49 protein-coding genes and 2 pseudogenes are annotated in these 56,955 nt (G+C 72.4%); 31 read left to right on the top strand and 20 right to left on the bottom strand.

Features of this window, described 5'->3' with window-relative positions:
- Positions 1 to 955: DUF2786 domain-containing protein (locus tag FHG89_RS08130; RefSeq protein WP_139583749.1), on the bottom strand; the 955-nt coding region annotated here is incomplete at its 3' end.
- Between the two features lie 226 nt (positions 956 to 1,181).
- Between FHG89_RS08130 and FHG89_RS08135 the strand changes: the two are divergent.
- Both FHG89_RS08135 and FHG89_RS08140 read left to right on the top strand, forming a co-directional pair.
- Positions 1,182 to 1,618: pseudogene (locus tag FHG89_RS08135) on the top strand (DUF2243 domain-containing protein).
- The gene (locus FHG89_RS08140; protein WP_208760902.1) at positions 1,615 to 2,463 is read left to right on the top strand and encodes a cytochrome c oxidase assembly protein; all 849 of its coding nucleotides are present in this window, start codon (positions 1,615 to 1,617) and stop codon (positions 2,461 to 2,463) included. Before FHG89_RS08135 ends, FHG89_RS08140 begins: the two are co-directional and overlap by 4 nt.
- Before the next feature lie 11 nt (positions 2,464 to 2,474).
- Here FHG89_RS08140 and FHG89_RS08145 read toward each other — a convergent pair whose 3' ends face one another.
- From FHG89_RS08145 to FHG89_RS08165, 5 genes are read right to left on the bottom strand one after another with little or no spacing between them, the layout of a single operon-like run.
- Positions 2,475 to 3,596, bottom strand: a complete 1,122-nt coding sequence (locus FHG89_RS08145) for a CaiB/BaiF CoA transferase family protein (protein WP_139583750.1) — start codon at positions 3,594 to 3,596, stop codon at positions 2,475 to 2,477.
- Entirely contained in the window at positions 3,593 to 5,746 is a 2,154-nt protein-coding gene (locus tag FHG89_RS08150; RefSeq protein ID WP_139583751.1) for a 3-hydroxyacyl-CoA dehydrogenase NAD-binding domain-containing protein, read from the bottom strand. The genes FHG89_RS08145 and FHG89_RS08150 overlap by 4 nt, the downstream gene beginning before the upstream one ends.
- Positions 5,747 to 5,760: 14 nt before the next feature.
- A complete protein-coding gene (locus FHG89_RS08155; protein WP_139583752.1) occupies positions 5,761 to 6,975 on the bottom strand; it encodes an acetyl-CoA C-acetyltransferase in 1,215 nt (404 codons plus the stop codon).
- A complete protein-coding gene (locus FHG89_RS08160) occupies positions 6,965 to 8,125 on the bottom strand; it encodes an acyl-CoA dehydrogenase family protein (RefSeq protein ID WP_139583753.1) in 1,161 nt (386 codons plus the stop codon). Before FHG89_RS08160 ends, FHG89_RS08155 begins: the two co-directional genes overlap by 11 nt.
- Positions 8,126 to 8,157: 32 nt before the next feature.
- Entirely contained in the window at positions 8,158 to 8,976 is an 819-nt protein-coding gene (locus FHG89_RS08165) for an alpha/beta fold hydrolase (protein ID WP_139583754.1), read from the bottom strand.
- Positions 8,977 to 9,395: 419 nt separating this feature from the next.
- Between FHG89_RS08165 and FHG89_RS08170 the strand changes: the two genes are divergently transcribed.
- Together FHG89_RS08170 and FHG89_RS08175 are read left to right on the top strand one after the other, a co-directional pair.
- Complete coding sequence (locus FHG89_RS08170) at positions 9,396 to 10,052, top strand: TetR/AcrR family transcriptional regulator (RefSeq protein WP_139583755.1); 657 nt, start codon at positions 9,396 to 9,398, stop codon at positions 10,050 to 10,052.
- Positions 10,053 to 10,078: 26 nt separating this feature from the next.
- A complete protein-coding gene (locus tag FHG89_RS08175; RefSeq protein WP_244295253.1) occupies positions 10,079 to 11,542 on the top strand; it encodes a flavin-containing monooxygenase in 1,464 nt (487 codons plus the stop codon).
- Positions 11,543 to 11,549: 7 nt separating this feature from the next.
- On the opposite strand, the gene FHG89_RS08180 is transcribed toward FHG89_RS08175, so the two are convergent.
- Positions 11,550 to 12,338, bottom strand: coding sequence for a zf-HC2 domain-containing protein (locus FHG89_RS08180; RefSeq protein ID WP_139583757.1), 789 nt, complete (start codon positions 12,336 to 12,338; stop codon positions 11,550 to 11,552).
- Positions 12,339 to 12,410: 72 nt separating this feature from the next.
- Between FHG89_RS08180 and FHG89_RS08185 the strand changes: the two genes are divergently transcribed.
- From FHG89_RS08185 to FHG89_RS08220, 7 genes are all read left to right on the top strand, one after another.
- On the top strand, positions 12,411 to 13,451 hold the full coding sequence (locus FHG89_RS08185; RefSeq protein WP_139583758.1) for a TRM11 family SAM-dependent methyltransferase: 1,041 nt from the start codon (positions 12,411 to 12,413) through the stop codon (positions 13,449 to 13,451).
- A 430-nt stretch (positions 13,452 to 13,881) separates the two neighbouring features.
- Entirely contained in the window at positions 13,882 to 13,971 is a 90-nt protein-coding gene (gene kdpF / locus FHG89_RS08195; RefSeq protein WP_036390805.1) for a K(+)-transporting ATPase subunit F, read from the top strand.
- Complete coding sequence (gene kdpA, locus FHG89_RS08200; RefSeq protein ID WP_139583759.1) at positions 13,971 to 15,626, top strand: potassium-transporting ATPase subunit KdpA; 1,656 nt, start codon at positions 13,971 to 13,973, stop codon at positions 15,624 to 15,626. The genes kdpF and kdpA overlap by 1 nt, the downstream gene beginning before the upstream one ends.
- A 20-nt stretch (positions 15,627 to 15,646) precedes the next feature.
- The gene (gene kdpB, locus FHG89_RS08205) at positions 15,647 to 17,842 is read left to right on the top strand and encodes a potassium-transporting ATPase subunit KdpB (protein WP_139583760.1); all 2,196 of its coding nucleotides are present in this window, start codon (positions 15,647 to 15,649) and stop codon (positions 17,840 to 17,842) included.
- Complete coding sequence (locus tag FHG89_RS08210) at positions 17,842 to 18,723, top strand: potassium-transporting ATPase subunit C (RefSeq protein WP_139583761.1); 882 nt, start codon at positions 17,842 to 17,844, stop codon at positions 18,721 to 18,723. The genes kdpB and FHG89_RS08210 overlap by 1 nt, the downstream gene beginning before the upstream one ends.
- Positions 18,724 to 18,794: 71 nt before the next feature.
- Positions 18,795 to 21,344: a sensor histidine kinase gene (locus tag FHG89_RS08215; RefSeq protein WP_139583762.1), complete on the top strand. Its 2,550-nt coding sequence runs from the start codon at positions 18,795 to 18,797 to the stop codon at positions 21,342 to 21,344.
- Positions 21,341 to 22,021, top strand: a complete 681-nt coding sequence (locus tag FHG89_RS08220) for a response regulator (protein ID WP_139583763.1) — start codon at positions 21,341 to 21,343, stop codon at positions 22,019 to 22,021. The genes FHG89_RS08215 and FHG89_RS08220 overlap by 4 nt, the downstream gene beginning before the upstream one ends.
- Before the next feature lie 206 nt (positions 22,022 to 22,227).
- Here the strand turns inward: FHG89_RS08220 and FHG89_RS08225 are convergent, their stop codons facing one another.
- The gene (locus tag FHG89_RS08225; protein WP_139583764.1) at positions 22,228 to 22,464 is read right to left on the bottom strand and encodes a universal stress protein; all 237 of its coding nucleotides are present in this window, start codon (positions 22,462 to 22,464) and stop codon (positions 22,228 to 22,230) included.
- Positions 22,461 to 22,871 (bottom strand): hypothetical protein, encoded by a 411-nt coding sequence (locus tag FHG89_RS08230; RefSeq protein ID WP_139583765.1) that lies wholly within the window; start codon positions 22,869 to 22,871, stop codon positions 22,461 to 22,463. Before FHG89_RS08230 ends, FHG89_RS08225 begins: the two co-directional genes overlap by 4 nt.
- Before the next feature lie 163 nt (positions 22,872 to 23,034).
- Here FHG89_RS08230 and FHG89_RS08235 point away from each other — a divergent pair, with 163 nt between their 5' ends.
- On the top strand, positions 23,035 to 23,790 hold the full coding sequence (locus FHG89_RS08235) for a dienelactone hydrolase family protein (RefSeq protein ID WP_139583766.1): 756 nt from the start codon (positions 23,035 to 23,037) through the stop codon (positions 23,788 to 23,790).
- Between the two features lie 57 nt (positions 23,791 to 23,847).
- Here FHG89_RS08235 and FHG89_RS08240 read toward each other — a convergent pair whose 3' ends face one another.
- The 3 genes from FHG89_RS08240 to FHG89_RS08250 form a co-directional block, all read right to left on the bottom strand.
- A complete protein-coding gene (locus FHG89_RS08240; protein WP_139583767.1) occupies positions 23,848 to 24,951 on the bottom strand; it encodes an L-dopachrome tautomerase-related protein in 1,104 nt (367 codons plus the stop codon).
- A gap of 151 nt (positions 24,952 to 25,102) precedes the next feature.
- Positions 25,103 to 25,984 carry an SMP-30/gluconolactonase/LRE family protein gene (locus FHG89_RS08245; protein WP_139583768.1) on the bottom strand — a complete coding sequence of 294 codons (882 nt, stop codon included), beginning with the start codon at positions 25,982 to 25,984 and terminating at the stop codon, positions 25,103 to 25,105.
- A gap of 127 nt (positions 25,985 to 26,111) precedes the next feature.
- Positions 26,112 to 26,591 (bottom strand): winged helix-turn-helix transcriptional regulator, encoded by a 480-nt coding sequence (locus tag FHG89_RS08250; protein ID WP_139583769.1) that lies wholly within the window; start codon positions 26,589 to 26,591, stop codon positions 26,112 to 26,114.
- A 107-nt stretch (positions 26,592 to 26,698) separates the two neighbouring features.
- Between FHG89_RS08250 and FHG89_RS08255 the strand changes: the two genes are divergently transcribed.
- A complete protein-coding gene (locus FHG89_RS08255; protein ID WP_244295254.1) occupies positions 26,699 to 28,246 on the top strand; it encodes an MFS transporter in 1,548 nt (515 codons plus the stop codon).
- A 2-nt stretch (positions 28,247 to 28,248) separates the two neighbouring features.
- Here FHG89_RS08255 and FHG89_RS08260 read toward each other — a convergent pair whose 3' ends face one another.
- Positions 28,249 to 29,115 (bottom strand): oxidoreductase, encoded by an 867-nt coding sequence (locus FHG89_RS08260; protein ID WP_139583770.1) that lies wholly within the window; start codon positions 29,113 to 29,115, stop codon positions 28,249 to 28,251.
- 139 nt (positions 29,116 to 29,254) lie between these two features.
- Between FHG89_RS08260 and FHG89_RS08265 the strand changes: the two genes are divergently transcribed.
- Positions 29,255 to 30,136: a helix-turn-helix domain-containing protein gene (locus tag FHG89_RS08265; RefSeq protein WP_139583771.1), complete on the top strand. Its 882-nt coding sequence runs from the start codon at positions 29,255 to 29,257 to the stop codon at positions 30,134 to 30,136.
- Between the two features lie 114 nt (positions 30,137 to 30,250).
- Here FHG89_RS08265 and FHG89_RS08270 read toward each other — a convergent pair whose 3' ends face one another.
- Entirely contained in the window at positions 30,251 to 30,604 is a 354-nt protein-coding gene (locus FHG89_RS08270; protein WP_139583772.1) for a LapA family protein, read from the bottom strand.
- 606 nt (positions 30,605 to 31,210) lie between these two features.
- Here FHG89_RS08270 and FHG89_RS32845 point away from each other — a divergent pair.
- The 5 genes from FHG89_RS32845 to FHG89_RS08290 all read left to right on the top strand — a co-directional run bounded on the left by FHG89_RS32845 (position 31,211) and on the right by FHG89_RS08290 (position 36,155).
- On the top strand, positions 31,211 to 31,384 hold the full coding sequence (locus tag FHG89_RS32845) for a hypothetical protein (RefSeq protein WP_167517360.1): 174 nt from the start codon (positions 31,211 to 31,213) through the stop codon (positions 31,382 to 31,384).
- On the top strand, positions 31,381 to 32,385 hold the full coding sequence (locus tag FHG89_RS08275; protein ID WP_139583773.1) for a glycosyltransferase family 4 protein: 1,005 nt from the start codon (positions 31,381 to 31,383) through the stop codon (positions 32,383 to 32,385). Before FHG89_RS32845 ends, FHG89_RS08275 begins: the two co-directional genes overlap by 4 nt.
- A gap of 115 nt (positions 32,386 to 32,500) precedes the next feature.
- Positions 32,501 to 33,637: a glycosyltransferase gene (locus FHG89_RS08280; protein ID WP_139583774.1), complete on the top strand. Its 1,137-nt coding sequence runs from the start codon at positions 32,501 to 32,503 to the stop codon at positions 33,635 to 33,637.
- Complete coding sequence (locus tag FHG89_RS08285; protein ID WP_139583775.1) at positions 33,634 to 34,677, top strand: glycosyltransferase; 1,044 nt, start codon at positions 33,634 to 33,636, stop codon at positions 34,675 to 34,677. The genes FHG89_RS08280 and FHG89_RS08285 overlap by 4 nt, the downstream gene beginning before the upstream one ends.
- A complete protein-coding gene (locus tag FHG89_RS08290; protein ID WP_139583776.1) occupies positions 34,674 to 36,155 on the top strand; it encodes a glycoside hydrolase family 130 protein in 1,482 nt (493 codons plus the stop codon). Before FHG89_RS08285 ends, FHG89_RS08290 begins: the two co-directional genes overlap by 4 nt.
- Before the next feature lie 59 nt (positions 36,156 to 36,214).
- Here FHG89_RS08290 and FHG89_RS08295 read toward each other — a convergent pair whose 3' ends face one another.
- On the bottom strand, positions 36,215 to 37,282 hold the full coding sequence (locus FHG89_RS08295) for an ice-binding family protein (RefSeq protein WP_244295256.1): 1,068 nt from the start codon (positions 37,280 to 37,282) through the stop codon (positions 36,215 to 36,217).
- A 201-nt stretch (positions 37,283 to 37,483) separates the two neighbouring features.
- Between FHG89_RS08295 and FHG89_RS08300 the strand changes: the two genes are divergently transcribed.
- Both FHG89_RS08300 and FHG89_RS08305 read left to right on the top strand, forming a co-directional pair.
- Positions 37,484 to 38,704, top strand: coding sequence for a PP2C family protein-serine/threonine phosphatase (locus FHG89_RS08300; protein ID WP_244295258.1), 1,221 nt, complete (start codon positions 37,484 to 37,486; stop codon positions 38,702 to 38,704).
- Positions 38,705 to 38,767: 63 nt separating this feature from the next.
- Positions 38,768 to 39,835 (top strand): DUF2855 family protein, encoded by a 1,068-nt coding sequence (locus tag FHG89_RS08305; RefSeq protein ID WP_139583778.1) that lies wholly within the window; start codon positions 38,768 to 38,770, stop codon positions 39,833 to 39,835.
- Positions 39,836 to 39,845: 10 nt separating this feature from the next.
- Here the strand turns inward: FHG89_RS08305 and FHG89_RS08310 are convergent, their stop codons facing one another.
- The 3 genes from FHG89_RS08310 to FHG89_RS08320 all read right to left on the bottom strand — a co-directional run bounded on the left by FHG89_RS08310 (position 39,846) and on the right by FHG89_RS08320 (position 41,896).
- Positions 39,846 to 40,646 (bottom strand): SDR family NAD(P)-dependent oxidoreductase, encoded by an 801-nt coding sequence (locus FHG89_RS08310; RefSeq protein WP_208760903.1) that lies wholly within the window; start codon positions 40,644 to 40,646, stop codon positions 39,846 to 39,848.
- 14 nt (positions 40,647 to 40,660) lie between these two features.
- Positions 40,661 to 41,467: a SigB/SigF/SigG family RNA polymerase sigma factor gene (locus tag FHG89_RS08315; protein ID WP_139583779.1), complete on the bottom strand. Its 807-nt coding sequence runs from the start codon at positions 41,465 to 41,467 to the stop codon at positions 40,661 to 40,663.
- 246 nt (positions 41,468 to 41,713) lie between these two features.
- Entirely contained in the window at positions 41,714 to 41,896 is a 183-nt protein-coding gene (locus tag FHG89_RS08320) for a hypothetical protein (protein ID WP_139583780.1), read from the bottom strand.
- 331 nt (positions 41,897 to 42,227) lie between these two features.
- Here FHG89_RS08320 and FHG89_RS08325 point away from each other — a divergent pair, with 331 nt between their 5' ends.
- On the top strand, positions 42,228 to 44,108 hold the full coding sequence (locus tag FHG89_RS08325) for a sigma-70 family RNA polymerase sigma factor (RefSeq protein WP_139583781.1): 1,881 nt from the start codon (positions 42,228 to 42,230) through the stop codon (positions 44,106 to 44,108).
- A gap of 72 nt (positions 44,109 to 44,180) precedes the next feature.
- Here FHG89_RS08325 and FHG89_RS08330 read toward each other — a convergent pair whose 3' ends face one another.
- A complete protein-coding gene (locus FHG89_RS08330) occupies positions 44,181 to 44,741 on the bottom strand; it encodes a GNAT family N-acetyltransferase (protein ID WP_139583782.1) in 561 nt (186 codons plus the stop codon).
- A gap of 137 nt (positions 44,742 to 44,878) precedes the next feature.
- On the opposite strand from FHG89_RS08330, the gene FHG89_RS08335 reads away from it, so the two are divergent.
- The 8 genes from FHG89_RS08335 to FHG89_RS08370 are packed head-to-tail and all read left to right on the top strand — an operon-like array spanning position 44,879 to position 54,332.
- The gene (locus tag FHG89_RS08335; protein WP_139583783.1) at positions 44,879 to 45,589 is read left to right on the top strand and encodes a siderophore-interacting protein; all 711 of its coding nucleotides are present in this window, start codon (positions 44,879 to 44,881) and stop codon (positions 45,587 to 45,589) included.
- Positions 45,586 to 46,845, top strand: a complete 1,260-nt coding sequence (locus FHG89_RS08340; protein ID WP_139583784.1) for an MFS transporter — start codon at positions 45,586 to 45,588, stop codon at positions 46,843 to 46,845. The genes FHG89_RS08335 and FHG89_RS08340 overlap by 4 nt, the downstream gene beginning before the upstream one ends.
- Entirely contained in the window at positions 46,842 to 48,341 is a 1,500-nt protein-coding gene (locus FHG89_RS08345; RefSeq protein ID WP_139583785.1) for an MFS transporter, read from the top strand. The genes FHG89_RS08340 and FHG89_RS08345 overlap by 4 nt, the downstream gene beginning before the upstream one ends.
- A gap of 18 nt (positions 48,342 to 48,359) precedes the next feature.
- Positions 48,360 to 49,529 (top strand): ATP-grasp domain-containing protein, encoded by a 1,170-nt coding sequence (locus FHG89_RS08350; protein ID WP_139583786.1) that lies wholly within the window; start codon positions 48,360 to 48,362, stop codon positions 49,527 to 49,529.
- Positions 49,526 to 51,151 (top strand): IucA/IucC family protein, encoded by a 1,626-nt coding sequence (locus tag FHG89_RS08355; RefSeq protein WP_139583787.1) that lies wholly within the window; start codon positions 49,526 to 49,528, stop codon positions 51,149 to 51,151. The genes FHG89_RS08350 and FHG89_RS08355 overlap by 4 nt, the downstream gene beginning before the upstream one ends.
- On the top strand, positions 51,148 to 52,746 hold the full coding sequence (locus FHG89_RS08360; protein ID WP_139583788.1) for an IucA/IucC family protein: 1,599 nt from the start codon (positions 51,148 to 51,150) through the stop codon (positions 52,744 to 52,746). The genes FHG89_RS08355 and FHG89_RS08360 overlap by 4 nt, the downstream gene beginning before the upstream one ends.
- A complete protein-coding gene (locus tag FHG89_RS08365; protein WP_139583789.1) occupies positions 52,743 to 53,933 on the top strand; it encodes an alanine racemase in 1,191 nt (396 codons plus the stop codon). The genes FHG89_RS08360 and FHG89_RS08365 overlap by 4 nt, the downstream gene beginning before the upstream one ends.
- A 33-nt stretch (positions 53,934 to 53,966) precedes the next feature.
- Positions 53,967 to 54,332 (top strand): STAS domain-containing protein, encoded by a 366-nt coding sequence (locus FHG89_RS08370; RefSeq protein ID WP_341874250.1) that lies wholly within the window; start codon positions 53,967 to 53,969, stop codon positions 54,330 to 54,332.
- On the opposite strand, the pseudogene FHG89_RS08375 reads toward FHG89_RS08370, so the two are convergent.
- Positions 54,333 to 55,564, bottom strand: a pseudogene (locus FHG89_RS08375) (PP2C family protein-serine/threonine phosphatase).
- A gap of 474 nt (positions 55,565 to 56,038) precedes the next feature.
- Between FHG89_RS08375 and FHG89_RS08380 the strand changes: the two are divergent.
- A partial coding sequence (locus FHG89_RS08380; protein WP_139583791.1) for a CE1 family esterase occupies positions 56,039 to 56,955 on the top strand: 917 nt, incomplete at its 3' end.

Below are 56,955 nucleotides of genomic sequence, written 5' to 3' on the forward strand. Positions count from 1 at the left end.
AGCCGGATCTCGTCGTACCCCGGCAACGCCCCGACCCCGGCCGCCGCTCGGCCCGCCCCCGCAGCATCGCGGCGGTGGCCTGGACCAGCAGCGACGTGTAGAGCAGTTCCACCGCCACGAGATCCGCCGGCCAGCCCAGCACGGTGGTGAACCCCAGGTCGTCGGACCAGACCGCCTCGCACCGGTTCGCCGCCGCCACCTCCTGCACCAGCAGCGCCTTCGCGCCCGCGTACGGGGGGTCGGTGCTCAGGCGTACCCCGCCGGGCAGGTCCCCGGTCGTCGACCCGGCGGCCAGCAGCGCCTCGTCGATGCTGTGCCGGGCGATCAGCTCCTGCGCCTTGCCGGTCAGCGCCTCCGCCTCGGCCGGGAAGGTGGTCGACTCGGCCTTCGCCAGCAGCGCCCGCACCCGGTCCAGCATCGGGGAGCCGCTGCGGGCCGTACCTGCCGCGCGGGGTGTCGCCGCGCCGGTCGAGCCGGGCGGCGGGCGCAGCACCGCGATCGGCGGCAGGCTCTCCACCAGCGCGAGGACGTCGACGGCGGTGCGCAGCGCGTCGACCCGGTCCAGCCCCTCGCGGGTCGCCCAGCCGGCCAGCACGCCCCGGTCGTCGTCCCGGACGTCGGCCGTCAGCCCGCCCAACTGGTCGTCCCACCAGGTGGGGACCGGCTCGGCCTGCTCGCGCCGCTGGGCGGCCATCGCGTCGCGGACCAGCCGGGCCGCGCGGGCGTCGAGTCGGCGACTGGCGATCCGGTCCACGTCGACCGGCTGCCAGCCGCGTGGCCACAACCGCCCCAGGCCGCGGACCAGGCGACGCAGCAGCGCCGCGTCCACCGCCGTGCTGCCATCCGTCGCGCCGGTGCCGACCATCAGCCGGTCCAGCTGCCGTTCGGCCTGCCGTACGTCGGTGCCGCGCACCGCCGCGAGCGCGTCGGCGACGAGTTCGTCCGCGTCCGGCACGTGCACCTCCCTCTCGACTCCCCTTCAGGCTCCATGATCATGCCGCCAGCCGTGGGGGAGTCGCGAAACGGGGAGCCGCAAGGCATGGTCGACGCGGTTCGGGGTAGTTCGGGCCTGACCCGGCATGGATGCGAGGTGTGTGGTGGCCGATTCGAGTCTGCCCGGTGCACGCACTCTCGACGGTCGTTCCTCCACGCTCGCCGGCGTCCTGATCGGCGTTGCGGTCATGGCCGCGGTGGACGAGATCGTCTTTCACCAGTTGCTGGCCTGGCACCACTTCTACGACCGGTCCACCCCGTCGGTCGCCCTGCTCTCGGACGGGCTGCTGCACGCCGCCGAGCTGATCGCCCTGGTCGGCGGATTCTTCTGGTTCGCCGACCTACGGCGCAGGCGTGCCCTGTCGGCCTGGCCTGGGGCGGCTTCCTGCTCGGCGCCGGCGGGTTCCAGGTCTTCGACGGGGTGGTCGACCACAAGGTGCTCCGGCTGCACCAGATCCGCTACGGCGTGCACCTGCTGCCGTACGACGTGGTGTGGATCGCGGGCGGCGCGGTGCTGCTGCTCGCGGGCGCGGCCCTGGTCTGGCGGACCCGGTCCCGCGGGCGGGGTGACGGTGCCGACGGGGTGGGCGACGGCGCCCGCCGATCGGGCGACGGCCCCCGGTGACGCGGGCCGACCTGCCGGCCGTCGCGCACGCCGGCCACGCGGCGGAGAGCCCGTCCTGGTTTCCGCTGGTGGTGGTCGGTGTGTTGGCCGTCGGCTATCTGCTGGCCGCCGTCCGCGATCCGCGCGGCTGGGACCACCGGCGCAGCGCCGCCTGGCTGCTCGGCTGCGCCGTGCTGGCGGTCGCCGTCGGGCCGCTGGCCCACCTCTCCGACGACCCGCGCGGGCACATGGCGCAGCACCTGCTGCTCGGCATGGTCGCCCCGCTCGGGTTGGTGCTCGGCGCCCCGGTGACCCTGCTGTTGCGGGTCGCCCCTCTACCGACGCGTCGGTTGGTGGGCCGGCTGCTGCGCGCCCAAGGGCTGCATCTGGTCGCCCACCCGGTCACCGCCGCGCTACTCACCACGGGTGGGCTGGCCCTGGTGCTGCTCACCCCGCTGTACGCGACGGCCGAGCGCCTACCCGTCCTGCACCACGCCCTGCACCTGCACTACGTGGCCGCCGGATACCTGTTCGCCTGGTCGCTGGCCGGGCCCGACCCGGCACCCCGCCGCCCCGGGCTGGCCGTGCGGGTCGGCGCGCTGCTCGGCGCGTCGGCCGGCCACGTCGTGCTGGCCAAGTACCTGTACGCACAGGCCGGAACCCTCCCGCCCGGCCTCACCGACCGGGACCCTGCCGCATTCCAGGCGGCCGCCCAACTCATGTACTACGGCGGCGACCTGGCCGAACTCCTGCTGGCGGTGGCCCTCTTCGCAACGTGGTACCGCCGCCGCTCCCGGGCCCGTCCACTGCAGACGATCAAGAGCTTCGCGTCACGACAAGGCGGTGCGGTGACGCGAAATCCTTGATCAGCCCGAGGTCACTGCCACCCGGTGACGATCTCCTTGACCGGCACGACGTCCCGCTCGGGGTCCGGCGCTGGTGTCGGCCGGTCAGCCGGAGTGCGGTCGAAGCGGGGCGCCGGGGCCGGCTGGATCTCACCGCCCACCTCGACGAAGGTGCCCCGAGCGGCGTTGTGCGGATGCTGGTGCGCCTCGCCGGGGGCGAGCACCGGGGCGACGCAGGCGTCCAGGTCGGCGAAGACCGCCGTCCACTCGTCCCGGGTCCGTTCGGCGAACCGCTCGGTGAAACGCCTCCGCAGCTCGTCCCAGCCGCTCGGGTCGTACTGCGCGGGCAGGTCCGGGTCGTCGGCGAGACCGAGACCCGTCAGGAGTACGGCGTAGAAGGCCGGTTCCATCGCGCCGACCGCCATGAATCCGCCGTCGGCTGTGGCGTACGTGTCGTAGAACGGCGCCCCGCCGTCGAACATGTTGTGCCCGCGCGGCGCCGCCCACAGGCCGGTGCCGATGAGCCCGTGCAGGAACGAGGTGAGCAGCGCCGACCCGTCCACCATTGCCGCGTCGACCACCTGGCCGACCCCGGAGCGTTCCCGTTGCAGCAGTGCGGCCAGCACTCCGACGGCGAGCAGCATGCCGCCCCCGCCGAAGTCGCCCAGCAGGTTCATCGGCGCGTACGGGCGCTCGCCGGCGCGTCCCAGCGGCTCCAACGCCCCGGCGACCGCGATGTAGTCGATGTCGTGCCCGGCCCGGGCCGCCAGCGGGCCGTCCTGGCCCCAGCCGGTCATCCGCGCGTACACCAGCCGTGGGTTGCGCTCCTGGCACACCTGCGGGCCGAAGCCGAGCCGCTCGGCCACCCCCGGCCGGTACGCCTCGACCAGCACGTCGGCCCGCTCGACGAGGCTCAGCAGGTCCGCCACCCCGTCCGGGGACTTCAGGTCCAGCGTGGTGACCCGCCGGCCGCGCTGCAACGGCCCACCGGTCGGCGCGGCCAGCCGGCCCGCTCCCGGTGCGCCGGGCCGGTCCACCCGCACCACGTCCGCGCCGAGGTCGGCGAGCACCATGCAGCCGAACGGCGCCGGGGCGAGGCTGGCCAACTCGACCACCCGCACCCCGGCCAGCGGCCCGCCCCGCGCCGCGGTCACGCGACGCCCGACGGTTCGGCGGTACGGGCGGCGAGCCGCTGGACCAGGTCGGCGGGGGGCGTGAACCGGTCGCCGTAGCGGTCGGCCAGCTCGGCCGCGCGCGCGGCGAAGCCGGCCGGGCCGCCCGCGTACTGCCGGACGTAGCGGATCACCCCTCCCGTCCAGGCGGGGAAGCCGATGCCGAAGATCGAGCCGATGTTGGCGTCCGTCTCGGTACGCAGCACACCCTCGTCGAGGCAGCGCAGCGCGTCCAGCGCCTCGGCGAAGAGCATCCGCTCCTGCAGGTCGGTGAACGGCACCGCCCGGCCGGCGTCGGTGACCAGGTCGGCGAGGCCGGTCCACAACCGTCCCCGGGTGCCGTCGTCGTACGAGTAGAAGCCGCGCCCCGCCGCGCGGCCCGGCCGGTCGTACGCGTCGACCAGCTCGTCGACGAGCCGGTGCGCTGGCAGCGGCAGGAACTCCTCGCTGGCGGCTTCGAACTGGCGGCGGATCCGCTGGATCAGGGTGAGGCTCACCTCGTCGGCCAGCGCCAGCGGCCCGGTCGGGTAGCCGGCCTGCAACGCGGCCTGCTCCACCGACGCGGCCGGTACGCCATCGGCGACCATGCCGACCGCCTCGTCGATGAACCGGCCGATGACCCGGCTGGTGAAGAAGCCCCGGCCGTCGTTGACCACGATCGGGGTCTTGCCGATCCGCCGGCCCAGGTCGAACGCGCGGGCCAGCGCCTGGTCGCCGGTCCGTTCGCCGACCACGATCTCCAGCAGCGGCATCCGGTCGACCGGGGAGAAGAAGTGCATGCCGATGAAGTCGGCCGGCCGGTCCACGCCCTCGGCCAGCCCGGTGATCGGCAGGGTGGAGGTGTTGGAGGCGATCAGCGCGTCCGGTGCCAGCACCGGCAGCACCTCGGCGAACACGGACTTCTTCAGCGCCGGGTCCTCGAAGACCGCCTCGATGACCGCGTCGCACCCGGCGAGGGCGTCCACCTGGTCGGTGGTGGTGATCCGGTCCAGCACCGCGCGGGCGTCGGCCTCGGTGGCGCGGCCCTTGCGCACCTTGCGGGCCAGCAGCCGCTCGGCGTGCTCCCGGGCCCGGCCGGCGGCCTCCTCCGTGACGTCCTTGACCACCACGTCGAGGCCGGCGCTGGCGCAGGCGTACGCGATACCGGCGCCCATCATGCCCGCGCCGAGCACCGCCACCTTCCGCACCGGCGGAACGTCGACGGACGGTCGGGCGGCGCCGCCGTTCACGGCCTTCAGGTCGAAGAAGAACGCCCCGATCATGTTCTTGGCGACCTGCCCGGTGAGCAGGCCGATCAGGTGCCGGGTCTCCACGGTGAACGCGGTGTCCACGTCGACCTGCGCGCCCTCGACGGCGGTGGCCAGGATCGCCTCGGGCGCGGGCAGTCGGGCGCCCTTGAGCTGCTTGCGCAGGGTGGCCGGGAACGCCGGGAGCTGAGCGGCAAGTGACCGGCTGGCGGGTGTGCCGCCGGGCATCCGGTAGTCCGGCCGGTCCCACGGCTGCTTCGGCTGCGGGTTGGCCGCGATCCACGCGCGCGCCCGTTCCCGCATCTCCTCCGGCGTGGCTGCCACCTCGTCCACGATGCCGGCGGCCAGGGCGTCGGCCGGGCGCATCCGCCGGCCGGTGAGCAGCACGGTGGTCAACGCGCCAGCCAGGCCGAGCATCCGTACGGTCCGGGTGACACCGCCGGCCCCGGGCAGCAGACCCAGGGTCACCTCGGGCAGCCCGAGCCGCGAGTCGGGCGCGTCAAGCGCGATCCGGTGGTGGCAGGCGAGCGCGATCTCCAGGCCGCCACCGAGCGCGGAGCCGTTGACCGCGGCGACCACCGGGCGGCCCAGCGTCTCCAGGCGGCGCAGGTCCCGTTTGATGGTGCCGAGCAGGTCGGCGAGCGCCGGCGCGTCCTCGCGGGTGGCCCGGATCATCTCCGGCAGGTCACCACCGGCGAAGAACGTCGCCTTCGCGCTTGTCACGATGACTCCGGCGAGATCGGGCTCGGCCTCCAGCCGGTCGAGCACCGCGCTCATCGACGCGGCGTACGCCCGGTTCATGGTGTTCGCGGACTGGGTGGGGTCGTCCAGGGTGAGCGTGACGATGCCGTCGGCGCCGCGGTCGTACCGGATGGTGTCGGTCATTGTCGTCCTCCGGGTCAGCAGCGTTCGAGAACGGTGGCGACGCCCATGCCGCCGCCGATGCACAGGGTCACGACGGCGCGGCGCAGGTCGCGGCGCTCCAACTCGTCCAACGCCGTACCGAGCAGCATCGCTCCGGTCGCGCCGAGCGGGTGGCCGAGAGCGATCGCGCCGCCGTTGACGTTCACCCGGTCCGGGTCGAGGCCCAGGTCGCGGACGTACTTGAGCACCACCGCCGCGAACGCCTCGTTGATCTCGAACAGGTCGATGTCGTCGACTGTCAGCCCGGCGGCGGCGAGCGCCTTGTGGGTGGCCGGGATCGGGCCGGTCAGCATGAGCGTCGGGTCGGCGCCGGTGACCGCCGCGCCGACGATCCGGGCGCGCGGGGTGAGACCGAGGTCCTGCCCGACCTGCTCCGAACCGATCAGCACCAGCGAGGCGCCGTCCACGATGCCTGACGAGTTGCCGGCGTGGTGGACGTGCTCGATCGCCTCCAGCCAGTGGAACTTCTGCAACGCCACCGCGTCGAAGCCGGCCGCCTCGCCCATCGTGGCGAAGGACGGGGTGAGCTTGGCCAGCGCCTCCCGGGTGGTCTCGGGGCGGAGATGCTCGTCGACGGTGAGGATGTCCAGCCCGTTGCCGTCCCGGACCGGCACCACCGACCGGGCGAAGTACCCGCCGGCCCACGCCTTGGCGGCCCGCTCCTGTGACCGCAGCGCGTAGCCGTCCACGTCGTCGCGGGTGAAGCCCTCCAGGGTGGCGATCAGGTCGGCGCTGACGCCCTGCGGCACGAACGACGTGGCCAGCGCGGTCTGCGGGTCGGTCGCCCAGGCCGCGCCGTCGGAGCCCATCGGCACCCGGGACATCGACTCCACCCCGCCGGCCAGCAGCAGGTGCTCCCAGCCGGAGCGGATCCGCGCGGCGGCGGAGTTGACCGCCTCCAGCCCGGAGGCGCAGAACCGGTTGAGCTGCACCCCGCCCACCTCGTCGGGCAGCCCGGCCAGCAGCGCCGCTGCCCGCGCCAGGTCACCGCCCTGCTCGCCGACCGGGGTGACGATGCCGAGCAGCAGATCCTCCAACCGGCCGACATCCAGGCCGGGGTTGCGCTCGCGCAGCGCGTCGATCAGACCGACGACCAGCGAGATCGGCTTGACCCCGTGCAGCGCGCCGGTGTCCCGGCCGCGTCCGCGCGGGGTGCGGACCGCGTCATAGACGTACGCCTCAGAGGGCACGGGCGATCAACTCCTTCATAATCTCGTTGGTGCCGCCGTAGATCTTCTGGACGCGGGCGTCTGCGTACATGCGGGCGATCGGATACTCGGTCGTGTAGCCGTAGCCGCCGAAGATCTGCAGGCAGCGGTCGACGACCTCGCACTGCCCGTCGGTGAGCCACGACTTCGCCATCGCGGCGGTCGCCACGTCCAGGTCGCCTCGGCTGTGCCGGACGATGCAGTCGTCCAGGAAGACGCGGCTGACCCGGGCGCGGGTGGCGCACTCGGCGAGCACCATCCGGGTGTTCTGGTGGCCCATCAGCGTCTTGCCGAAGGCGCTGCGCTCCTTGGCGTACGCGACGGTCAGCTCGACCGCGCGTTCCATGGCGGCGACCGCCCCGACGCCGATGACCAGCCGTTCCTGCGGAAGTTGCTGCATGAGCTGGATGAATCCCAGCCCCTCGGCGCCGCCGAGCAGGTTGGCCGCTGGTACCCGCAGCTCGTCGAAGAACAGCTCGGCGGTGTCGTTGGCGTGCAGCCCGATCTTGGACAGCAGGCGGCCCCGGCGGAAGCCCTCCGGGTCGTCGCCCACCTCGCAGATCAGCAGGGAGACGCCGGCCGCCCGCTGCTCGGGGTCGGTCTTCACCGCCACGATGATCAGATCGGCCACGCCGCCGTTGGTGATGAACGTCTTCGCGCCGCTGACCAGGTAGTCGTCGCCGTCGCGGACGGCCCGCGTCCGCATCGCCTGGAGGTCCGAGCCGCCGTCCGGCTCGGTCATCGCTATCGCGCCGACCAGCTCCCCGCTGCACAGGCCGGGCAGCCAGCGTCGCTTCTGCTCCTCGCTGCCGTACGCCACGAGGTAGCCGGTGACGATGCCACTGTGGACGGCCAGCCCGAGGCTGCTCTCCCCGGAGTACGCCTGCTCGTGCAGCAGCACCGCCTCGTGGGTGAAGCCGCCACCCCCGCCGCCGTACTCCTCGGGGACGGACAGGCCGAGCAACCCCAGCTCACCGGCGCGCCGGTAGTGCTCGCGGTCCGGGTGGCCCTGCGCCAGCAGGCGTTCGGTGTGCGGCAGCACCTCCTTGGTGAAGAAGGTGCGGGCCAGCTCGGCCAGGTCGTCGTGCTCCGGCTCTCGCCAGGGCGAGGGGGGACCGTCGGGTGGGGGCATGTGCACCACCCTGACGCGCTGTTGGCGGCATGTCAATAAGTGTTGATCAGCAGCCGGGCACAGGCTTTCGGGTCGTCCGCGAAGGGCAGATGTCCGCAGCCCGGCAGCGGCACGTGCCGGGCCGCCGGCAGCGCCGCGCGGGCCCGCCGGGCCTGAGTGGGGTACGGCAACACGAGATCACGCGTACCCCAGGCGACCGTCACGGGGATGTCGTCGAGCGCGCCGGTCGTCTCCCGGCGGAGCTGCCATCCGGCGAACGCGGCGAGCGCCGCCGCGAAGCCGGGCGCGTCGGCCAGCGCCACCGCGGAATCGACGCACTCGTCCCGACCGAGTCGTCCCGGATGGCCGTAGAACAGCCCGCAGAACGTCACCCGCCCGGCCTGGCTCGCCAGCAGCCGGGGCAGTGCCGGTCGCAGCGCGATGGCCGCAGAGCGAGCACCCCCGACGGTCAGTTGGCACCAGCGTCGCCCCACCGCACCCCAGAACCCGATCGGCGAGAACGCGATCACCGAGCGGGTCAGCCCGCGCCGCCCCAACTCCAACGCGATGCCGCCGCCCAGCGAGTTGCCGGCCACGGCGGGCCGGTGCACGCCCAGCGCGTCCAGAAACGCGGCAACCCGGTCCGCCAGATGCTCCACCGACCCGGGCGAGGGGTGTGCCGGTGGCTCGGGCCACGGTGGCGAGGCGCCGAAGCCGGACAGGTCCAGCGCGATCACGTCCCGGTGCCGGGCCACCTCGTCGAGCACCGGCGACCACACCTGCCAGCGACTGCCGATGCCATGAATGAGCACCAGCGGCGGACCATCACCACGCCGCGAGTGGGCAAGCCAGTCCCGATCTCCTCGCCGCATCCGCCCACCCTCGCATGTCGGGTGCCCACCCCTGCACCCTTTATCAATCGACTGGTGGTCCACTCCAGCTCGCCGATATGGGGTGTCCGGGCGTGCGGACCCCTTTCTGCCCTGCGGTCCGTCATGTGATCACTGGTGCCTCTGCTGGCGTAGGTCTGAGGCGGCCAGGGGGTGAGGCATGGTCAGTTGTCCCTTTGCTCTGCACCTGCGGGCGCGACGGCTACGGTCTGCGACCGGTGCCTATTGGGATGCAGAGCAAAGGGAGTGGCCTGTGCACCCTCACCACGGCGAGGGCGGCTGGTGATCAGGGTCTTGCCTGGCCGGCGCCGCCCTGACGCAACGGTATTGCCCTGGTGAGCATCACCTGATCAAGGTGCGGGACGGCGGCCGGCCGATGGGCTGCCGCTAGGGTCGGGCAGATGAGTGTCGAGACGGCTCCCCGCCGCCGCCGATTGGAGCCGGACGCCCGGCGCGGGCAGATCCTGGCCTGTGCGGTCCGGTTGTTCGGCGAGCGGCCGTACGCGGACGTGTCGACCACCGACGTGGCCCGGGAGGCGGGCGTCGCCCGGGGCCTGGTCAACCACTACTTCGGCACCAAGAAGGACCTCTATCTGGAGGTCGTACGGGTCATGGTGACCATTCCCGAGGTCGCCGTGGAGCGGCTGCCCAAGGGGGATCTGCGGACCAGGGTCGATGCCAGTGTCTCGTGGTTTCTCGACGTGGTGTCGCGGCACAGCACCTCCTGGCTGGCCGCCGTCACGGCGCGGGGGATGGGCGGCGACGCCGACGTGGAACGGGTGCTCGCCGAGGCCGAGGAGGTCGCCGCCGACCGGATGCTCGTCGCCGTCGGACTGGCCGAGGAGGCGGAGGACCACGAGGAGTTGCGGGGGATGGTCCGGGCGTACTGCGGGCTGGCGACGTCCACCGCCCGGGAGTGGCTCCAGCGTGGCGCGTTGACCCGCGCGCAGGTGCATCTGCTGCTCACCACCACGCTGCTGACCATTGTGGAGCAGGTCGTCCCGCAGGTCATCGCCGGTGACGGTGCAGCGCGGTCGGCGCGCCCGGGCGGCCCATGACCGACACCGCACCAACCACTACCGCAGTGAACGGTGGCACCCAGCGTCGGGTCCGGGTCGCGGTCATCGGTTCCGGGTTCGGCGGGGTGGCGGTGGCCGCCGCGCTGACCCGTACCGGCGACGCGGATGTGGTGCTGCTGGAGCGGGCCGACCGGATCGGCGGCGTCTGGCGGGACAACACCTACCCGGGCTGCGCCTGCGACATCCCGGCGCCGCTCTACTCGTACTCCTTCGCCCTGAACCCGGACTGGTCGCGGCGCTTCCCGCCGCACTCGGAGATCCTGGACTACCTGCACCGCTGCGTGGCCGAGCTGGGGCTGACCGATCGTGTGCGGCTGCGGACCGAGGTCACTGACGCCTCGTGGGACGAGGCGGCCGCCTGTTGGCGGCTGCGTACCGCCGATGGCGCGGAACTGACGGCGGACGTGCTGGTGCCGGCGGTCGGTCAGCTCTCCCGGCCGGTGGTGCCGGTGCTGCCGGGCGCGGAACGGTTCGCCGGCCCGGCCCTGCACACCGCCCGGTGGGACCCGACGGTACGGCTGGACGGCGCCCGGGTCGCGGTCATCGGCACCGGTGCCAGCGCCGTGCAGTTGGTGCCGGCCATCGCCGACCGGGCGGCCCGGGTGACCGTCTTCCAGCGCACCCCGCCGTGGACGCTGCCCAAGCCGGATCGCCGGCACGGTCGGCTGGGCCGGGCGCTCTACCGGCGGGTGCCGGCGCTGATGCGGCTGCCCCGGGCCACGTTCTGGTCGGCCACCGTGGTCACCGGGCTGGCGGTGACCGGCAACCGGGCCGCCGCCGCGGTGCTGCGAGGGCTCTCGCGGGCGCAGCGGTGGTGGCAGGTACGCGACCCGGAGCTGCGCGCCAGGATCACGCCGGTGGAGCCGATGGGCTGCAAGCGGGTGCTGTTCACCAACGACTGGCTGCCCACCCTGGCCCGACCCGACGTCGACCTGGTCACCGAGAGGATCGTCGAGCTGACCGAGGACGGCGTGCGGACGGCCGACGATCGGGTCCACCCCTGCGACGTGCTGGTCTACGGCACCGGCTTCGCGGCCACCGAATTCCTGGTGCCGATCCGGGTCACCGGTCGTGCCGGCCGCCGGCTCGACGAGGAGTGGCGCGACGGCGCGTACGCGTACCTCGGGATGGCCGTGCCCGGCTTCCCGAACCTCTTTTTGATGTACGGCCCGAACACCAACACCGGCAACACGTCGGTGATCTACTTCCTGGAGGCGCAGGCCCGGTACATCGCCCAGGCGGTCCGGTTGCTCGCCGCCGGCGGTCCACCCCTGGAGGTACGCCCCGAGGTGGCCGCCGACCACGACGCGGAGGTGCAGCGCCGGCTGGCCGGGAGTGTGTGGACGGCGTGCCGGAGTTGGTACCGCACGGCCAGCGGACGGATCGTCACCAACTGGCCGGGGATGGCCGCCGAGTACCGCCGCCGCACCGCCCGGCTGGATCCGGCCGACTACGGGCGTACCCGTTGACGGCTGCTCAGGCGGCTCGCCGGTCGGTACGCGCCGCCGGGGCGGCGTACCGGTCGGCCGCCTGCGCCGGATACGACTCGGGGCGTACGACCCGCAGGGGCCGGTCGACCTCGTCCGCGCCGAACCGCCAGCGCGACGGCGTCGGCTGCCGCTGCGGCGAGGGCCCGCCGGGGCGCAGGCCGGGCCGGGACAGCAGCACGGTGATCAGGTAGCCGACCACCAGGAATCCGTGGCTGACCAGCCGTTCCCCGCCCACCGATCCGGTGGCCAGGTCGTTGACCGAGAGCAGCAGCAACGTGCCGACGAAGGCGCTGAGCATCGGCAGCAGACCGGCGGGCGGGCTGCGGCGTACCGCCACGAAGAGGAACCCGGCACCGACCGCCACGTTCCAGGCGGCAGACTCGTGCCACAGATGCTGGCCGGTGGGGTGCAGGTGGTCGGCGGTCGTGCCTCGGCCCACCTGGGCCAGGCCGAGCACCAGTTGCACCGCGCCGAGCAGTCCGAGTGCCGCGCGCAGCCCGGCGACCAGCGGGCCACGGCGGGGCAGGCGGGGTCGCCACCACGACCTGCGGGGCGGCGGTGCCGCCGCGGCGGCGGCCAGGATCGCCGCGGTCCGGTCGGGCACATCGGTGACCAGTCGGGTACGAATCCGGCGGGTCACCGAGGCCGCCGCGCTGAACCAGGCCCGGCATTCGGCACACCCGTCGAGGTGCCCCTGTGCCGCCGTCCGTTCGGCGGCGGTCTCCTCCCCGTCCAACTGCGCGGATAGGACCTCCCGCCACTGCTCACACCCCATGTACCGGTAGTCGCTCCGGCGGCCGCTCCGGTTCCCGGCGACCGGGACGCGTTGTGGAATACTCGCCGGACCATGACGCGCTACGGCCTGCTGATCCTGCCCGCCACCAACCGGGTGTACGCCCGCTCCGCCATCGACCTGACCCGGGCCGAGCTGGAGATCTTCGGCCGGTCGGCGCTCGACGGCCGGATCGGTGAGCTGGACACCGAGGTCGTCGGTGGGGCCTCCTACGTCACCTTCACCGGTGACGGGTTGACCGAGCGTGACCTGGCCGTCCTGGGTAATCTCTCCGCCGGGTACGCGTTGTTCGAGATCGTCGGCGAGCTGCTGCGCCCGATCGAGTGGAGCCGGCTGGACCGGTACGACGACGATCTGCTCACCATCCAGAAGTACCCGGGCAAGACCAACGAGCAGTTCACCAAGCTGTTGCTCAACGTCACGCTGCTCGCCTCGGACTGGGCCGGCGAGCTGACCAGCCGGCGGTTCCGGGTGCTCGACCCGCTGTGCGGTCGCGGCACCACCCTCAACCAGGCGCTGATGTACGGCTTCGACGCGGCCGGGATCGAACGCGACCAGAAGGACGTCGAGGCGTACCGGGCGTTCATCACCACCTGGCTCAAGCAGAAGCGGATCAAGCACCGGGTGCTGGAGTCGGGGCCGGTGCGTCGTGAGCGCAAGGTGGTCGGCCGGCGGGTGCGGATCGAGCTGGCGCCGACCCGCGAGGAGCACAAGGCCGGCCGGACGCAGCTGCTGGACGTGGTCAACGCCGACACGACCCGCTCGGCGGAGTTCTTCCGCCCGGAGACCGTCGACCTGGTCGTCGCGGACGCCCCGTACGGCGTGCAGCACGGCAGCCGTACCGCCGATCATGGTCTGACCCGCGATCCGCTGGCGTTGCTCGCGGACGCCGCTCCGGTCTGGGCGCGGCTGCTGCGCCCCGGCGGAGCGCTCGGCATCTCCTGGAACACCCATGTCGCCAGCCGCGACGACGCGGCGGCGGCCCTGGCCGACGCCGGCCTGACCGTGGTCGACGCGGAGCCCTACCGCGCGCTGCGCCACCGGGTCGACCAGTCGATCATGCGCGACGTGCTGGTGGCCCGCCGCCCGGCCTGACCCGGCCTCGCACCCCCCGCCGCGCCATGCGCCACCCCGTCCGGGTCGCGCATGGTCTCTCCCGTGCGCCCTTTGCTCTGCACCCGCGGAGGCGACACTCACGGTCTGTAGCTGGTGCCTCCGCAGGTGCAGAGCAAAGGGCGGACAACTGGTCTTGACCTCCCGGACCGCCGAGCGGTCTGTGCCGCATTTCACCTGTTCAGGTGCGGGTGTGAAAACCACGTCAAGAAAAGGTTCGCCTCCGTCACGGTCGCGTTATGACCCCTGCCGTCCGGCGGGTGGTGGGGCTTTGATTGCCCGGCGCGACCGGAAGGCGGTCGCGACGAACCTTTCCGGTATGAGGAGTCAGCGTGTCTGACGTGGTGTTCGTGGTCCTGACGGTGGCGCTGTTCGCGGTGCTCGCCCTGGTGGTCCGGGCGGTGGAGAAGCTGTGAACGCGGTAAACGCCGTCGGTCTGGTGCTCGCGATCGTCCTGGGCGCGTTCCTGGTGTTCGCCCTGCTGTTCCCGGAGCGCTTCTGATGACCATGACAACAGCGGGCGTCATCTTCGTGCTGACGCTGGTGGCGGCGCTCGTCGCCGTCTACAAGCCGTTCGGTGACTACATGTTCCGGGCGGTCTCCGGCACGAAGCAGTCGCGGGTCGAGCGGGGCATCTTCCGACTGGTCGGGGTCAACCCGGCCGCCGAGCAGACCTGGGGCGTGTACGCCCGCAGCGTGCTGGCGTTCTCCGCGGTCTCGATCCTGTTCCTGTACCTGTTCCAGCGGGTGCAGAACCACCTGTGGTTGTCGCTGGGGCTCGACCCGGTGATGACCCACGGCGCCTGGAACACCGCCGTCTCGTTCGTGACCAACACGAACTGGCAGTGGTACTCGGGTGAGTCGACGATGGGCCACCTGGTGCAGATGGCCGGCCTGGCCGTGCAGAACTTCACCTCGGCGGCGGTCGGCATCGCGGTGGCGGTCGCGCTGGTGCGCGGTTTCGCCCGCAGCCGCACCGGGCAGCTCGGCAACTTCTGGGTCGACCTGACCCGGATCGTGCTGCGGGTCCTGCTGCCGATCGCGGTGCTCGGCGCCATCGTGCTGATGATCGGCGGCGTGGTGCAGAACCTCTCCGCCGGCACCGACGTGACCACGCTGACCGGCGGCACCCAGACCATCACCGGTGGTCCGGTCGCCAGCCAAGAAGTGATCAAGGAGCTGGGCACCAACGGTGGCGGCTTCTACAACGTCAACAGCGCGCACCCGTTCGAGAACCCCACCACCTGGACGAACTGGCTGGAGATCTTCCTGATCCTGCTGATCCCGTTCAGCCTGCCCCGGGTGTTCGGCCGGATGGTCGGGCAGAACCGGCAGGGCTACGCCATCGCCGCGGTGATGGGCATCCTCGCGTTCGCCAGCATCGCCATCACAAACGTCTTCGAGCTGGCCGGCCACGGCACGGTCCCGCAGGCGGTCGGCGCGGCCATGGAGGGCAAGGAGGTGCGGTTCGACGTCTCGAACTCGGCCACCTTCGCCGCCGCCACCACGCTCACCTCGACCGGTGCGGTGAACTCGTTCCACGACTCGTTCACCTCGCTCGGCGGCATGATGACCATGGTCAACATGATGCTCGGCGAGGTCGCGCCGGGCGGCACCGGTTCCGGCCTCTACGGCCTGCTCATCCTCGCGGTGATCACGGTGTTCATCGCCGGGCTCATGGTCGGTCGCACCCCGGAGTACCTGGGCAAGAAGATCAGCTCGCGGGAGATCAAGTTCGCCTCGTTCTACTTCCTGATCACGCCGATCCTGGTGCTCGTCGGAACGGCGGCCGCGTTCGCCACCGGCAACAACTCGACAGCGCTCAACGTCGGCCCGCACGGCCTCTCCGAGGTGCTGTACGCGTTCACGTCGGCCAGCAACAACAACGGCTCGGCGTTCGCCGGCATCACGGTCAGCACGCCGTGGTGGAACACCGCGCTCGGGTTGTGCATGCTGCTCGGCCGGTTCCTGCCGATCATCTTCGTGCTCGCGCTGGCCGGTTCGCTGGCCCGCCAGGCACCCACCCCCGCGTCCGAGGGCACCCTGCCGACCCACCGACCGCTGTTCATCGGCATGGTCGTCGGCGTCACGGTGGTCCTCGTCGCGCTGACCTTCCTGCCCGCGCTCGCGCTCGGCCCGCTGGCAGAGGGGCTCTGACCATCATGAGGAACGAGGACATGTCCGTCACGTCCGCCCCGACAGAGCAGCTTCCCGGCACCCCGGCAACGCAGGGCAACCGGGCCGGCGGGGGCCTGCTCGACCCCCAGCAGCTCATCCGGTCCCTGCCGGACGCCGTCCGCAAGCTCAACCCGACCACCCTGTGGCGCAACCCGGTGATGCTGATCGTGGAGGTCGGTGCGGCCTTCACCACCGTCCTGGCGGTGACCGACCCGTCGGTGTTCGCCTGGGCGATCACCATCTGGCTCTGGCTGACAGTGGTCTTCGCCAACCTGGCCGAGGCGGTCGCCGAGGGTCGGGGCAAGGCCCAGGCCGCCGCGCTGCGGCAGGCCAAGCAGGACACCATCGCCACCCGGCTGATCGACTGGAAGCCGGGCGCCCGCGCGAACACCTACCGCGACGAGGCGGTGCCCGCGCCGCAACTGCGCCAGGGCGACATCGTGCTCGTCGAGGCGGGCGGCATCATCCCCGGCGACGGCGACATCGTCGAGGGCATCGCCAGCGTCGACGAGTCGGCCATCACCGGCGAGTCGGCCCCGGTCATCCGGGAGTCCGGTGGCGACCGCAGCGCGGTCACCGGTGGCACCAAGGTGCTCTCCGACCGGATCATCGTGAAGATCACCCAGAAGCCGGGGGAGAGCTTCATCGACCGGATGATCGCCCTGGTCGAGGGGGCCAACCGGCAGAAGACGCCGAACGAGATCGCGCTGAACATCCTGCTCGCCGCGCTCACGATCATCTTCCTGCTGGCAGTGGTCACCCTCCAGCCGCTGGCGATCTTCTCCAAGGCGTACCAGGCGGCCGCGCCGAACAGCGGGGCGATCACCGACTCCGGTGTCACAGGCGTGGTGCTGATCTCGCTGCTGGTCTGCCTGATCCCCACCACCATCGGCGCGCTGCTCTCCGCCATCGGCATCGCCGGCATGGACCGCCTCGTCCAGCGCAACGTGCTGGCCATGAGTGGTCGGGCCGTCGAGGCGGCCGGCGACGTCAACACCCTGCTGCTGGACAAGACCGGCACCATCACGCTGGGCAACCGGCAGGCCGCCGAGTTCGTCCCGGTCGAGGGGATCGACGCCGCGACGCTGGCCGACGCCGCGCAGCTGTCCAGCCTGGCCGACGAGACCCCGGAGGGGCGCTCGGTGGTCGTGCTGGCGAAGAACGAGTACGGACTGCGCGAGCGCGAGCCCGGCGTGATGCCGCACGCCACCTTCGTACCGTTCACCGCGCAGACCCGGATGAGCGGCGTCGACCTCACCCCGGACGCCAGCGTGGACGGCGGCGCGGTGGGCACGGCCCGCCGGGTCCGCAAGGGCGCCGCCGCCGCAGTGATGAAGTGGGTACGGGAGAACGGCGGCCACCCGACCGAGCAGGTCGGCGAGATCGTGGACGCGGTCAGTGGCACCGGCGGCACGCCGCTGGTCGTCGCCGAGCACGTCGACGGTGAGCCGGCCCGCGCGCTGGGCGTCATCCACCTCAAGGACGTGGTCAAGTCCGGCATGCGGGAGCGGTTCGACGAGATGCGCCGGATGGGCATCCGGACCGTGATGATCACGGGCGACAACCCGCGTACCGCGAAGGCGATCGCCGACGAGGCCGGGGTGGACGACTTCCTGGCCGAGGCGACGCCGGAGGACAAGCTCGCGCTGATCAAGCGGGAGCAGGAGGGTGGCCGGCTGGTCGCGATGACCGGTGACGGCACCAACGACGCGCCGGCGCTCGCCCAGGCCGACGTCGGGGTGGCGATGAACACCGGTACGTCGGCCGCCAAGGAGGCCGGCAACATGGTCGACCTCGACTCCGACCCGACCAAACTGATCGAGATCGTGGAGATCGGCAAGCAGTTGCTGATCACCCGTGGCGCGCTGACCACGTTCAGCATCGCCAACGACATCGCGAAGTACTTCGCGATCATCCCGGCCATGTTCGCCGGCCTCTACCCGAGCCTGGACGCGCTGAACATCATGCGGCTGTCCAGCCCGGAGTCGGCGATCCTGTCCGCGGTCATCTTCAACGCCCTGGTGATCATCGCGCTGATCCCGCTCGCCCTGCGGGGTGTGCGGTACCGGCCGGCCGCCGCGTCGAAGCTGCTCAGCCGCAACCTGCTGGTGTACGGGCTGGGCGGCATCATCGTGCCGTTCATCGGGATCAAGCTCATCGACCTGCTCATCCAGTTCATCCCGGGGATTTCGTGATGCGTCTACCCACCTGGATCGCCCAACACCTCGCCGCGCTGCGCGCCGTACTCGTCTTCACGGTGCTGCTCGGCCTGGTCTACCCGCTGGCTCTGGTGGCGGTTGGTCAGCTACCCGGCCTCAACCACAAGGCCGGCGGCTCGCTGACCACCTCGGGCGGGACGACTGTCGGCAGCGCCCTGATCGGCCAGTCCTTCACCGACGCGGACGGCAACCCGGTCGCCCGCTACTTCCAGTCACGCCCCTCCGCCGCCGGTGACGGCTACGACCCGACCTCCACCTCGGCCAGCAACCTCGGCCCGGAGAGCGTGGTCGACACCATCGCCACCGACCCGGAGGAGTCCAGCGAGAGCCTGCTCACCCAGGTGTGCGGGCGCAGCAAGGAGGTCGGCGAGCTCAACGGCGTCGACGGTCGGCGCCCCTTCTGCACCGACGACGGGGTGGGTGCCGTGCTCGCGGTCTTCCGCGCCGACGGTCTGACCGGCCCGGTCACCCGGGTGGTAAGCGTCAACCAGGCCGCCCCGGCCACCCCGTTCGTCACCTCGTACGAGGGGGTGCCGGTGGAGCCGGCCCAGCCCGGCGAGGACTACGTGGCCGCCGGCGGGGTGCTCACCCCGATCCGGGGCGACGCGCCCGCCGACCCGGCGGTCCCCGCCGACGCGGTCACCGCCAGCGCCAGCGGTCTCGACCCGCAGATCAGCCCGGCGTACGCCGAACTGCAGGTGAATCGGGTCGCGCGGGAGCGCGACGCGGATCCGGCGGCGGTCCGCAAGCTGGTCAAGGAGCACACCGACGGGCGTGGGCTGGGCTTCATGGGCGAGCCCGGCGTCAACGTGCTGGAGCTCAACCTCGCCCTCGACAAGCAGTTCGCCGCACGCTGAGCACTCGCGGGCGGGGCCGTGCCGACCGGGCGCGGCCCCGCCCGCCGATCTGACCAGGGAGGATGGTCCCCGTGCCACGCGGAGAACTGCGCATCTACCTCGGGGCCGCCCCCGGCGTCGGCAAGACGTACGCCATGTTGGAGGAGGCCCAGCGGCGGGCCGCGCGCGGCACCGACGTGGTGATCGGTTTCGTGGAGACCCACGGCCGTCAACACACCGCCGCGATGCTCGGCGACCTTGAGCAGGTGCCCCGACGCACGATGGAGTACCGGGGCGTCGAGTTCACCGAGATGGACCTGGACGCGGTGCTGGCCCGCCGGCCGGAGGTCGCCGTGGTCGACGAGTTGGCGCACACAAACGTGCCCGGTTCCCGCTACGACAAGCGCTGGCAGGACGTCCAGGAGTTGCTCGACGCGGGGATCGACGTGCTGTCCACGGTCAACGTGCAGCACCTTGAGTCGGTCAACGACGTCGTCGCGCAGATCACCGGCACCACCCAGCGGGAGACCGTGCCGGACGAGATAGTCCGGGCCGCCGAGCAGGTCGAGCTTGTCGACATGACCCCGGAGGCGCTACGCCGGCGGATGGCGCACGGCAACATCTACCGACCCGACAAGATCGACGCCGCGTTGGGCAACTACTTCCGGGTCGGCAACCTCACCGCCCTGCGTGAGCTGGCGCTGCTCTGGCTGGCCGACAAGGTCGACGAGCAGCTCGACCGCTACCGCAGCCAGCAGGGCATCGCCGCCACCTGGGAGGCCCGGGAACGCGTCGTGGTCGCGCTGACCGGTGGCCCGGAGGGCGAGACGCTGATCCGCCGGGCGGCCCGGGTCGCGGCCCGCAGCAAGGGCGCCGACCTGCTCGCCGTGCACGTGGCCCGCAGCGACGGCCTGGCCGGCGCCGACCCGGCCCAGCTGGCGCGGCAACGGGTGCTGGTGGAGAGCCTGGGTGGCACGTACCACCAGGTGCTCGGCACCGACGTGCCGGCCGCACTGCTGGACTTCGCCCAGGGTGTGAACGCCACCCAGTTGGTGCTCGGGGCCAGCCGGCGGGGCCGCCTCGCGCAGATCTTCGCCCGGGGTGTCGGGGTGACCACCACAGCGCTCTCCGGCTCGATCGACGTGCACCTGGTCACCCACAAGCAGGCCGGCAAGGGTCGGAGGGCGGCAGCCGTGCCGGCGGCGCTGTCCCGACGCCGTCGGCTGCTCGGCTTCGGCCTGGCCGTGCTCGGCATGCCGCTGCTCACCCTGCTGCTGAAGACCCTGCCCGACCTCACGCTGACAAACGACATCCTGCTGTTCCTCGCCGGGGTGGTCGGGGTCGCGCTGGTCGGCGGGGTGTGGCCCGCCCTGGTCGCCGCGCTCGGCGGCTCGCTGCTGCTCAACTGGTTCTTCACCCCGCCCTTCCGCACGCTGACCATCGCCGAGGCGGACAACCTGCTCGCGTTGGCCGTCTTCGTCGGGGTGGCCCTGGCCGTGAGCTGGATCGTCGACGTGGCCGCCCGGCGTACCCGGGAGGCCGCCCGGGCCGCAGCCGACGCGCAGACCCTCGCCGCCGTCGCCGGTGGCGTGCTACGCGGCGAACGCACCCTGACCGCCCTGCTCGACCAGCTTCGGGAGACCTTCGGTCTGCGCGCGGTGAGCGTGCTGGAGTTGGCCGAGGACGCCAGCGGTCGCCCCGACCGCGCCCGCGAGGAGCACGCCTGGCACGTCGTGGCCAGCGTCGGCGACCAGCCGCCCTGCACCCCCGAAGGCGGCGAGACGGCGGTACCGGTCGACGACCGGATCACCGTCGTGCTCTGCGGTCGACGGCTGGAGGCCGCCGACCGGCGGATCGTCGAGGCGTTCGCCGCCCAGGCCGCCGTGGCGCTGCGCCAGGAACGGCTCGCCGAGGAAGCCGCCACCGCCCGGCCGCTCGCCGCCGCCGACCGGATGCGCACCGCGCTGCTCGCCGCGGTCAGCCACGACCTGCGTACCCCGCTGGCGTCCGCGAAGGCGGCCGTGACCAGCCTGCGCAGCCACGACATCGAGTTCGACGAGTCCGACCGCGAGGAGCTGCTGGAGACCGCCGAGGAGTCGCTGGACCGCCTCGCCCGGCTGGTCGCCAACCTCCTGGACATGAGCCGGCTCCAGGCGGGCGTGCTGGGCATCTCGGCGACCGCGATCGGCCTGGAGGACGCCGTACCCCTGGCGCTTGACGAACTTGGCCCGGCGGCCGCGACCGTCGGCACGGACATCCCGGCCGACCTGCCGGCCGCCACCGCCGACCCGGGCCTGCTGGAACGGGTACTTGTCAACATCGTCGCCAACGCGCTGCGGTACAGCCCGCCCGGTCAGCCGCCCACGATCACCGCCAGCGCCCACGCCGGCCAGGTCGAGCTGCGGGTGATCGACCGGGGGCCGGGCATCCCGGAGGACCAGTGGGAGCACGTCTTCCTGCCGTTCCAACGACTCGGTGACCGGGACAACCAGACCGGCGTCGGTCTCGGTCTTGCCCTGTCCCGGGGCCTGGCCGAGGCGATGGGTGGCAGCATCACCCCGGAGACCACCCCCGGCGGTGGGCTCACCATGGTGCTGCGGCTGCCGGCCGCGCAGACCACCTCGGAGGGGCCGCAGGAATGACGCGCATCCTGGTCGTCGACGACGAACCGCAGATCCTGCGGGCCCTGCGCATCAACCTGCGCGCCCGCCGGTACGACGTGGACGTCGCCGGCACCGGGGCCGCCGCGTTGAAGGCCGCCGCCAGCCACCCGCCCGACCTGGTGGTGCTGGACCTCGGCCTGCCCGACATCGACGGCGTGGAGGTGATTCGGGGCCTGCGCGGCTGGACCACCGTACCGATCATCGTGCTCTCCGGCCGGGCCGGCAGCGAGGACAAGGTCGCGGCGCTCGACGCGGGCGCTGACGACTACGTCACCAAGCCGTTCGGGGTGGAGGAGTTGCTGGCCCGCATCCGGGCGGTGACCCGCCGCCTCGGCGCGCCCAGCGAAGCGGTGCCGGCACTGCGGATCGGCCAGCACACCGTCGACCTGGCCGACCACAGTGTGCTGAAGGACGACGGCACCGAGGTGAAGCTGACCCCCATCCAGTGGAGCGTGCTGGAGAAGCTGCTGCGCCACCCCGGCAAGCTGGTCAGCCAGCGTCAGCTCCTGCAGGACGTGTGGGGGCCGGAGTACCAGAACGAGACCAACTACCTGCGGCAGTACCTGGCCCAGCTGCGGCGCAAGCTGGAGGACGACCCGGCCCGCCCCCGCCACCTCATCACCGAGCCGGGAATGGGTTACCGCTACCGGCCGTGAACCGTTGACACGAGGACACCGACGGGTACGTGGTCGCCGACGCGGTCCGCTTCGTCCGCGCCTGAGCGACGCGAGGTGCCGCGTCGACCCGCGACGACCGTCACGGCCGCACGCGTCACGCAGTACCGGGTGACGCGGCCACGGGACCGGCCGAACCGACCGCGATCCGGGCTGCCGTCGCACGGTCACGTCCCGGGGCATGCCACCTACGCCGCGTCGACGACGCCGCGTAGGTAGACCAGCGCCGCCCGGTCGCACTCGTCCTGCCAGCGCCAGGTCAGGGTGCCGGGCAGCCACGTCGGCGCGAAGACCCACGCGCGGACGGCGTCCAGCTGCGCGCCGTCGCGGCGGGCCAGCTGCATCGCCCGGCGCAGCGCCTGCATCCCGGCGAACGAGCGGTCGACGCCCACCACGACCCGGTGGGCACCGGTGGGGCGGCTCATGCGGCGGACACCACCCAGGCCGGGGAGTCCGTCGCGGTACGCGGGTCGGCCGGCGTGGTCAGGTCGAGCGCGCGCAGGATGTAGTTGGCCTCCGCCACCTCCACTCCGGCGCGCAGGCGCAGATCGGCCACGGCGCGGTGCAGCACGGTGATGCTGTCGGCGGAGAGGCGGACCACGGCGTCGACGTCGGCGGCGATCCACCACGCCGCGACGGCGCACGGCTCGTGCCGCAGGTACTCCACCAGGTGACTGCCGGGCGCGGACGGGCCGAGCCGGACGCTGACCAGCGCCTCGTGCCGCCGCTCCGGCTCGTCCGTTCTGTTCGCGGGCTCGCCGGGGTCGCTGGCTGTGTCGGTGCCGGGTGGCAGGTCGCCGCGTTCCCAGCGCATCATCCGCCAAGGACTCATGGACCCATCGTCACCATCACGGGACGGCGGGGCACCAGTCGATACGCCGTTTCGACGGGCCACAGCCATTTCTTGACGCCCCGTTCACGCGGCTGCCGGCCGGGCCCGCCGACACGGCGAGTAACGTTCCGAACGGACCAAGATCGGCGTACGAGGAGGCACAGTGCTGACCACGACGGTGGACATCCCGACAAGCGACGGGGTCGCGGACGCAGCCCTCACCCGACCGGACGGCGATGGCCCGTTCCCGGCGGTGCTGCTCTTCATGGACGCCTTCGGCCCGCGCCCGCGCCTGGTCGAGATGGCGGAGCGGATCGCCGAGCGCGGTTACCTGGTGCTGACGCCCCACCTGTTCTACCGGGCTGGCCGGGCACCGCTGTTCGACCTGTCCCGACTCGGTGAGCCGGACCAGCGTGGCGCGCTCTTCGAGAAGATCATGCCGCTGGTCGGCGCGTTGACCCCCGAGGTGATCAGCCGGGACACCGCCGCGTACCTCGACTTCCTGGCCACCCGGGACGACGTCCAGCCGGGCCCGGTCGCCATCACCGGCTACTGCATGGGCGGCACCAACGCGCTGCGGGCCATCGAGGCGCACCCGGACCGCATCGCCGCGGTGGCGAGCTTCCACGGCGGGCGGATCGTCACCGACGCGCCGGACAGCCCACACCTGGGCGTCGAATCGATCACCGGCGAGGTGTACTTCGGCCACGCCGACGCCGACCAGTCGATGACGCCCGAGCAGATCGCCACGCTGGAGAAGGCGCTCGACGCCGCCGGGGTGCGCTACCGCTCCGAGGTGTACGCGGGCGCCCACCACGGCTACACGATGGCCGACACCCCGGCGTACGACGAGCAGGCCACCGAGCGTCACTGGTCCGCCCTCTTCGATCTCCTGGACCGCACCCTGCCCGTCAGCTGACAGCTGGCGTGCCCGCACGACACGCTTCCGCTCCGGCACTGTGGCCGGCAGGGCCGGTCAGCGGCGCAGCAGCACCGGGCCGGCGTCGATGCGGGTGCGGAACAGCGCGTACGGCTTGCGCCGCAGGTCCTGACCCCGCTGGTACTGCGGCTGCCGGTGCAGTTGGTTGGCGGTGACGTAGAGGTACTCGTCGGTGGCCACCGACATGGTGTCCGGCCAGAGCAGCCGCGGGTCGTGCACCAGGGTCTCGTACCCGCCGTCCGGCAGTCGCCGCAGCACCGCGTTGTGCTCGTACGAGGTGAGGTAGAGCCGCCCCGCGTCGTCGCTCTCCAACCCGTCCGAGGCGGTGCCCTTGTCGCCCTCGTCGACCACTGTCGCGGCGACCGCCTCCTGGGTGACGCCCGGGTCGGCCAGCGCCTCGGTGGAGACGCTGTACCAGTGCCGGGACGCCAGCGGGCAGTAGTACAGCTGGCTGCCGTCGGCCGAGATGGCGATGCCGTCGGAGCCCATGGACACCGGCTTCGGCGGCCCGTCCGCCGGGCGTTCGAGGAACGGCCGGCCCTCGACCACCGGGCGGAACGTCGTCAACGGCTCCGCCTTGGTCGACGGGTGGTCGTGCAGCCGCCGCCAGGAGGCCCCGCTGGCCAGGTCCACCACGATGATCCCGTTCGGCCCGGCGTTCGCCGAGTCGGTGATGTACGCGATGCCCGACTCGCCGCGCCGCAGGTCGAAGCGGACGTCGTTGAGGTACGTCGTCGGCAGCGCCACGTCCGGCGGGAAGGTGATCACCTGGGCGACCGTGTCGGTGCCCAGGTCGACCCGGACCAGCTTCGGGCCGCCCGGCTTCGTCGGCCGGAACATCGGGCTGCCGGTGTCCAGCACCCAGAGCCGGTCCGCCGGGTCCACCACGATGCTCTGCACCGACACGAACGCGCCCGCGTCGTCGTCACCCGACGGGTCGTTCCACGCCTGGTCGGGGAAGGGCACCTCCCGGCCGTCGCGCAGCTCGACGACGGTGGCCGGCACCTCGTCGCCCCACTTCGGGAAGTTGACGAAGATCCGACCCTGGTGCGAGACGCTCACCCCGGTCGGCATCGGACCGGTGAAGGTGTGCACCAGCTCCAGCTCGCCGACCGGCTCGTCGCCGACCGGCCCGTTCATGACGCCCACCCCGTGCCGCGCATCGGTTCGCCCCCCTGTCGGTGGGCCCGCCCCCACGCTGGTCGCGGGTGGCCCTGGGTGGCGTATTCCCGCCCGGGCGTCCGGTATGCCTCGCCGTCGTCGGGCTCGTCGCGTGTCCGCCGGGGAGCCGTCAGCCCACCGGCGCGGCGGCGCGCGCGGCGGGCAGGCCGGGCACCGGGACATCCACCGCGAGCAGCGCGCCGTCCTGCGGGCCCGCCGTGTCCAGCCCAACCCGGGCGGTGCCGATGAAGAGCCGGCGCAGGTCGGGGCCGCCCAGGCAGATGCCGGCCGGCTGCTTGGCTGGCAGCCGGATCTCCCGGTCGAGGGTGCCGTCGGGCCGGTAGCGGCGGACCGCGGAGGCGCCCCACAGCGCGATCCAGAGGTGCCCGGCCGCATCGAGCGTCATGCCGTCCGGGCCGCCGTCGGCGGGGGACAGCCGCAGGAACGGCTCCCGCCCGTGCAGGGCCCCGGTGGCGGGGTCGACGGTGAACCTGTCGATCTCGCCGCGTGGCGTGTCGGCCAGGTACATGGTGGTGCCGGTCGCGTCGAACGCCGGCCCGTTCGGGATTGTCAGCCCGGTCACCACGGGGACCGGGTCGGCGCCCGGGGTGAGGCGGAACAACGTGCCACCGCCAGGCGCCATCGCGTACGTCATGCTGCCGGCCCAGAAGCGGCCGTGCGGGTCGGCGACCGCGTCGTTCATCCGGGTCGGCTCGGGCGCGTCGGCGACCAGCTCGGTGACCGGTCGGGGGTCGCCGGTGGCGGGCAGCCGGGTGACGCCGGTCCCGGCGGCGGCCAGCCACTCGCCCGGTCGGTCGGCCACCGGGGCGACCGCGCCGAGCGGCACGTCGAGGCGGCGTAGCTCCCGCAGCGGGGTCGGGGCGTCGCCGTCGGTCTCCAACAGTCGCCCGGCCAGCAGGTCGACCAGGACCAGCCGGTCGTCGACCCAGCGCAGGCCCTCACCCAACTCCAGCCGGTCGGTGCTCCAGACGGTCGGCTCGGTCAGCTCCATCGTGCTCCTTCGAAGGATCGTCAGCGGACCGTACCGCCGGGGCCGTACCGCCGGGACCGTGGTCGACCAGCGCCAGCTCGACCCGGTGGGGCAGGCCCTCCCAGTCGCCCCTGCGCCGCCGCGGGTGTCACGCGCGGCGGATCAGGCCTGGGCCGGCGGTGATGTCGATGTCGCCGTTCTCGACGTCGTGTCCGGCATCGCAGCGGAGCACCGCACGGACCGGCTCACCGCAGTCGTGGTGGCGGGCGATGATGGCGGGGCCGGCGTCGTCGGCGCTCCAGGTGTCGCCCCAGTTGCGCAGCGCGGTGATGACGGGCAGCAGTTCGCGGCCCTTGCGGGTGAGTTGGTACTCGTGCCGGGTGCGCTGGCCCGGCTCCCGGTACGGGATCCGTTCGAGCAGACCGGCGGCGACCATCTCCTTGAGTCGGGCCGCCATGGCGGGCTCGCCGATGCCGACCCTGCGGACGAACTCGTCGAAGCGGCGCGTCCCGAGCAGCGCGTCTCGCATGATCAGGATCGTCGACCGGCTGCCCACGACGTCCATCGCCCGTGCCACCGAGCAGTTCGTCATCGACCACGATTCGCGGTCTTCGCGGAGGTCCTCCATGCCGTGCAGCGTACCTGGCTTGCGTTGGAGCTAGCCAGGTGATTCACTGGGCGACTGCTGACTTGCTCTAGCGAAAGTCAGCGGAACTCCGACCTCAAGGACGCCCCGTGACCACTGACACCACCGCGCCGGCCGCAGCCGGCGCGGCCGTCACCGCCCGCTCGTCCCTTCGCGGCTCCCGGCCGGTGACTCTGCTCGCCATGTGCCTCGGCGCGATGATCACGTTTCTCCAGATCACCGCGACGGTCTCCGCACTGACCACCATCCAGCGCGACCTTCGGGTCGACCCGACCACCGTGATCTGGATCCCCAGCGCCTACACCCTGGTCGTGGCGAGCGTGGTGCTGTCCGCCGCCACCCTGGGCAACCGCTACGGTCGCAGGCGGGTGTTCGGCGCCGGCGTCGTCGCCATGATCATCGGCGGTGCCGTCGTGGCCGGCGCCCCCACCGTCGCCTGGGTGATCGCCGGGCAGCTGGTCGCGGGCCTCGGCGGCGCGCTGATCCTGCCGAACAGCCTGGCGATCCTGGGCGCCACGTTCACCGACCCGCACCGCCGCACCGAGGTGATCACCGCCTGGTCGGCCGCCTCCGGTGTCGGGCTCGCCGTCGGCCCGCTCATCGCCGGTGCGCTGCTGCGGCACCACTCGTGGCACAGCGTCTACCTGTCGACAATCGTGCTGGGCGTGATCACCCTCGTCGTCACCGCCGTCGGGGTGGCCGAGTCCCGGCCGAGCGCGGGTCGGCTCGACCTGCCCGGCCTGCTGCTCGGCACCGTCGCCATCGCCGCCGCCGTCTACGCCATGATCCAGGGCGGACGGAACGGCTACACCAGCCCCGTCGTGGCGACCACCTGGGTCGTCTCGGCCGCCGCGCTTGTCGCGTTCGTGCTTGTCGAGTTGCGGACCAGCGCGCCGATGCTCGACGTACGGCTGCTCCGGTCGCCGTCGTTCAGCGCCGTCATGGTGGTCGCCGCGGTGTCGCTGTTCGGCTTCACCGGTGTGGCGATTCTGCTCGTCCTCTTCCACGAACGTGCCCAGGCGCTCAGTCCGCTGGACACCGGCTGGCGGATGCTTGTGCTCTTCGGCACGTACGCGCTCGTGGCCTTCGCCGCCGGGCGGACGATCCGTCGTACCGGATTCAAGGCGCCGCTCACCCTCGGCCTGGTCCTCGGCGCGGTGGCCAGCTTCGGGTTGGCGGCCCAGGGGCCGACCACGACGTTCGCGCACCGGTGGGCGCTGTTCGTCCTGTTCGGTGCCGCCTCCGCCCTGGTGGTGGCTCCGGCGACGGCGGCGGCGCTGGCCAGCGTCGCGCCCGCCCAGGCCGGCATGGCCTCCGGCGCGGTCAACGCGGCCCGCCAGGTGGGTTCCGTGCTCGGGTCGTCCCTGCTGGGCACCCTGCTCACCACCACGATGCTGGCCGACCTGCCCGACCGCCTCGCCGCACACCAGGTCGCCGAACCCACCCGCACCGCCGTGCGGACGGCGGTGGCCGCCGGCGCGACAGGCGACCAACCGCTGCCCGATCCGGTCCGGTCCGCGATCGCCGAGGCCATGACCTCCGGAGTGCAGGCCGGCCTGCGGATCAACGGCATCGTCTTCCTCGTCACGGCCGTCCTCGCGCTCACGCTCATCCGCAACCGGCCGCACCAGCACTAGGCTCACCCGCCGATGGCGTCCAACTCCTCGATCACTTTGGCCGGGAGCTTCAGGTCGACCGCGGCCATGTTGTCCCGCAGGTGCGCCACGCTCGACGTGCCGGGGATCAGCACGGTGGTGGGGGAGCGCTGGAGCAGCCAGGCGAGGGCGACCTGCTGCGGCGAGGCGTCCAGCCGGGCGGCGACCTCGTTCAGCGTGTCGGACTGCAAGGGCGTGAACCCGCCGAGCGGGAAGAACGCGGCGAACGCGATGTTCTCCGCGGCGCACCTGTCGACCAGGGCGTCGTCCTGCCGATTCGCCAGGTTGTAGAGGTTCTGGACAGTGACCACCGGGGCGATGGCCTGCGCCTCGGTGAGCTGGTCGGGCGTGACGTTGCTGAGCCCGAGGTGCCGGATCAGCCCCTCCTGCCGCAGTTCGGCGAGGGCGCCGAACTGCTCGGAGAGGGGAGCGTCGCCGGTGCCCTCCGCCACACCGACCCGCAGGTTGACCACGTCGAGGACGTCCAGGCCGAGGTGCTTGAGGTTGTCCCGGATCTGGGCCTTCAGTTCGTCCGGCTCCAGCGCCGGGATCCAGGACGCGTCGGCGCCGCGCCGCGCGCCGACCTTGGTGACCAGGTGCAGATCCTCGGGGTACGGGTGCAGCGCCTCGCGGATCAGCTCGTTGACCACCACCGGCCCGTAGAAGTCGCTGGTGTCGATGTGCCGGATGCCCCTGTCGACCGCCTCGCGGAGTACGGCGAGGGCCCCATCGCGGTCGAGGGGCGGGCCGAAAACACCCGGGCCCGCCAACTGCATCGCCCCGTAGCCCATCCGGCTCAGGGTGAGGCCGTCGGCCAGGGTCAGGGCACCGCCGGGCAGGTTCTCGCTCATGTCGTCCTCTATCCGTATTCGGAGTTGATATGCGTCTCCGAAAGACTGTGCTCGGCACCCGCTCGGCGCGGCAGGGCGAGACGTTCCTGGTAGTGACACGACCAGTCACCGTCCGGCGAAGCGGCATACCGTCGGTGGCATGGACGCGACGAACCCGCTCGGCGACTTCCTGCGTGCCCGCCGGGAGCAGACCAGCCCCGAGGACGTCGGGCTCGGCCCCGGCGTGGGCCTGCGCCGGGTGCCGGGGCTGCGGCGCGAGGAGGTGGCGATGCTGGCCGGCATCAGCGCCGACTACTACCTCCGATTGGAGCAGGGCCGCGAGCGGCATCCGTCGGTGCAGGTCCTCGATGCCCTCGCCGGGGTGCTGCGACTGGACCCGGAGGCGACCGCGTACATGATCGGGCTGAGCCGTGCGCGGTCGCGGCGGGCGGCCCGACCGGCCGCCGATCGGGTGCCGGCCAGCATCCTGCACCTGCTGCGGCAGCTCGACATGCCGGCCTTCGTGCAGAACCGCTACCTCGACATCCTGGCCTCGAACCCGATGGCGAGGGCACTGTCGCCGAATCTCGCCCCGGGGGCCAACCGGCTCCGCGCGGTGTTCCTGGACCCGGCTGAGCGGGAGCTGTTCCGCGACTGGCGGCAGGCGATGCAGAGCGTGGTGGGGCAGATGCGTGCCGACTCGGGCGGGGCTGTCGACGACCCACGGTTGACGGCGCTGGTGGGGGAGCTGTCACTCAAGAGCGATTGCTTCCGTCAGCTGTGGGCGCGCCACGAGGTACGTCGGCGGGAGGGCGTGGTCAGCCGGCTGCGCCATCCCGAGGTGGGTGACCTCGACCTGTACTGCGACAAGCTCGCGGTCGCCGGCGCCGACGGGCAGCTCCTGGTGATCTACCACGCCGAGCCCGGGACGGAGTCCGCGCGTTCGCTGGCCCTGCTCGGCTCGATCGCGGCCAGTACGCCGGACGAGGTCTCGGACAGCCTCCGGCCGGGCGATCCGTCCCGCCTCTATCCGTCCGAGTGAGCCGTGCGGATGCGCTCGGTCCGGCCCCGGGCGGAGGCGAGGACGAGCCGAGGTGCGGTAAGGGTGGATGTGGCGGTCGAGCCGTCGTGTCGTCCGGTGACGGACAGGGCGGGGTCAGCGTTCCTGAACGGACGGTGGCGGGGGCCGGTTGGCTCCGGACGTCTGCGGGGTTGGTGCGACGGGCAGGGGTCGATCGGCGGGTGGCCTCGCCGAACGCCGGCTGCGCATCCTCAGCTGAAGGATCCGGGCGGTGCCGGGGAGAGCGACGAGCAGGACGCCGATCACGGCCGCCAGCAACAACGCCACGCCTGTCGGCAGGGCCACGTGTGCCCCGAGGAACGTCACCTCGGCACGCTGTCCGTTCTGGAGTACGAAGATCAGAAGCAGCAGGAGAACGACCGCGAACACCACGGCGACGATCCACAGGTCCCCGATCCGCGAACGCCGCGCCGCGGGCGGGCGGGGCATCGGGCGAGCATCGGCGGGGCCGTCGTTCCCGTTGATGGTGGAGGCTGGGACGTGCCTGTCACGGGGTGCGGTCATGACGAACCGCCGCCTTCCGATGGGGGTACCCCGGGGAGCCGACCGTCTGCGTGCGTCAGCGTGAGCGGAGCGAGGGGTGAGCCAGCGACACGCTGTCGGGGGCCGTCGTGCCGGTGCGGAAAGGCCGGCCAACGGTGCCACGGGGAGTCGGCGACCGGGCCGATGGGTGTGCGGCGGCGAGTACGGCAAGCGTACGCCTCCACGGCCGGCACCGCTGGGCAGGCACTTTCCGGTGCACCCGGCAGCGGCTGCCGATGCAGCCCGCACCGAAAGGGCGTACGGTGGACATGTCGCCCGGGGCCTCCGGTGGCCGCAGATGCCGTCGCCACCAGCCCGTCAGGGCCTTACCGATCGTCATCCCCATCGCCGCGACGTGCTGGTCGTGTTGGTTCATCGCCGACCACGTCCCCGCCGTCGGATTCACCGGTCACCGCACATTCGGATTCGCCGTGATGGCCGGTGGTGGGATCCGACCCGCGCGTGCACACCGTCCACGCACACGACCGCACGCCCAACCAGGGGGAGCACCAGATGAGAATCGCCCGACACAGGATCGTCAGCGCACTTCGTGACCGGGGCCAGCAGGCCCGGGCCGACTGGGTCGAGCGGGAGTTGCCGGAGCGGGTCGACCCGGCCAAGCACTCCGGGCTGCTCGCCACCCTGCACCTCGACCCGGCCGACCTCGCCGACGCGCCGTCCCCGTGAGGGTCGCGCTCCTCGGCCCGATCGCCTGGCGTACGCCCCCGCACCACTACGGCCCGTGGGAGCAGGTCACCGGCCTGCTCGCCGAGGGGCTGGTCAGTCATGGTGTGGACGTGACCCTCTTCGCGACCCTTGACTCCGTCACCTCCGCCCAGCTCGACGGCGTGAGCCCCCGGGGGTACGCGGACGCCCCCGACATGGACGGGCGGGTGTGGGAGGCGATGCACGTCTCCCACGCGCTGGCCCGCTCGGCGCAGTTCGACCTCGTGCACAGCCACCTCGACTGGCTGCCGCTGGCCTTCGCGGAGCACTGCGGCGCTCCGCTGCTCACCACCGTGCACGGCTTCTCCGGCGCGGGGATCCTGCCCGCGTACGCCCGGGCCCGCTCGTCCTACGTGTCGATCTCCGACGCGGACCGGGCTCCGGAGCTCGACTACGTCGCGACCGTGCACCACGGCGTCGACGTGAGCGGGCTGCCGTTCACAGGCGAGGCCGGCCCCGGGCTGGCCGCCTTCGGCCGGATCCACCCCGACAAGGGCACCCACACCGCCATCGAGATCGCCCGCCGCGCCGGCCGTTCCCTGACCATCTGCGGCATCGTCCAGGACGAGCGGTACTTCGCCGAGCAGGTGGCCCCGCACATCGACGGCGACCAGGTCGTCTTCCTCGGCTCGGTCGGGCCGCGACGGCGGGCCGAGGTGCTCGGCGCAAGCGCGGCACTGCTGCACCCGATCGCCTTCGACGAGCCGTTCGGCCTGTCGGTGGTGGAGTCGATGGTCTGCGGCACTCCGGTCGTCGCGTACGCGCGCGGCTCGATGCCGGAGGTCGTCGATGAAGGGGTGACAGGATTCCTCGTCAGCAGCGTCGAGCAGGCCGTCGACGCGGTGACCCGGGCCGCCGCCCTCGACCGGGCCGACTGCCGGGAGCGGGCTCAGCAGCGTTTCAGCGCGGACCGGATGGTCACCGACTACCTCGCCGTCTACGACCAGCTCGTCCACGGCTGAACCGCCGCCAGATCCGTTGCGCCGGCCACACACGCTGGCCGGCGTGCGCCCTCACCGCGTGAGGCTCGCCCCCCGTACCCAGGTGGCGGCCGACAACCGGAAGGCCCAACGTTCGATGCCCAGCTACGGATTCCTCAGCACCCACCCACCGACACGGTGTGGACTGGCCACCTTCAACTCCGCCCTCGCCGCCCAGCTCACCGCCGACGGCACGCGCGGTGGCATCGTCCGCGTCACCGACCACGGCGACGACCAGCGGCCGGGGCCGGGGGTCGTGCACACGTGGTCGGCGCGTACCCCGGCCGGTTGGCGGGACGCCGCGGCCGTCCTGAACACCTTCGACGTGGCAATCGTCCAGCACGAGTACGGCATCTATCCGGGCAACGACGGCGAGGACGTCCTGCCGTTGCTGCGTCGGCTCACCGTGCCGAGCATCGTGGTCCTGCACACCGTGCTCCGTCTGCCCTCCGCCCGGCAGAAGTCCCTGTTGGAGCGGATCGTCGCCACCGCCGGGGCGGTGGTCACGATGACCGACACAGCCCGGGACCGGCTGCTCGTCGGCTACGCCGTGCCGCCGGGCAAGGTGACGGTGATTCCGCACGGTGCCGCCGAGCTCTCCGGCGTACCCGTCGACAGGCGCGCCCGCCCGCACCTGCTGACCTGGGGGCTGATCGGCCCCGGCAAGGGCATCGAGTGGTCGTTGCGGGCGCTCGCGCGGTTGCAGGACCTGGAGCCGACACCCACCTACACGGTGGCGGGCCGCACCCACCCGAAGGTGATCGAGCACCACGGTGAGACGTACCGGGCGGGACTGCACCAGCTCGGCGCCCAGTTGGGCGTCTCGCACGCCGTCGACTACCAGGACGTCTACCACGACCAGGAGTCTCTGGGGCGGTTGATCCGCTCCGCCGACGTGGTCGTGCTGCCCTACGACTCCCGTGAGCAGGTCACCTCAGGCGTGCTCATCGAGGCGGTGGCCGCCGGGGTGCCCGTCGTGGCCACGGCGTTCCCGCACGCCGTCGAGCTGCTCACCGGTGGACCAGGTCTGGTCGTACCTCACCAGAACCCTGCGGCGTTGGCCACGGCGGTCCGGCGGATCCTCACCGAACCGGGCCTGAGCGCGCGACTGGCCGGCCGCGTCCGGCCACTGGCGGCGCATCTGCGCTGGCCGGCGGTGGCGGCCCGCTACGGCACCCTCGCCGAGCAGCTCGTCGAGGTCCGCCCGCCCGCGGTCAGCGCGGCGTCGGTGTGACCGCGACCACCGGCCACCCGGCCGTCCGGCGCTGGTCGACGGCGCCCGCGCCGAGTTTCGCGCACCTGAACCGGATGACCGACGACACCGGCCTGTTCGAGCACGCCCGGCACGCCATCGTCCGCCGCGAGCATGGCTACTGCACCGACGACGTGGCCCGTGGGCTGGTCGTGGCCAGCCGCGAGCCCGAGCCGACCGAAGCGGTGCTTCAGCTCGCGGAGCGCTACCTGGCGTTCCTGACCCACGCCCAGGACGCCGGTGGCGCCTTCCACAACCGGCTGGGGTACGACAGGCGCTGGACCGACGAACCCGGGGTCGGCGACTGGTGGGGCCGGGCCCTGTGGGGGCTGGGCACCGCCGTCTCGCGCAGCCCCGCCTCGTGGGTGCGCGAGGAGGCGCTGGTGGCCTTCAGCCGGGGCGCCACCCGGCGTTCCCCGGCACCACACGCGATGGCCTTCGCGGGGCTCGGCGCGGCCGAGGTGCTGCGCCGGCACCCGGGGCACATCACCGCGGCCGCACTGCTGGCGGACGCGGCCAGCGCCGTCGGCCCGGTGGGGGACGACCCGCGTTGGTCCTGGCCGCGTCAGCAGTTGACGTACGCCAACCCCGCCCTCGCCGAGGTCGTCATCGCCGCCAGTCAGCTGCGGCACGGTGGCCCACCACTCGACGACGGTCTTCGGATGTTGACCTGGCTGCGGGGCGTCCAACTCCACGACGGACGCCTGTCGGTCGTGCCCGCCGGAGGTTGGCGACGCGGGGCGGTACGACTGCGCCACGACCAGCAGCCGATCGAGGTGGCCGCGCTCGCCGACGCCTGCGCCACCGCCGCCACGGTCACCGGTGATCCTGACTGGGAGACCGGGATACGGCAGGCCGTCGGGTGGTTCCTCGGTGACAACGACGTCGGCACGCCGATGTGGGATCCGGCGACCGGCGGCGGCTACGACGGGCTGACCGCACACGGACCGAACCTCAACCAGGGGGCCGAGTCCACATTGGCGCTCATCTCCACCCTGCAACACGCGCGGCGGTGGTCGTGACCGGGATCCGCGCCGTACGGCGGGACGTCGTCCTCACCCCGGATCCACGCCGGGTCATCGTCAAGCTCTTCGTCCCGGGTGAGGACGCGGCGGTGGTACGCACCCGTGCGCGAGCGCTGATCAACCGGGTGGCGCACCTCGACGACGAGGAGACCGGCCGGCTTTTACGGGACACCTTCGGCCGGTTCGATGCCCGACACCGCGACCTGGTCGGCACGTTCCACCACCACTATGACCTCGTGCGGCATCGCGCGTCCGGCGCCCGGGATCTCTCGCCGACCAGCCGGCTCCTGGTCGGTGCGTACTTCAGCCACGAGTACGCCGTCGAGTCAGCCGCCCTGTGCAACCCGTCGATGGTGCCCCACCCCGACCAGACCGGCCTGGTCGACGGGCAACTGCGTGTCGCGGTCAGTCTGCGTCAGATCGGCGAGGGACACGTGTCGTCCATCGGGTTCGCTACCGCGGTGCTCGGCCCCGGACACCTGCTGACCGTCGCCGACCGGCCCGGTCCGCTGGCCGTGGGGCAGCGGCTGGGCGTACGGCACCGCCGGGACCTGCTCGTCGCCGGTCTGGCCGAGGAGGACTGCGACAACGAGGTCACCGCGACGGTGCTGGACGCCCTGCCCGACCGGTACGACGAGGCGACCTTCGAGCGGGTGCTCGGTCACCTGCCCCCGGATCTGCTGTCCCGCAGCACCGGCCTGGGCACCCTCGAACAGGTACGCCGCACCAATGCCGCCAGCTACGCCACGACGTTCCCCGCCGATTCGGCCCTGCACGAACGGGTGCTGTGGCCGACCACTCCGGCGGAGAGCAACGGCATGGAGGATGCCCGGTTCGTCAGGTTCGTCGACGACTCCGGGCCGGTTTACCGGGCGACCTACACCGCCTACGACGGCCGGAGCATCGCCACCCGGGCGCTGGCCAGCACCGACCTGCGCCGTTTCGAGATGACCCCGATGCGCGGCCCGGGTGCCCGTAACAAGGGGATCGCGTTGTTTCCCCGTACCGTCGGCGGCCGGCACCTGGCTCTGTGCCGTGCCGACGGCGAGACCATCGGTCTGACCGAGTTGGACGGCGAGAACCGCTGGCGGTCACCGGTCGGGCTGCACGGACCCCGCGACAGCTGGGAGCTGATCCAGGTCGGCAACTGCGGTTCACCTATCGAGACCGACGCCGGCTGGCTGGTGCTGACACACGGCGTGGGGCCGATGCGTCGGTACGCGATCGGTGCGCTCCTGCTCGACCTGCACCGGCCGGAGCGGGTCGTCGCGCACCTTCCCGGGGTGCTGTTGTCACCCGACGAGACCGACCGGGACGGGTACGTGCCGAATGTCGTCTACTCCTGCGGGGGGCTCGTCCACGATGGCGAGCTGTGGTTCCCGTACGGCGCGAGCGACACCCGTGTCGGTTTCGCCTCCGTGCCGCTGGCCGCCCTCGTCGCCGCGATGGTGGAGTCGCCACCGGCGGGCGGTTGAGGGTGGTTGACGGTGGTGCCCCGGCGGCCGGTTGGTCACCGGCCGCCGGGGCCTACCCGTCAGGACTCGGACGTCCGGCGTCGGTAGAGGAGCAGCAGGGCCGCGCCGACGGTGACGGCGATGCTGCCGATCCCGGTGAGGACGGGCAGCAGGGTGCCGCCGCCGCTGCCGCCGGTGACCGGCAGCGCGGTGCGGGTGGGCTTGGCCGTGGGCTGCCCGGTCGGCGTGCCGGTGGGCTGCCCGGTCGGTGTGCCGGTGGGCTGGCCCGTCGGTGTCCCCGTGGGCGTACTGGTCGGTGTGCCCGTGGGCGTGCCGGTCGGTGTGCCCGTGGGCGTGCCGGTGGGCTGGGTGGGAGTGCCTGTCGGCTGGAGACAGACGGGGGCGTTGATGGTGTTGGTGTCGAGGGTGACGGCGCCGGTCTGGGCCAGCGCGCGTCCCTGGAGGGTGGCACCGGTGTTCATCGTGATCGAGGTCTGGGCCAGGATGTTGCCCATGAACCGGGTGCCGGTGCCGATCGTGGCCGAGCTGCCGACCTGCCAGTAGACGTTGCAGGGCGACGCGCCGTTGATGAACACGACGCTGCTGTTGGAGGCCGTGATCAGGGTGGACTCGATCTGGAAGATGAACACCGCCGCCGGGTCGCCCTGACTGTTGAGCGTCAGCGTCCCGGTCAGTTGCGCGGCGCCGAGCCGGTAGACCCCGGGGGTCAGCGTGGTGCCGCCCAGCTCAGCGGGCAGGTTGGTGAACGGGGTGCGACCGGCCGCGTCGTTGTACGCGGTGGTCAGATCGTTCTTGGCCTGGAGCGCGACGGCGTCGCCCAGGTGGATCTCACCGGCCACGATTCCGGGCGGGAAGCCGGGCGCCGTGTTGCCGGGGCTGACGCCGAGGCTCTGGGCGAGGAAGCTCGGCCCGGTGTTGGTGACGGTGGAGCCGGCCAGTACGGAGAAGTTCGCCGCCGTTCCCAGGCCGACCGGTGCTTCGGCCGCGCTCGCGCCGGTGCCGTGACAAGCAGCACGGCGAGGGCCGTGCCACTGGCGGCGATGGCCGCCAGTGCGGACAGGGCCGCACGTCGCGGATGGCGGATCAGTTTGGTTGTCACGATGTGCCCTTTCGCGAAGGCATCTCACCAGACGCCGGTCGTGCGGCGACTAACCGCACGAAAACCTCATTTGCAACAAAACGGACTCTTGCGCACCTGGCCGACCAGGGTTGGCGTAATGGGTGAGGTGCCTGGGACGAATGAGACGCCGTGGGCTACCCGAAGCCCGTCGAACGGATTCCGGCCCGGGCAGGGCAGGATGGGGGAGGACAGGGGGAGGTGGAGTGTGGTGGACGCCGGCAACGCGGTGCGGTCGTTGCAGCTCAACGCACCCCAGGGAGGGCCGGACGACCTGCCTCTGTTGATCACCGGTGCCGCGTCGGCGATCAATGCCACCGAGATCGTGGTCTATCTGGCCGATTACACGCAGTCCCTGCTCGTGCCGCTGCTCGGCGCGGGCCTCGACCGGGACGAGCAGCCGATCGAGACCACCCTCGCCGGTCGGGCGTTCACCACCCTCGACGTCCAGCGTGCCCCGGACAATCCCGACCGGATCTGGGTACCGCTGCTGCTCGGCTGTGAACGGATGGGCGTGCTGGAGGTCGTCACGCCGGCCGCCGCGGACCCTGCCACGGAGGGTCCGGCCTGGGAGGTGGCGGTCACCGTCGCCCAGATCCTAGTGAACCGCCGGCTCTACGGCGACGTGGTCGAACGGATGCGCCGTCGGCTGCCGATGCAGGTCGCCGCCGAGATCGTGTGGGGGCTGCTGCCGCCACTGACCTTCGCCACCGACGACATGGTGGTCACCGCCATCCTGGAGCCCTGTTACGACGTCGGCGGGGACATCTTCGACTACGCGTTGAACGGTGACGTGCTCAGCATCGGGTTGTTCGACACGTGTGGGCACGGCATCAAGGCGAGCACCCTGGCCTCGCTGGTGGTCAGCGCGTACCGCAACGCCCGCCGGTGCGGTCTCGACCTGGTCGACACCGCGATCAGCATCGACCGGTGGGTGCGTTCGGAGCATCCGAACCTCTTCGCGACAGGGCTGCTCGCCGAGTTGGATCGGACCACCGGGCGACTGCGGATGATCAACGCTGGGCATCCCGGGGCCATGCTGCTGCGCGACGGCAAGGCCATCCGGGAGCTGCCGGGGCCGACCGCGTTGCCGCTCGGCCTGGGTCACCTGTCGGGCCGGCGCCCTCGGGTGCACGTGGAGGACCTGCACCCCGGTGACCGGATCCTCGCGTACACCGACGGCATCACCGATGCGCGGAGTCTCGAGGGCGAGCGGTTCGGGCTGGAACGGCTCGTCGACTTCGTCAACCGCGCCCTCAACGACGGTCTGCCCAGCCCGGAGACGATGCGACGGCTGGTGCGCGCCGTCGTCGCCTACCAGAACGACGAGCTGGACGACGACGCCACGGCGGTGTTCCTGGAATGGCGGCCGCCGCACACTCCGCTGGCCCACCTGCGGGATCTCAGCGCGCTGACCACCCGGTCGCCATAGCGAGTGGGATTTTGCACTCCAAGTGCACTTGTCTCCGTTCCAGGGGCTGTCTAGCGTCGGTCCATGGCTCCCTCCTGGACGTTCGCCGTGGCCCGCGCGGACCTCGGCCGGTGCACGCTCGTCGACGGCGCGACAGCCGATCCGTCCGAGGGGGAGGCGCTCCTGCGGGTCGACCGCGTCGGCCTCACCGCCAACAACGTGACCTACGCGGTGCTCGGCGACGCGATGCGGTACTGGGAGTTCTTCCCGCCCGGTCCGCGCGGACTCGCGCCGGAGTGGGGGCTTTTCCCGCTCTGGGGCTTCGCCGAGGTGGTCGCGTCGACCGTCGCGGGCGTCGAAGTGGGCCAGCGGGTGTACGGATACCTGCCGCCCGCCGGTCACCTGCTGGTGCGACCGGACCGGGTGGACGCGTCCGGATTCCGCGACGCGAGCCCGCACCGGGCCGAGCTGCCCTCGCCGTACAACGCGTACCGCGCGACAAGCGGTGACCCGGCGTACCGGCCGGACCAGGAGGACCTGCTGATCCTGTTCCGGCCGCTGTTCTTCACCTCGTTCATGCTTGCCGACCAGGTCGTCGACAACGGCTTCTACGGCGCGGAGTCGCTGCTGCTGTCGTCGGCGTCGAGCAAGACCGCGTACGCCGCCGCTTTCGAACTGCACGGCCGTGGCCCGAGCCTCGTCGGGCTCACCTCACCCGGCAACCTCGCGTTCACCCGATCGCTCGGCTGCTACGACCAGGTCGTCCCGTACGACGACATCGGCACGCTCGACGCCGTCCCGACCGTCTACCTCGACCTGTCCGGAGCGCCGTCCACCCGCGCCGCCCTGCGCCAGCATCTCGGTGACCGCCTGGTCCGGGACATCGCCGTCGGCCTCACCAACCAGACGCCGAACGCCGAGGCCGCCGAGGAGGTGTTCTTCGCGCCAGTCCAGATGCGCAAACGCAGTCAGGACTGGGGGCGCGACGGCCTCGACAAGCGGTTCACCGAGGCGTGGCGGCGCTTCATCGCGGCGGTGGACGGGTGGCTCGACGTCCAGGTCGGTGCCGGGCCGGAGGCCCTACGGGACGCGTGGCTCGACGTCCTCGCCGGCCGTACGCCGCCGCGGGTGGGTCGCGTCGTGCAGTTCTGACGACCAGCCGTCACGGGACGATCGCGTCGACGTACCCGCCGTCGACGCGGACGGCGGCGCCGGTCGTGGCGGAGGCGAGCGGCGAGGCCAGGTACGTGACCATGTTGGCGATCTCCTCGGGCTCGATCAGCCGCTGGAGCAGCGACTGCGGCCGGTGCAGCCGCATGAACTCCCGCTGCGCCTCCTCCCACGGGAGGCTGTCGCCCACGAGTTCGGCGACGAAGTCCTCGACGCCGCCGGTGTGGGTCGGCCCGGCGAGCACCGAGTTGACGGTCACGCCGGTGCCGGCGGCGGCCTTCGCGAAGCCACGGGAGACGCCGAGCAGGGCCGTCTTCGAGACGCCGTAATGGATCATCTCGGTCGGGGTGACGACCGCCGAGTCACTGCCGATGAACTGCACCCGCCCCCAGCCGCGTTCCATCATGGCGGGCAGGTACGCGCGGGTCAGCCGGACGCCGGCCAGCACGTTCACCTCGAAGTAGCGACGCCACTCGTCGTCGGAGATCTCCAGCGCGGGGGTGGGCCCGAAGATGCCGAGGTTGTTGACCAGGATGTCGACGGTGGGCAGCAGGTCGAGGGTCCGCGCCGCCCCCTCGTCGGTGGAGACGTCCGCGTCCACCTCGACCACGTCTGCGCCGGGGACCTCCCCGCGCAACGCGTCCGCCGCGCGTTTGACGCTGGCGGCGGTACGGCCGTTGACGGCCACCCGCGCGCCGGCGCGGGCGAGCCCGGTGGCGATGGCCGCCCCGATCCCCTGGGTCGACCCGGTGACCAGCGCGGTCCTGCCGGAGATATCGATGTGCAGGGTCATCCTTGGTCCTGTCCCTAGAAGGCGCTGTCGTCGGAGAGGTGGTGTCGCAGTGCCGCCAACGATCGGGTGATCAGCCGGGAGACGTGCATCTGCGAGACGCCGATCCGGTCGGCGATCTGGGCCTGGGTCAGGTTGCCGTGGAAGCGCAGGCTCAGGATCTCGCGCTCGCGCTCCGGCAGCGACGCGAGGGCGGGGCCCAGGGCGACGCGGATCTCGACGATGTCGAACTCGTGGTCGTCGCCGCCGAGGGTGTCGCCGAGTTCCCGGCTGCCGTCGGCGCCCATCGGGGTGGACAGCGACGTGGCCCGGTAGGCGCGCGCCCCCTCCAACCCCTCCAGGACGGTCTCCTCGGACACGTCGAGGTAGGACGCGATGTCCGCCACCGTGGGCAGGCGGCCGAGGGTGTGGGTGAGGGTGCTGTTGGCCGCGCTGATCGAGATGCGCAGCTCCTGGAGGCGGCGGGGCACCCGCACGGCCCAGGTGCGGTCCCGGAAGTACCGCTTGATCTCGCCGATGATGGTGGGGATGGCGTACCCGCTGAAGTCGACGCCCCGGCTGGGGTCGAAGTGGTCCACGGCCTTGATGAGCCCGACCGCGGCGGTCTGGATCAGGTCGTCGTCGGGTGCGCCGCGTCCGGCGTAGCGGCGTGCCAGGTGCCGGGCGAGCGGCAGCCACGCCTCGATGGTGCGGTCCCGCAGTGCCGGGCGGCGTGGGTCGTCGCTCGGGGTCGCCGCCAGCACGGCCAGGAGGTCGTCCGGACTCTGGCTGGTGCTTCGCTGGCCGACGCGTGTGCTGATCGCCGGTGTGAAGGTGGTGGACATCAGGTGGGACCTCCCGCGCGTGCCCGTCGATCGGGTCGACCGGAAGATCTCCGAACCGGCTGCCGCCGGGGCGCACGTAACGGGCGTGGTGCGCTGTCGTCAGGCCACGAGCACGGGCCTCACCACCGCGTCATGTCGTTCACTTGATGAACGGGACACTACCCGAAAGAGTGATTGATGGCCAGCCGAAAGTACGATGTCGCGCTGGTGGAGTGGCCCGCGTGTAATGGGCGGGAGTCCGTCGGGTCAGTTGCGGTGATCCGGGTCGTCCACGGTGCCGGTCGGCCGGGCCGGCGTCACCGCGAACGGATGACGGAGGCGTCGCATGGCCTCCTCGCTGCCGTCGACGGTCACCGCTGACCCGTCGGTCCCGTCGCCGTTCGACGTGGCGAGAAACAACGCGGGCCGATCGTGGTCATTCGAAGTCATGCAGGGTTCCTGTCTTCCGCGAAGGGAGTGTGTGTCCGGGTCTCGGCGACTCGCCGCACGACCTGGTGACGAGCCGGTGTGCACCCGGCGCCCGATCAGGGTGTCTCGTTCACGGGCGAGCGCCCGGCGACACCGACACACCGCACCATACCCGGCGTCGGCACCGTCATGCGTCGCCGGAGGAACCTGACGGCCGCCCCGGGTCGCATCCGACCCACGGCCTACCCGGAGAATTTTCGTAATCCGGTCGGCCCTCGCGCGTCTCCGATCAGGGGGCGGTCAGCACGCACCACGCCCACCCTCGACGATGAGCGCAGAAGGAGTGAGACCCATGTCGTCAGCCGGTCGGGGACTACCCGACGTCGGGTCGGTCGTCGCCGCCCGCCAGGGCGACCAGCGCGCGCTCAACGACGTCGTAGCAGCCTCGCTCCCGCTGGTCTACAACATCGTCGGGCGTGCGCTGCGCGGCCACGCCGACGTCGACGACGTGGTCCAGGAGACGTTGGTACGGGTGATCCGGCACCTGCCCGGGCTCAACGACCCGGCCGCGTTCCGGTCCTGGCTGGTGGCGATCACCATCCGCCAGGTGCGCGACTGGGAGCAGCGCCGACGTGTCGCGCTCAGCCGCGACGCCGGGCTGGACGCGATCCACAACGTGCCCGACCCGGGTTCCGACTTCGCGGCGATGACGATCCTCCGGCTCGGTCTCACCGACCAGCGGCGTGAGGTCGCCGAGGCGACCCGCTGGCTCGACCCGGACGATCAGGTGCTGCTCTCGCTCTGGTGGCTGGAGGAGACCGGCGCGCTCGACCGGACCGAGGTCGCCGAGGCGCTCGGGCTCTCCCCGGGGCACGTCGCGGTGCGGGTGCACCGGATGAAGGACCAGATCCAGACGGCCCGTGCCGTCGTCCGTGCGCTACGGGTGCGCCCCGGCTGCCCGGACCTGCGTACCGTGACCGACGAGTGGGACGGCGTCCCCAATCCACTGTGGCGCAAACGGTTGGCCCGGCACGTCCGGGACTGCGCGTTCTGCGGACGGCTGGGGACGACCCTCCTGCCGATCGACCGGCTTCTCGCCGGCCTGCCGATGCTGCCGCTGCCGGCCGGCCTGGGCGCGCACCTGCCGGGTGCCGCCCCGGACGCGTCGCCGGTCGTCGCGTACCAGCCCTCGGACCCGGCGACCGGGGGTGCCGCCGGAACGACCCCGGCCGGTGCGGTGCCCACCGACGGCGACGGCGGGAACGCGCTTGTCAACCTCGCGCTGAACCGGCCCCGTGGCCTGCTCCCGGCGCTCGCCGTCGGGGCCGCCGCCGTCGTCCTCGCCATCACCACGCTGGTGGTCCGGCCGGATGATCCGCCCGCGCCCTCGTGGGCCGCTCCGCCGTCCGCGGCACCCACCGCCGTCGCCACCCCGAGCGCCACGCCCACGCCGAGCGTGCGGCCGTCGTCACGGGCACCGGTCGCGCCCGCGGTCAGCTCGGCGCGCAAGGGCGTCGGGGTGTGGGCCTTCGACGGGGTCAGCCGGGCGCTGGCCGGTTCGAAGGCCGGCTGGTACTACACCTGGGGCACCGAGCATCAGGGCATCACCACCCCGCCGGGCGTGACCTTCGTGCCGATGATCCGGGGCGCGGAGAACGTCACCCCGCCCGAGTTGGCCCGGGCCCGGGCGGCCGGGCCGTACCTGCTCACGTTCAACGAGCCGGACCTGCCCGAACAGTCCAACCTGACCGTCGAGCAGGCACTGGACCTGTGGCCGCGGTTGATGGCCACGGGCAGCAAGCTGGGCAGCCCGGCGGTCGCCTGGGGCGGTGACGATCCGCAGGGCTGGCTGGGTCGTTTCATGTCCGGCGCGGAGGCCCGTGGGCATCGGGTCGACTTCGTCACCCTGCACTGGTTCGGCGCCGACTTCACCACCAGCACCGCCGTCGACCAGCTCCGGCGGTATCTCCAGGACGTGTACCAGCGGTACCGCAAGCCGATCTGGCTGACCGAGTTCGCGCTGATCCGCTTCGGCGGTGGCGGCCAGCAGTTCCCTAGCCAGGAGCAGCAGGCCGCCTTCCTCACGGCGGCCACCACCATGTTGGGTCAACTCCCGTACGTGCAGCGCTACGCCTGGTTCGGTCTGCCCGCCACCGACAAGGACCGGTCCGGGCTGTTCCGGAGTGGAGCCGACGTGACCATGGTCGGGCGCGCCTTCCAGGCGGCACGGTGACCGTGCCCTGGCGGGTCGCCGGCGCCGTCGCGGCTCTGACGTGACCGGCAACCGCTGACCGGCGGCCGGCGGTCAGACCGGCGTGGGGTGGTCCGCCTCGAATCGGGCCCGCGTGAGGAACGCCAGCTGGGCACGCTTGTCCGGCATGTCGATCTCCGAGTCGAGGGTGAAGCCCTCGATCTCCAGTCGGCGGAGCGCGAGGTGGTTGCGGATGTCGGGCTCGACGACGATCCGCTGGGCGGCCGGGTCGCGGAACAGGAAGCGGGCGAGGGCGGGACCGACGGCGGTGGTGAGGCCTCGGGCGAGCTGCCGGTCGGGGCTGAGCAGCAGGTGCATGCCGACGTCGCCGGGCTGGACGCGGTAGCGCTCGCCGACCGGGTCCGCCTCGGGCTGGTACGTCTGGAACAGGCCGACCGGCTCGTCGTCCAGGGTGATCAGGTACGCGTGGTGCGTCGGCAGGCTGTCGACGAAGGCGTAGATCTCACGGACCTCGTCCTGGGTGTGCGATCCCATGCCCCAGAAGGAGTTGCGGGGTTGGGTGACCCAGCGGTGCAGGAGCGCGGAGTGCCGGTCGGGATCCACGGCCAGCAACGACAGCTCGCCGAGGCCGTCGAGCTTCTCCAGGTACGTCATCGGGGCGCTGTCCTTTGCTTCGGGGTGGCGGTGCGGGGCCCGCGACGGGGCGTAACGAGAGGGGTTCGCTTGTTCCGCCGAGCGCCCAACTTAGGTTACCCTCCCCTAACGAAGGCTGACCTTACCTGGAGGGGTACGTGAAACGGAACTGGGAGGCCCTGGTCCTCAAGGCCATGGGAGGCCGGGACTTTCGGTTGACCGTGCTGGGCACCGAGTCGGTCGAAGGGCACTACCAGCGGCTGCTCCTGGACGGCGGCGGCCTGCTGCAGGCGTGCGGCGTCCACCCCACCATGTGGATCCGGCTGTGGTTCGACAACGACGGCCGGGCACACCAGCGCGCGTACACTCTGGTCGACCCCGACCCGGCGACCGGCCGGTTCAGTCTCGAATTCGCCATCCACGACGGCTGCGCCGCCCGCTGGGCCACCACCGCGCAGGTCGGCGACACCATCGGCGCGACCGTCCAGGGCAGCGCGTTCGAGGTGCCCGACCCCGCGCCCGAGCACCTCTACCTCGTCGGCGACGCGGCGTCGTTGCCCGCCGTGAACAGCCTCCTCGACGCCGGCGCCGACATCCCGGCGACGGTCTGGCTGGAGTACGCCCACGAGGGCGAGAAGGCGCTCGCCGCACGAGCCCGAGCACACCACGACATCACCTGGGTGCCCCGGCGGGACGCCGGTCAGCACCTCGTCGACACGGTCTGCGCGGCCCTGCCGGCCAGCGACACCGGCCACTACTGGGTGGCCTGCGAGGCGGCCAGCACCCGCGGCATCACCCGACACATCCGGCGGACGCTCGGCGTCGACAAGGACCGGCTGACATCCCTCGGCTACTGGAAGGCGGCATGAGGGGCCGGCTCGGCACCCTGACCGCGCTGTACGTCACCCAGTACCTCGGCATCGGGTTCATCACCATCGGATTGACCGCCATCCTGCGCGACGGCGGCACCTCACTGGACACCCTGGCGTTGCTCCAGGTCGTCGGCCTGATCTGGCCCATCAAGTTCCTCTGGGCGCCGATCCTCGACAGGTACGGCTCCCGGCACCGAGGTCACTACCGGTCCTGGCTGCTCGTCCTCCAGGGCGCCCTGGTCCTCGCGCTGCTGGCGCTGCTGCCGTTCTCCCGTCCGGCCGACGCGCTCGGCCCGGTCATCGCCATCTGCGCCGCGTACGTCTTCTTCTCCGCCACCCAGGACATCGCTGTGGACGCGGTCGCCGTTCGACTGCTCAGCGAGTCGACTCGGGGGGCCGGCAACGGGATCCAGGTGGCCGCGAGCTACCTCGGCAACCTGCTCGGCGGCGGGGCGTGCGTCCTGGTCTACGACCGGTTCGGCTGGGCGTCGGCGATCGGGCTGCTGGCCGCGCTGACGGCGGTCGGCCTGCTGGTGGTGTGGCGGTTCCGGGAACCGGCCCGTACCGACCGGGTCGCCCGGGTCGGTACGGCGTACCGGGCTCTGCTGTCGGTGTTCGGCCAGCCGGGCTGCCGCTGGTGGACCTTCGGCGTGGTGCCGCTGGTCTACGTCGGTGCCGGCATGGCGTACGCGCTGGTCACCCCGGCGTTGGTCGACGCCGGTTGGTCGTTGGGCCGGATCGGCGTGGTCACCGGCGTGGTGATCAGCGCGCCGGCCATCGTGGCCGGTCTCGTGGCGGGGCTGGGTATCGGGCGGTTCGGGCGGGGCGCGGTGCTGGTGGTGGGCGGCGCGGCTCTCGCGGTGTCGACGCTGCTGCTGTTGCCGCTGATGAACGGCCGCGCGCCGCTGGGCGGTACGGTCGCCGCGCTCTGCTGTTTCATGGTCGCGTACACCGTCGCCAACGTCGTGCTCTACACGGTCAACATGGACTACTCCCGGCCGGGCACCGGCGGCACCGACTTCACCGTCCTGTCCTCGTTCGGGCTCATCTGCTCGTTCGTGGCCGCGTCCGTCGCGCTGGCCGCCGCGGAGCGGATCGGCTACCCCTCGGTCGCGGTCGCCGCCATCGTCCTGGTGGCCGCCGGGGTGGTCCTCGGCCTCGCCCACCAGCGGCGCTTCCCCCGCGCCGTCGGCCCCGTCGACGGGCCGGCCACCGCCCGCCCGTCGGCCGACGGTGTGCGGGCAGCCGCGTGACCACGGTTCAACCGGCGACCGCCGCCACGGCACCGACACGGCTCCCGCGCCGCTGGCTGATCCTGGCCGTGTTGTGCGTCGCCCAACTCGTCGTGGTGCTGGACAACACCATCCTGACCGTGGCGGTGCCGGTGCTCACGACCGAGTTGAACGCCACCACCGCCGACGTGCAGTGGATGATCAACGCGTACGCGTTGGTGCTGTCCGGGCTGCTGCTCACCGCCGGAAGCGCCGCCGACCGGTACGGGCGTCGCCGGATGCTGCTCACCGGGCTCGTCCTGTTCGGCGTCGGCTCGCTGGCCGCCGCGTTGGCCGGCGCCAGCGGTCAGTTGATCGCCGCCCGGGCCGGGATGGGCGTCGGTGGCGCGCTGCTGGTCACCTCGACGCTCGCGGTGGCCATGCAGGTCTTCGACGGCCCCGAGCGGTCGAGGGCGATCGGCATCTGGGCGGCCACCAGCGCGTTCGGCTTCGCCGTGGGGCCACCGATCGGCGGCACGATCCTCGCGCACCTGCCATGGGGTGCCATCTTCGCGATGAACGTCCCCATCGTGGTGGTCTGCCTGCTCGTCGGCCGGGCGCTGATACCGGAGTCCCGTGACCCGGTCGGCGGGCGCCTCGACGTGCTCGGCGCGGTGCTCTCCACCGCCGGCCTGACCGCCGTCGTCTGGGCGATCATCTCCGGGCCCGAGCGGGGGTGGGCGTCCGTCGGGGTGCTCGGCGCGGCCGTGGTGGGCGTACTCCTGCTCGGGTTCTTCGTCAGCTGGGAGCGGCGGACCGCGCACCCGATGCTGGACATGCACTTCTTCCAGGACCGGCGCTTCGTCGGTGCGGTCTCCGGGGTCGTCCTGATCACGTTCGGTGCCACCGGCGCGCTGTTCCTGCTCACCCAGCACCTCCAGTTCGTCCGCGGCTACCCGGCCTGGGAGGCAGGGTTGCGGATGGCGCCCTTCGCCCTGTCCATCGTGCTGCTCAACGTCAGTGGTGTCGCCGCGACGGCGATCCGCCGCCTCGGCCTGGCGGCGGCCATCGCGGTGGGCATGACGCTGCTGGCGGCGGGTCTCGCGGTGGTCACGGTCGTCCCGTCCGACGGCTACGGGGTGCTGCTGGGCGGGCTGCTCGTCATGGGCGTCGGGTGCGCCCTGGCGAATCCGGCGATCGTCGAGGCGGTGATGAGCGCGATCCCGGCGGAGAAGGCGGGCGCCGGCGCGGGTGTCGACGGCACCATGACCGAGGTCGGCAGCAGTCTCGGCATCGCGGTGCTGGGCGCCGTGCTGAACGCCCGGTTCGCCGCGCTGTTGCCGGCTGCCCTGGCCGGGGCCGGTTCGTTCCCGGCGGCCCTCGCCGCCTCGCGGGCGGGGCCGGAGCGGGAGTCCGTCACGGCCGCGTTCGCCTCGGCGCTGGAGACCGGGCAGTTGGTGGGCGCCGGAGCGGTCCTGCTCGGGGGGTTGGTGGCCGCCGGATTGTTGTACCGGGCAGATCGACCCATATCCGTCTAATAAGGGTAGGCTGCCCTAATGCGGCTGTACATCACCGCGCTGAACCCCACCGACGCCGTCCTGGACGGGTTCCTCCCGGCGGCGGCGTCGCTCGGGCTGCCGGTCACCGTCCTGACCGACCAGCCGGAGAGGTGGCCGCCCACGGTGACGGTGGAGCGATGCGCCGTCCGGGAGGCGGCGGCGGTGGTCGCGGCGACGGCGGCGGACCGTCCGGCGGCGCTGCTGTCCAACAGCGACCACCTCCAGGAGGCCACCGCGACCGCCGCGCGCAAGCTGGGCCTGCCCGGCAAGGACCCGGAGGCCGCCCGGCTCTGCAAGGACAAGGCCGAGGCCCGCCGGGTGATCGCGGCCGCCGGGCTCGATCGGGTACGCGCGGTCGCCCTCGACCCGGGTGCGCCCCCCACCGTCCCGGGCGGGATGTTCCCCGCAGTGGTGAAGCCCCGCACCGGGGTGGCCAGTGAGGACGCCTATCTGGTGGCCGACGACCGGGAGCTGGCCACCCGGGTCGCCGAGATCCGCGGCCGACGGCCGGACGTGGCGCTCGTGGTCGAGGAGTACCTGACCGGGGAGTTGCGGACCTACGACACCCTCGGCGACGGCACGGCGCTGGCCGGCACCGGCGGGTGGCGTACCCGACTCGGGCCGCCGCCGACCTTCACCGAGGAGAGCCTGGACTGGTCGCCCCCGGCCGAGCAGATCGAGACGCAGTTGCGGGCCCGGCTCGACGCGCTCGGTGTCGGATTCGGCGCCTGCCACACCGAGTACGTCGTCTCCGACGGCCGGGTCCGCCTGATCGAGGTGAACTACCGCCTCATCGGTGACCGGATGGACCTGATCCTCGCCGAGCTGCTCGGCGTGCCGCTGTTCGAGTACGTCATCCGGCTGCACCTCGGCGAGCCGCTGACCGCCCTCGACCTGCCGGCCGCTGTCGACCGGCACGCGCGGGTCGAGTACGTCTGCGCGCACTCCTCCGGACGGCTCGTCGCCGCTCCCGGCGCGCTCGACCTGGTCGACGGCGACGTCCGGCTGGGCTGCCGGCCGCTGCGCGAGGTGGGTCGGGTCGCCGAGCACACCGGGACGAACCGTGACTATCTCGCCGTCCTGCACGCGATCGGCCCGGACGAGGACAGCGTCCGGGCCTCCCTGGCCACCTTCCGTGACGGTCTTCAGTGGACGATTGCCGAGTGAGCGACGACTGCGAGCGGGAGGTGTTCGCCCGGGTGCTCGACGCCCTGCTGCGCGAGGACCACCTCGGTCTGCTCAGCCGTGGACGACCGGACGGACCGCACTGGTGGCAGGTGCCGCACCGCGCCGGGCTGCTGCGCATCCCCGTCCGTGCGGACGGTTTCCAGCAGACCCTGCGCAGCGCCGCCGCGGCGGTGTACATCGTCGACGAGGCGGGCCCTCGCCGTACCGACACCGTGGACGGGCTGCTGGCGCTGCTCGCCCCGCACGGCGACACCGATGCCGAGGCCGGCTGGCGTGCCTTCGGCGCCGAGTGTCGTGCCGACCTGCGCGCCCGTCGACTCGCCGCCGACGCCCGGCCACGGGTCCTGGCCGCGGTGACCGCCGAGCGCGCCACGACCTCCACCGGCATGCCGGCGGCGCTCCTGGACGACGTGCTCGCCGCCCACCACGGCCACCCGGTCTACCCCACCGACCGCTGCCGGCACGGCCTCGGCGACGACGACCTGCTCCGGTACGCCCCGGAGCACGCCCCGCGCTTCCCGCTGCGCTGGTACGCGGCCCCGGCCGGGCAGGTGCGAACCGCCGGCGCGCTCCCGTCGTGGTGGCCGCCCGCGCCGGGTCCGGACCAGGTGCTGATGCCGGCACATCCGCTGACCACGACACGTGACCCGCTGCCCGTGGTCGAGGTGCCGGAGATCTCCGTACGGCCCACCCTGTCGATGCGGACGGTGGCGCTCGACCACGACCCGTACCTGCACCTGAAGCTGCCGCTGCCCACCGCGAGCCTCGGCGCCCGGAACCGGCGGACGCTGCACCCGGGCTCACTCGCCGACGGCGCGGCCGTCGCCGGGCTGCTCGATCGGATCGCCGCCGCGGAACCGGCGTTCGCCGGCCGGATCCGGCACGCCGACGAGAGCACCCACGCGCACGTCGACGGCGACGAGCGGCGGAGTTTCCTGCTGCGGCGGTTCCCCCGCGATCTCGCCGCCGCCCAGGTGGTGCCGGTCGCGGCCCTCGTCGCACCCGATCCGGTCGCCGGCACCGTCCTCGAACGCGTCAGCGCCGGACGTCCCCTGGCCCTGCTGGAGTCCTATCTGGACCTGCTGCTCGACTGGCACGTCCTGCTCTGGCTCCGGCACGGCGTGGCCCTCGAAGCGCATCCACAGAACATCCACCTGCTGGTGCACCCGGACGGCACTGTCGGCCTGCTCTACAAGGACAACGACGGCGCCCGGCTCGACGCCCGGCACCGCGGCCCGGGCGGGCCGGCGCTGGCCGACGACCGGATGTGGGTCCGCGATCCGCAGGAGCTGGCCGACGTGTTCATCACCATCACCCTGCACCTCGCCGCGGCGGCGCCACTGCTCGCCCTGGCCGCCCAGGGCCTGCCCGTACCCTCACCGGCCGAGGCGCTGACGCCCCGGCTGGCCGCCGCCCGCGACCGCTGGGGCGAGGGGCCGCAGGTGCGGTCCTTCACCGAACGGGTCCTGCGGGCCGCCCGGCTGCCGGTCAAGGGGATGCTCACCGCCGGCACCCTGCTGCCCAAGCAGCGGTTGGGCTGCACCGACATCAACAAGTACTACCTGCGCACCGGCCCGAACTACCTGCGGGAGACACCATGACGACCGCCCGGTTGCGCTCCCGGCCGGGTGCCGACACCCGCCAACTCGCCGATCTGGCCGCCGCCCACGCCGTCTACGGCTGCCTGGTCCGGGAGATCGGCCTCCCCGCCGGCGACACGAGCATTCTCGACAGCGCCGCGCATCTGCTGCTGCGGCACCTCGACGTCCCGCTGCGCTGCGCCGTCACGCGAGCCTCGCCGCTCGGCGCCCACCGATACCTCGGCCCGGTGCAGCGGCTGACCGACGGCGGCCGGTGGGATGACCTCGACGCGGACACGCTGGCCGGCCTGGTCGCGGCGGAACTGGCCGCGCGTACCGGCCTGGCCAACGACGAGTTCGTCGACCAGGTCCGGGCCAGCCGGGACACCGTGGCCCGCCTGCTGGCCGAACGACCGGCGAAGGATCCCACTCCCACCGGCGACGCCGCCGTCGACGCGTACGTCGACTCCGAACAGTCGCTGGTCTTCGGCCACCCGCACCACCCCGCGCCGAAGTGGCGCAGCGGCGCCCCGGACGGCTGGCGGGGGTACGCCCCGGAGTTGCGCACCGCGTTCCGGCTGCGCTGGCTCGCCGTACCGGACGATCTCGTGGCGGGCGACGGGCCGTTCGATCCGCTGCTCGCGGCCCTGTTACCGCCGCGGGCCCCGGCCGGGCACCGGGTGCTGCCGGTGCACCCCTGGCAGCTGTCGCTGATCCCGCCGACGCACCCCCGGCTGCGTGACCTGGGGGAGGGCGGCGTGCCGGTACGGCCGACGGCCAGCGTCCGTACCGTCTACGCCCCCGACGCCGACCTGTTCGTCAAGACCAGCCTGCACGTGCGGATCACCAACTGCCTGCGCAAGAACGCCAGGTACGAACTCACCGGCGCGGTGGCCCTGACCGACCTGCTGGCCCGGGTGCCGATGCCGGCCGGGGTCGGGCTGCTCGCCGAACCCGCCTACCGCACGGTCGACGTCCCCGGGATGGACGAGGCGTACGGGACGATCCTGCGCACCGGCCTGCGCCCGCACCTGCGGCCGGGGGACGTCCCGGTCCTCGCGGCGGCGCTGGCCGCCGCGCCGCTGGCGGTCCCGGATCCGGTCGCCTGGTGGCGGGCGTACGTCGATCTGCTGGTCCCGGCGGTGCTGCGTTTCTGGATCGACCACGGCGTGGTGCACGAGGCGCACCTGCAGAACGTCGTCGTGGTGCTCGACCGGGAGCGTCGGCCGGTCCGGATGCTGCTGCGCGACCTGGAGGGCGTCAAACTGGACACCGCCCGCTGGGCCACCTGGCCGGACGGCGTCCCCCCGCAGGTCGGGTACGACACGTCGGCGGCCCACCGCCGGGTGGTGTACTGCCTGTTCGTCAACCACCTGGCCGGTGTGTGCGGGGCGCTGGCCGACGCGCGGCCCGGGATCGAACCGCGGCTGTGGCGGGAGCTGCGCGCGGTCGTCGCGGCGGTGGCCGCCAACCTCGACGATCCGCCCGAGCTGCGGGCGTTGCTGAACGGGGAGCCGCTGGTGGCCAAGGCGAACCTGCTGGTCCGGTGGCGGCGCGACGCCGACCGTGTCGCGCCGTTCGTGCCGGTGCCGAACCCGCTGGGCGGGCCACGGTGACCCGGCCGGTCTACGTGCACGACCTCGACGCGCTGGCCGCGCACGCCCGGTCCGTGCGGGACGCCCTGCCCCGACCGGTCGAGCTGCTGTACGCGGTCAAGGCCAACCCCGATCCGGGTGTGCTTCGCACCCTCGCCGGAGTCGTCGACGGGTTCGAGGCCGCCAGTCGCGGCGAGCTGCGCCGACTCGCCGAGGTGCTGCCCGACCACCGACCGGCCGCGTACGCCGGGCCCGGCAAGACCGACGCGGACCTGGCCGCCGCCCTCGACGCCGGGGTGCGCCGGATCCACGTCGAGTCACCTACCGAACTGCGTCGGCTCGGCGCGATGGCCACCGCCACGGGCCGGACCGCCCAGGTGCTGCTGCGCGTCAACCTGCCGGTCGACGCCCCGGGCGCGAGTCTGGTCATGGGTGGCGGGCCCAGCCCGTTCGGCATGGACCCGGCCGACGCGGTCGACTGTGCCCGCCGTCCACCCGCCGGCGTCGAGGTACGCGGTGTCCACGCCCACCTGGCCAGCGGGCTGGACGCCCCACTCGCCGGCGCGGTCGCCGCCGCCGTGGTCCGCTGGGCGGTCACCGAGGTCGACGCCGCCGAGGTCGACGTCGGCGGAGGCATGGCCGTCGACTACGCCGACCCGGAGGCACGCTTCGACTGGGCCGGCTACGGCCGGGCGCTGGCGGAGATCGCCGACACGTACCCGCGCGTGCGGCTGCGCATCGAGCCGGGCCGGTCGGTGACGGTCTACTGCGGGTCGTACCTCACCGAGGTCATCGACGTGAAGCGCTCCTACGGGGAGTGGTTCGTGGTGGTGGCCGGCGGCACCCACCATCTGCGTACGCCGGCGGCCAAGGGCCACGCGCAGCCGTTCCGGGTGCACCGGCGCCGGGGTGCCGACGGTCCGCGCACCGACGGCGGTCCGTTCACCGTGGTGGGGCAGCTCTGCACCCCGAAGGACGTGCTGTCCCGCTCGGCCACCGCCGGGCCGGTCGCCGTGGGTGACGTGCTGGCGTTCGCGATGGCCGGCGCGTACGCCTGGAACATCAGCCACCGAGACTTCCTGCTGCACGAGCCGCCGCTGTTCCGCACCGGTGCCCCACACGACGTGGCGAGCGCCTGGGCGGCCGGGGCGCTACCGTCGGCGGCCGGCGGAAACGGGTCGGAGGGGGTTCGTCCGTCAGCCGAATAGGGTAAGTGGGGTTGCCGGCGTTGGGGGGTTGTGGTGGATCTGGAGTTGTCGGTCCGGCCGGGCCGCGGCTGCACCGTGCTTGAGGTGCACGGCGAGTTGGACATGGCGACGGCCCCACAGTTGCGTGACGCTCTGCAACGGCTGATCGAGGCTGGTGACCGCCACGTGGTGGTGGACCTGGCCGACGTGGGGTTCATGGACTCCAGCGCGCTGGGCGCGCTGGTGGTGATGTTCAAGGCGTTTCGTGAGGTGAGTGGTCGGCTGAGTCTCGCCGCGGTGCAGCCCGCCGTGCGGACCGTCCTGACTGTCACATCGGTGGATCGGGTGATGCGTGTCCATGAGGACGTGCGGGCGGCCGAGGCCGATGTGCCGGTCGCGGACGACACGACGGTCCGGTAGTCAGTCGGGCAGTGCGCTGCTGGCGCGTGCCTGGTCGGCGCCACCGCTGGTCCGTCGATTTCCGTCGTGCCCGTCGTGCCAGTCGAGGACGAACAGGGTGGCGTCGTCGGCCAGGGTGGGTCCGCTGATTTCGAGCACGGCGTCGGCCAACGCCCGGACAGCCTCGCGCGGATGCAGATCGGCGATCGACCGCAACATCGCCGGCAGGTCCAGGCTGGCGGCGTTGCGTTCGCGTACCCCGTCGGTGATCACCACGAGGCGGTCGCCGGATCGCAGCGTGATCTCGCCGGCGTGGCAGTCGGCCTCGGCGAACATGCCCAGCGGGAAGCCGGCGGGGAGCGACAGTGTCCGGTGTCTCCGTCGCGGATGAGCATCGGCGGCACGTGCCCCGCGTTGACCAGCGCACACACCCCGGTGCGCAGGTCGAGCCGGCCGAGGACGGCGGTGAGGTAACTGCCGGGAACACTGGCGTTCTGTGCCAGGTCGGCGTTCGCTGTATCGGCCTGCTCCGCCAGCCCGGCCCCACGACGACGGCTGTTGCGCAGGCTGCCCACGCCCAGCGTGGCCGTCAGCGCGCTGGCCACCCCGTGGCCCATCGCGTCGGTGACGCTGAAGTGCAGCACGTCGCGGCCGAGGCTGTAGTCGAACGTGTCCCCGCCGATGTTGGCGGCCGGTTCGAGCCAGCCGGAGAGGGTGAACGCACTGCCCTCGCAGGTGAACGAACCGGGCAGCAGGCGGCGCTGAATCTCCCCGGACAGGGTGAACGGGGTCGTACGCTGCCCCCACTCGAAGAGGTCGGTGTGCCGTCGGTTGGCGATCACCACGAACGCCAGCATGTGTGCGGTACGGCCGATCTCCTTGAGCGTCGACGCGGTGGGCTCGTCCGGCAGGCTCATCTCGAGCAGGCCGATCGCCTCGCCACGGTCGGTGACGGGCGCCAACACCGTCCAGCCGTCCGGCCGCGGGGCGACCTGCACCGTCTGAGTGCGCAGCGCCTGCTCGGCGAGGCCGCCGTCGAACGGCACCACAGTGGCGACCTCGTCACCGGCCCGGCGTCCCTCGCCGGCTCCACCGAGCGGTACGTGGGCCAACCGGACCAGCGCCCGGCCGCTGAGGTCCGCGATCAGGAAAGCGACGGTACGTGCGCCGAGCGCCGTACCGAGTTCCCGGGTGACCGCCTCAACCGCCTCGACTGGCGATGCGTTCTCCGCCGCTTCCAGGACATCCGCCATGATCCGCCTTCGACTGCTCGTCACTGTTGGAGCCTACGAGACCCGGACGATCATCGCCGGGCACGAGGATCACCGCCCCTGCGGCCCGCGCCGTGTTAACGCGAACTGCCTCTGCCGGGCTGCTACGGCCCCTCCTGCTCAGCGGGCCCGGATCGGCTTGTTATCGATAACCTGCTATGTTTGCCCGGGGAGCGAAGGGCACGCTCCCGGTCACCTGAGCCAGCCGGCGAGGACGCGTCGAGGGACGCCGACCCTCCACCGCCTACCGGTCGGTGACCAGTCCGGGCCACTCCGTCGATGTCGGCGACCCCTGTTGGTCGCCGGACGACGTCGCTTCGGCCGCGTGCCCAGCTTCCGACGCCCGCCGCAGGCAGCAGTCCTCGGCGTGACACGGCATCTGGGCCCAGTGGCCGCAGGCGACAGGCATCGCACCCCACCACCGGCACCTGACGCCCAATCGCAAGGAGTCACGCAATGCCGAAACGAAGGCACCTCCTCACATCCATCGCGGCCGCGGCGGTCCTGCTCGCGGCCACCGCCGGCGGCGCGCTGAACGGCGGCCTCCGCGAAGCGGTGGCGGCGACGAACGGCACCCTCGCGGCGACCGCCGGCTGCGGGAAGGCCCCCACGCTGACCAGCGGCACGCGCACGATCCAGAGCAGCGGACAGAGCCGTACCTACAACCTGCGGATTCCGGACGGGTACGACCGCAACCGCCAGTACCGCCTGGTCTTCGCCTTCCACTGGTTGAACGGCTCGGCCAACAACGTCACCTCGGCGGGCTACTACGGGCTCCAGCCGCTGTCGAACAACAGCACGATCTTCGTCGCGCCGCAGGGTCTCAACGCCGGCTGGGCCAACACGAACGGTCGGGACCTGACCCTCTTCGACGACATCTCCCGGCAGGTCGAGAACGACCTCTGCGTGGACACGACCCAGCGTTTCGCACTGGGCTGGAGCTACGGCGGAGCCATGAGCTACGCGGTGGCCTGCGCCCGGCCCGACGTCATCCGCGCGGTCACCGTCCTGTCCGGCGCCAACCTCAGCGGATGCAACGGCGGTACGCAGCCCGTGGCCTACTTCGGCATCCACGGCATCTACGACAGCGTGCTCAACATCTCCCAGGGCCGGCAGCTGCGCGACACGTTCGTCCGGAACAACGGCTGCACCGCGCAGAGCCCGCGCGAGCCGAGCCGGGGCAGCCTCACCCACATCACCACGACCTACTCGGGATGTCGGGCCGGTTACCCGGTGCAGTGGGCGGCGTTCGACGGCGACCACACGCCCAGCCCGGTCGACGGGTCCGGCAGCCCCAACGACTCCCGGACGTGGACCTCGGGGGAGATCTGGAGGTTCTTCAGCCAGTTCCAGTCGACGACGCCTCCGACCAC

Origin of the sequence: Micromonospora orduensis (assembly GCF_006228125.1) — a bacterium.
Lineage (GTDB): Bacteria > Actinomycetota > Actinomycetes > Mycobacteriales > Micromonosporaceae > Micromonospora > Micromonospora orduensis.

Coding starts and splice junctions, on each gene's coding strand:
- FHG89_RS08150 (WP_139583751.1), bottom strand. CDS start 5,746: ATGACCGACACCATCCGGTACGACCGCGGCGCCGACGGCATCGTCACG.
- FHG89_RS08160 (WP_139583753.1), bottom strand. CDS start 8,125: ATGCCCCCACCCGACGGTCCCCCCTCGCCCTGGCGAGAGCCGGAGCAC.
- FHG89_RS08165 (WP_139583754.1), bottom strand. CDS start 8,976: ATGCGGCGAGGAGATCGGGACTGGCTTGCCCACTCGCGGCGTGGTGAT.
- FHG89_RS08170 (WP_139583755.1), top strand. CDS start 9,396: ATGAGTGTCGAGACGGCTCCCCGCCGCCGCCGATTGGAGCCGGACGCC.
- FHG89_RS08180 (WP_139583757.1), bottom strand. CDS start 12,338: ATGGGGTGTGAGCAGTGGCGGGAGGTCCTATCCGCGCAGTTGGACGGG.
- FHG89_RS08185 (WP_139583758.1), top strand. CDS start 12,411: ATGACGCGCTACGGCCTGCTGATCCTGCCCGCCACCAACCGGGTGTAC.
- kdpA (WP_139583759.1), top strand. CDS start 13,971: ATGACCATGACAACAGCGGGCGTCATCTTCGTGCTGACGCTGGTGGCG.
- kdpB (WP_139583760.1), top strand. CDS start 15,647: ATGTCCGTCACGTCCGCCCCGACAGAGCAGCTTCCCGGCACCCCGGCA.
- FHG89_RS08210 (WP_139583761.1), top strand. CDS start 17,842: ATGCGTCTACCCACCTGGATCGCCCAACACCTCGCCGCGCTGCGCGCC.
- FHG89_RS08220 (WP_139583763.1), top strand. CDS start 21,341: ATGACGCGCATCCTGGTCGTCGACGACGAACCGCAGATCCTGCGGGCC.
- FHG89_RS08225 (WP_139583764.1), bottom strand. CDS start 22,464: ATGAGCCGCCCCACCGGTGCCCACCGGGTCGTGGTGGGCGTCGACCGC.
- FHG89_RS08230 (WP_139583765.1), bottom strand. CDS start 22,871: ATGAGTCCTTGGCGGATGATGCGCTGGGAACGCGGCGACCTGCCACCC.
- FHG89_RS08240 (WP_139583767.1), bottom strand. CDS start 24,951: ATGAACGGGCCGGTCGGCGACGAGCCGGTCGGCGAGCTGGAGCTGGTG.
- FHG89_RS08245 (WP_139583768.1), bottom strand. CDS start 25,984: ATGGAGCTGACCGAGCCGACCGTCTGGAGCACCGACCGGCTGGAGTTG.
- FHG89_RS08250 (WP_139583769.1), bottom strand. CDS start 26,591: ATGGAGGACCTCCGCGAAGACCGCGAATCGTGGTCGATGACGAACTGC.
- FHG89_RS08260 (WP_139583770.1), bottom strand. CDS start 29,115: ATGAGCGAGAACCTGCCCGGCGGTGCCCTGACCCTGGCCGACGGCCTC.
- FHG89_RS08265 (WP_139583771.1), top strand. CDS start 29,255: ATGGACGCGACGAACCCGCTCGGCGACTTCCTGCGTGCCCGCCGGGAG.
- FHG89_RS08270 (WP_139583772.1), bottom strand. CDS start 30,604: ATGCCCCGCCCGCCCGCGGCGCGGCGTTCGCGGATCGGGGACCTGTGG.
- FHG89_RS32845 (WP_167517360.1), top strand. CDS start 31,211: ATGAGAATCGCCCGACACAGGATCGTCAGCGCACTTCGTGACCGGGGC.
- FHG89_RS08280 (WP_139583774.1), top strand. CDS start 32,501: ATGCCCAGCTACGGATTCCTCAGCACCCACCCACCGACACGGTGTGGA.
- FHG89_RS08305 (WP_139583778.1), top strand. CDS start 38,768: ATGGCTCCCTCCTGGACGTTCGCCGTGGCCCGCGCGGACCTCGGCCGG.
- FHG89_RS08310 (WP_208760903.1), bottom strand. CDS start 40,646: ATGACCCTGCACATCGATATCTCCGGCAGGACCGCGCTGGTCACCGGG.
- FHG89_RS08315 (WP_139583779.1), bottom strand. CDS start 41,467: ATGTCCACCACCTTCACACCGGCGATCAGCACACGCGTCGGCCAGCGA.
- FHG89_RS08320 (WP_139583780.1), bottom strand. CDS start 41,896: ATGACTTCGAATGACCACGATCGGCCCGCGTTGTTTCTCGCCACGTCG.
- FHG89_RS08325 (WP_139583781.1), top strand. CDS start 42,228: ATGTCGTCAGCCGGTCGGGGACTACCCGACGTCGGGTCGGTCGTCGCC.
- FHG89_RS08330 (WP_139583782.1), bottom strand. CDS start 44,741: ATGACGTACCTGGAGAAGCTCGACGGCCTCGGCGAGCTGTCGTTGCTG.
- FHG89_RS08340 (WP_139583784.1), top strand. CDS start 45,586: ATGAGGGGCCGGCTCGGCACCCTGACCGCGCTGTACGTCACCCAGTAC.
- FHG89_RS08350 (WP_139583786.1), top strand. CDS start 48,360: ATGCGGCTGTACATCACCGCGCTGAACCCCACCGACGCCGTCCTGGAC.
- FHG89_RS08360 (WP_139583788.1), top strand. CDS start 51,148: ATGACGACCGCCCGGTTGCGCTCCCGGCCGGGTGCCGACACCCGCCAA.